39 protein-coding genes (2 of these 39 cut by a window edge) are annotated in these 57,671 nt (G+C 60.6%); 18 read left to right on the top strand and 21 right to left on the bottom strand.

The features are described 5' to 3' along the window. Positions 1-94: the 3' portion of a LysR family transcriptional regulator gene (locus tag ACR0KX_RS04740; protein ID WP_170451800.1), read on the top strand. It extends 869 nt beyond the left edge of the window; the window shows 94 of its 963 coding nt (coding positions 870-963); its start codon lies beyond the left edge, outside the window; it ends in the stop codon at positions 92-94. A gap of 19 nt (positions 95-113) precedes the next feature. Here the strand turns inward: ACR0KX_RS04740 and ACR0KX_RS04745 are convergent, their stop codons facing one another. The 6 genes from ACR0KX_RS04745 to cuyA form a co-directional block, all read right to left on the bottom strand. After that, complete coding sequence (locus ACR0KX_RS04745) at positions 114-1,997, bottom strand: SLC13 family permease (RefSeq protein WP_480625770.1); 1,884 nt, start codon at positions 1,995-1,997, stop codon at positions 114-116. Positions 1,998-2,135: 138 nt separating this feature from the next. Further along, positions 2,136-2,861: an alpha/beta fold hydrolase gene (locus ACR0KX_RS04750; protein ID WP_480707958.1), complete on the bottom strand. Its 726-nt coding sequence runs from the start codon at positions 2,859-2,861 to the stop codon at positions 2,136-2,138. After that, positions 2,858-4,399, bottom strand: a complete 1,542-nt coding sequence (locus ACR0KX_RS04755) for an ABC transporter permease subunit (RefSeq protein ID WP_170621456.1) — start codon at positions 4,397-4,399, stop codon at positions 2,858-2,860. The genes ACR0KX_RS04750 and ACR0KX_RS04755 overlap by 4 nt, the downstream gene beginning before the upstream one ends. After that, positions 4,396-5,451: a betaine/proline/choline family ABC transporter ATP-binding protein gene (locus ACR0KX_RS04760; RefSeq protein WP_170451794.1), complete on the bottom strand. Its 1,056-nt coding sequence runs from the start codon at positions 5,449-5,451 to the stop codon at positions 4,396-4,398. Before ACR0KX_RS04760 ends, ACR0KX_RS04755 begins: the two co-directional genes overlap by 4 nt. 71 nt (positions 5,452-5,522) lie before the next feature. Then, positions 5,523-6,482, bottom strand: a complete 960-nt coding sequence (locus ACR0KX_RS04765) for an ABC transporter substrate-binding protein (RefSeq protein WP_170451792.1) — start codon at positions 6,480-6,482, stop codon at positions 5,523-5,525. A 43-nt stretch (positions 6,483-6,525) separates the two neighbouring features. Then, positions 6,526-7,539 (bottom strand): D-cysteate sulfo-lyase, encoded by a 1,014-nt coding sequence (gene cuyA, locus ACR0KX_RS04770; RefSeq protein ID WP_480626264.1) that lies wholly within the window; start codon positions 7,537-7,539, stop codon positions 6,526-6,528. A 196-nt stretch (positions 7,540-7,735) separates the two neighbouring features. Between cuyA and ACR0KX_RS04775 the strand changes: the two genes are divergently transcribed. The 7 genes from ACR0KX_RS04775 (at position 7,736) to ACR0KX_RS04805 (ending at position 15,835) form a co-directional block, all read left to right on the top strand. Continuing rightward, complete coding sequence (locus tag ACR0KX_RS04775) at positions 7,736-8,644, top strand: LysR family transcriptional regulator (RefSeq protein ID WP_170621460.1); 909 nt, start codon at positions 7,736-7,738, stop codon at positions 8,642-8,644. Positions 8,645-8,845: 201 nt separating this feature from the next. Continuing rightward, on the top strand, positions 8,846-10,585 hold the full coding sequence (locus tag ACR0KX_RS04780; protein WP_480707961.1) for a peroxidase family protein: 1,740 nt from the start codon (positions 8,846-8,848) through the stop codon (positions 10,583-10,585). 3 nt (positions 10,586-10,588) lie between these two features. Continuing rightward, entirely contained in the window at positions 10,589-11,461 is an 873-nt protein-coding gene (locus tag ACR0KX_RS04785) for a hypothetical protein (RefSeq protein WP_170517479.1), read from the top strand. Then, positions 11,458-12,810 (top strand): NADH:flavin oxidoreductase, encoded by a 1,353-nt coding sequence (locus ACR0KX_RS04790; protein WP_170621462.1) that lies wholly within the window; start codon positions 11,458-11,460, stop codon positions 12,808-12,810. Before ACR0KX_RS04785 ends, ACR0KX_RS04790 begins: the two co-directional genes overlap by 4 nt. Continuing rightward, positions 12,807-14,342 carry a c-type cytochrome gene (locus ACR0KX_RS04795; RefSeq protein WP_170621464.1) on the top strand — a complete coding sequence of 512 codons (1,536 nt, stop codon included), beginning with the start codon at positions 12,807-12,809 and terminating at the stop codon, positions 14,340-14,342. Before ACR0KX_RS04790 ends, ACR0KX_RS04795 begins: the two co-directional genes overlap by 4 nt. 17 nt (positions 14,343-14,359) lie before the next feature. Beyond that, a complete protein-coding gene (locus tag ACR0KX_RS04800; protein ID WP_170451779.1) occupies positions 14,360-14,782 on the top strand; it encodes a hypothetical protein in 423 nt (140 codons plus the stop codon). A 174-nt stretch (positions 14,783-14,956) separates the two neighbouring features. After that, positions 14,957-15,835 (top strand): hypothetical protein, encoded by an 879-nt coding sequence (locus ACR0KX_RS04805; protein ID WP_480707963.1) that lies wholly within the window; start codon positions 14,957-14,959, stop codon positions 15,833-15,835. Between the two features lie 76 nt (positions 15,836-15,911). Here ACR0KX_RS04805 and ACR0KX_RS04810 read toward each other — a convergent pair whose 3' ends face one another. The 10 genes from ACR0KX_RS04810 to ACR0KX_RS04855 all read right to left on the bottom strand — a co-directional run bounded on the left by ACR0KX_RS04810 (position 15,912) and on the right by ACR0KX_RS04855 (position 40,807). Further along, positions 15,912-19,373, bottom strand: a complete 3,462-nt coding sequence (locus ACR0KX_RS04810) for a hypothetical protein (protein ID WP_170621466.1) — start codon at positions 19,371-19,373, stop codon at positions 15,912-15,914. Next, positions 19,373-23,215, bottom strand: a complete 3,843-nt coding sequence (locus ACR0KX_RS04815; RefSeq protein WP_170621468.1) for a hypothetical protein — start codon at positions 23,213-23,215, stop codon at positions 19,373-19,375. The genes ACR0KX_RS04810 and ACR0KX_RS04815 overlap by 1 nt, the downstream gene beginning before the upstream one ends. Positions 23,216-23,218: 3 nt before the next feature. Next, positions 23,219-24,265: a hypothetical protein gene (locus tag ACR0KX_RS04820; protein ID WP_170517500.1), complete on the bottom strand. Its 1,047-nt coding sequence runs from the start codon at positions 24,263-24,265 to the stop codon at positions 23,219-23,221. Beyond that, a complete protein-coding gene (locus ACR0KX_RS04825) occupies positions 24,262-26,364 on the bottom strand; it encodes a hypothetical protein (RefSeq protein WP_170621471.1) in 2,103 nt (700 codons plus the stop codon). Before ACR0KX_RS04825 ends, ACR0KX_RS04820 begins: the two co-directional genes overlap by 4 nt. Before the next feature lie 2 nt (positions 26,365-26,366). Then, positions 26,367-36,137 carry a DUF6603 domain-containing protein gene (locus tag ACR0KX_RS04830; RefSeq protein WP_480707965.1) on the bottom strand — a complete coding sequence of 3,257 codons (9,771 nt, stop codon included), beginning with the start codon at positions 36,135-36,137 and terminating at the stop codon, positions 26,367-26,369. Beyond that, the gene (locus ACR0KX_RS04835; protein WP_170451768.1) at positions 36,134-37,279 is read right to left on the bottom strand and encodes a hypothetical protein; all 1,146 of its coding nucleotides are present in this window, start codon (positions 37,277-37,279) and stop codon (positions 36,134-36,136) included. The genes ACR0KX_RS04830 and ACR0KX_RS04835 overlap by 4 nt, the downstream gene beginning before the upstream one ends. Before the next feature lie 92 nt (positions 37,280-37,371). Beyond that, positions 37,372-37,566, bottom strand: coding sequence for a hypothetical protein (locus tag ACR0KX_RS04840; RefSeq protein ID WP_170451767.1), 195 nt, complete (start codon positions 37,564-37,566; stop codon positions 37,372-37,374). 238 nt (positions 37,567-37,804) lie between these two features. Then, entirely contained in the window at positions 37,805-38,842 is a 1,038-nt protein-coding gene (locus tag ACR0KX_RS04845) for a TRAP transporter substrate-binding protein (RefSeq protein ID WP_170451766.1), read from the bottom strand. A gap of 67 nt (positions 38,843-38,909) precedes the next feature. Next, positions 38,910-40,238, bottom strand: coding sequence for a TRAP transporter large permease subunit (locus ACR0KX_RS04850; RefSeq protein WP_170621477.1), 1,329 nt, complete (start codon positions 40,236-40,238; stop codon positions 38,910-38,912). Next, on the bottom strand, positions 40,235-40,807 hold the full coding sequence (locus tag ACR0KX_RS04855; protein ID WP_480625786.1) for a TRAP transporter small permease subunit: 573 nt from the start codon (positions 40,805-40,807) through the stop codon (positions 40,235-40,237). The genes ACR0KX_RS04850 and ACR0KX_RS04855 overlap by 4 nt, the downstream gene beginning before the upstream one ends. Before the next feature lie 400 nt (positions 40,808-41,207). Between ACR0KX_RS04855 and ACR0KX_RS04860 the strand changes: the two genes are divergently transcribed. Genes ACR0KX_RS04860 through ACR0KX_RS04875 form a run of 4 tightly spaced genes read left to right on the top strand, consistent with a single transcriptional unit; the run spans position 41,208 to position 46,722 of the window. Further along, positions 41,208-42,419 carry an MFS transporter gene (locus ACR0KX_RS04860; RefSeq protein WP_480707968.1) on the top strand — a complete coding sequence of 404 codons (1,212 nt, stop codon included), beginning with the start codon at positions 41,208-41,210 and terminating at the stop codon, positions 42,417-42,419. Positions 42,420-42,449: 30 nt separating this feature from the next. Next, complete coding sequence (locus ACR0KX_RS04865) at positions 42,450-43,076, top strand: HD domain-containing protein (RefSeq protein WP_480707970.1); 627 nt, start codon at positions 42,450-42,452, stop codon at positions 43,074-43,076. A gap of 23 nt (positions 43,077-43,099) precedes the next feature. Beyond that, positions 43,100-44,242, top strand: a complete 1,143-nt coding sequence (locus tag ACR0KX_RS04870) for an aromatic ring-hydroxylating oxygenase subunit alpha (RefSeq protein WP_480707972.1) — start codon at positions 43,100-43,102, stop codon at positions 44,240-44,242. Next, a complete protein-coding gene (locus tag ACR0KX_RS04875) occupies positions 44,239-46,722 on the top strand; it encodes a CoA transferase (RefSeq protein ID WP_480707974.1) in 2,484 nt (827 codons plus the stop codon). The genes ACR0KX_RS04870 and ACR0KX_RS04875 overlap by 4 nt, the downstream gene beginning before the upstream one ends. A gap of 82 nt (positions 46,723-46,804) precedes the next feature. Here ACR0KX_RS04875 and ACR0KX_RS04880 read toward each other — a convergent pair whose 3' ends face one another. From ACR0KX_RS04880 to ACR0KX_RS04890, 3 genes are all read right to left on the bottom strand, one after another. After that, entirely contained in the window at positions 46,805-47,626 is an 822-nt protein-coding gene (locus tag ACR0KX_RS04880; RefSeq protein ID WP_170621486.1) for an enoyl-CoA hydratase/isomerase family protein, read from the bottom strand. Between the two features lie 3 nt (positions 47,627-47,629). Then, positions 47,630-49,684: an acetate--CoA ligase family protein gene (locus ACR0KX_RS04885; protein ID WP_480707976.1), complete on the bottom strand. Its 2,055-nt coding sequence runs from the start codon at positions 49,682-49,684 to the stop codon at positions 47,630-47,632. A gap of 94 nt (positions 49,685-49,778) precedes the next feature. After that, complete coding sequence (locus tag ACR0KX_RS04890; RefSeq protein WP_170621490.1) at positions 49,779-50,954, bottom strand: TauD/TfdA family dioxygenase; 1,176 nt, start codon at positions 50,952-50,954, stop codon at positions 49,779-49,781. Positions 50,955-51,057: 103 nt separating this feature from the next. Here ACR0KX_RS04890 and ACR0KX_RS04895 point away from each other — a divergent pair, with 103 nt between their 5' ends. From ACR0KX_RS04895 to ACR0KX_RS04920, 6 genes are all read left to right on the top strand, one after another. Next, on the top strand, positions 51,058-52,011 hold the full coding sequence (locus ACR0KX_RS04895) for a helix-turn-helix domain-containing protein (protein WP_170621492.1): 954 nt from the start codon (positions 51,058-51,060) through the stop codon (positions 52,009-52,011). Between the two features lie 196 nt (positions 52,012-52,207). Continuing rightward, positions 52,208-52,465 (top strand): YjhX family toxin, encoded by a 258-nt coding sequence (locus ACR0KX_RS04900; protein WP_170517540.1) that lies wholly within the window; start codon positions 52,208-52,210, stop codon positions 52,463-52,465. Positions 52,466-52,474: 9 nt separating this feature from the next. Continuing rightward, entirely contained in the window at positions 52,475-52,996 is a 522-nt protein-coding gene (locus tag ACR0KX_RS04905) for a GNAT family N-acetyltransferase (RefSeq protein WP_170621494.1), read from the top strand. 58 nt (positions 52,997-53,054) lie between these two features. Continuing rightward, the gene (locus ACR0KX_RS04910; protein ID WP_170451743.1) at positions 53,055-53,519 is read left to right on the top strand and encodes a GNAT family N-acetyltransferase; all 465 of its coding nucleotides are present in this window, start codon (positions 53,055-53,057) and stop codon (positions 53,517-53,519) included. Between the two features lie 177 nt (positions 53,520-53,696). Continuing rightward, complete coding sequence (locus ACR0KX_RS04915; protein ID WP_170622277.1) at positions 53,697-54,614, top strand: DMT family transporter; 918 nt, start codon at positions 53,697-53,699, stop codon at positions 54,612-54,614. Positions 54,615-54,625: 11 nt separating this feature from the next. Then, positions 54,626-55,762, top strand: a complete 1,137-nt coding sequence (locus tag ACR0KX_RS04920) for an aromatic ring-hydroxylating oxygenase subunit alpha (RefSeq protein ID WP_170621496.1) — start codon at positions 54,626-54,628, stop codon at positions 55,760-55,762. Between the two features lie 72 nt (positions 55,763-55,834). Here ACR0KX_RS04920 and ACR0KX_RS04925 read toward each other — a convergent pair whose 3' ends face one another. Together ACR0KX_RS04925 and ACR0KX_RS04930 are read right to left on the bottom strand one after the other, a co-directional pair. Continuing rightward, positions 55,835-57,067, bottom strand: coding sequence for a Tm-1-like ATP-binding domain-containing protein (locus ACR0KX_RS04925; RefSeq protein WP_170621498.1), 1,233 nt, complete (start codon positions 57,065-57,067; stop codon positions 55,835-55,837). 18 nt (positions 57,068-57,085) lie between these two features. Continuing rightward, positions 57,086-57,671: the final stretch of an aldehyde dehydrogenase gene (locus ACR0KX_RS04930; RefSeq protein WP_170621500.1), read on the bottom strand. It continues 899 nt past the right edge of the window; only the last 586 of its 1,485 coding nucleotides appear in the window; its start codon lies off the right edge, out of view; it ends in the stop codon at positions 57,086-57,088.

Genomic DNA, 57,671 nt, shown 5'->3' on the forward strand with positions numbered 1-57,671 from the left:
CAAGGCAGGTTGGAAAGCCGAAGTTATCAGAATGCTTGACGACGTGGGGGCCAAGCCAACTGCCAAAATGATTTCTGAGCAGAGTGGCGAATGAAGTCGCCAGCTTTTCAAGCTTAGTAAATCAAGTTCAGCATCAACATCGAAACCACCAAAAACAGTATCGTCATCACGCCGCCGGATCGCACAAAGTCCATGACCTTGTAGCCGGCAGGCCCCATGATCAGGGCGTTCACTTGGTGCGTCGGAATGATGAAGCTGTTTGAGGTGGAAATGGCCACCGTAAGGGCGAAAACAGCCGGGTTTCCTCCGGCGGCAACTGCAATGGACACGGCCAGCGGCACAAGCAATACGGTGGCCCCGACATTTGACATCACAAGCGAAAACGCTGTGGCCAGTATCGCGACACCGGCCTGCAGCGCCCAGATCGGCCAGCCATTCAAAAGAACCATGATCTGTTGGGCGATCCACGCCGCCGTGCCGGTATTTTGCACCGCCTGACCCAAGGGGATCAGACAGGCCAGCAGGAAAACGGTGTTCCATCCCACGGCGCGATACGCCTCATCCACGCTCAGCACGCGGGTCAGCATCATTCCGGCGGCACCGGTCAGCAGGCACAGCGACAGCCGCACGTCGGTGAACAAAATCAACGACAGGGAAATCGCAAAGAAGGCCAGCGCCCAGCCAACCTTTTGCGGGCGCAACTCTTCCTGAGGGAAATCGGATGTGACCACGACAAAGTCAGGATCCTGCGTGATCCGCATCAGGTTGTCCCATCTGGTATGTGCCACCAGCATGTCACCTGCTTTGAAGGTTTCGAGACCGATCTGCGTGGACTCGTGCGTGTCCGTTTCGACATGGCTGAGTGTCTCTTCGCCCCGGTGGATGGCCAGCAGGGACATTCCGTAGGTCTTGCGGAACAACAACTCGCGGGGGCATTTCCCGATCAGTTTGCTGTCGGGTGTCACGACCACTTCGGCAATACCGGCATTTGTGGGTGCGAATTCTTCGACGAAAATGTCCAACTCGGGCAGGACCTTCAGTCCAAACTTCTGGGCAAATTCCTCTACCACCCAGCGGCGCCCGATGATGGCCAACCGACATGGCGCGGCAATTTCGGCCGTCAGAACCTGCACCATCGATGTTTTGCCGCGATAGAAGGTCGAGATGATATACAGGTGGTTTTCGTGGTTGATGTCAGCCAACACCTGACCGACTAAGGGGCTGTCTGCGGGGACCACAACCTCGAAAACATCTGCTTTCAGGCCGTAGACCCGTTGCAGATATTCCTGCGTGCCTTGGCTGGTGCCGGTATTGTCGGATCCGGTGTCGCCGGGCAGTACCCATCGGCCAAGCAGTAGAAAATACGCGATCCCGGTCAGGATCAGCGCCGCGCCAATCGGAGTGACCGAGAACAGGCCAAACGGCTGAATTTTCTGATCGTCCGGCAGCCCCTCATTCGCGGTCACAACCAGATCGTTCAGCAAAATCAGCGGCGATGACCCGACCATTGTCATCGTGCCGCCAAGGATGGCGCAAAAGCCCATCGGCATCAGCAGACGCGAAAGCGGAATACCGGACCGTGAGGATATGCGGCTGACAACCGGCAGGAACAGCGCCGCCGCGCCCACATTTTGCATGAAAGATGAGATAACGCCAACCGTTCCCGAAACGATAGGCAATACCCGGTTTTCAGCCGTACCGCCGTATTTCAGAATGACAGCCGCGACCTTGTTCATGATGCCGGTCTTGTCCAACCCGGCACCCACGATCATGACCGCGATGATCGAGATTACGGCGTTTGACGCAAACCCATCGAAAAGGTGAGAGACATCCGCCAGGTTCTCAAGACCCGGCGCATAGCTCAGCAGGCCGACCAGAACGAGCACCAATATGGCCGAAAGATCAATCCTGACGATTTCTGAAACAAACAGGAACACGGTAAACGCCAACAGCGCGCAAACGACTCCCATCTCGAACGTAAAAACAACCTGTTCCACAGAGTTCTCGGTAACTTTGTCTTCTTTTCGTTTTAAGTGAACACCTAAACGATCATGATGGCCTTGTCATGTTGTTTCGATTTCACGGGCGATAACGTAATTTAATTTCAAGCCGGGTTGGGTCGCTGGTTCTGCAAGTTAACCGGTCATGAGATAGTCCAACAAAACGCCGTTAAAAAGCGCGGGCTTCTCCATATGCACCGCATGCGCGCATCCGGGGATCACGGACAGGCTGGCGTTGGGAATACTGGACCAAAGCAGATGCGTCTGGTCCCACGAATAGGTTCGGTCCCGGTCGCCACAGACTACCAGCGTCTCCTGTTGCAGGTCTTGCAGGTGTTCTGCTCCGGACCAATTTTGCATTGCATCCAGACCGGCGAGAATGGCGTCTTTCGTGGCCATTCGGGCCAGGGTTTCGCAATCCATGAAATGGGGCGCGGCCTTGGTTTCCCAAAACCACGTTGCCGCGATCCGGCTTGCGGTGGCTGCGACGCCGTCCTGTTCAACGCGGGCTTTGCTTTCGTCGATGGTTTCAAACCGTCCGGGCAGGACGCCAATTGCACCGGTCGCGTACAGGATCAGCTTCTGCACGCCGCTTTGATCAGCGCGAGCGATCTCTTGCACCACCATACCGCCCATCGAGTGGCCCAGAAGGTGGTACCTGTCTGTACCAAGCGCACGCAGATGCGCGATCACCCAGTCGGCCAGACCATCAATGCGGTCTATCGCGGAAAGATGTGCGTTCTTGCCAAAGCCGGGCAGGTCAAGGGCGACGACCTCGAAATGGTCTGAAAATGCCTTGTATTGCAAGTTCCACTGCGGGCTGCCGCCCATCAGGCCGTGCACCAGAACAAGGGGCGTCACTTGCGCTGGCCCTGAACAATGCGATCCAGGATCATTGCGCAGAACAGGATGGCGAACCCTGCAAGGATACCTTGTCCGACATTGGCATATTGCAGGGCCTCAAGAACATCCTCACCCAACCCCTTGGCACCGATCAGCGAGGCGACAACCACCATCGCCAGCGACAGCATGATGGTCTGGTTGATTCCCGCCCGGATCGACGGGCTGGCCAATGGCAGATCGACCTTGGTCAGCAGATACCATTTGTTGGCCCCAAAGCTGATCGCCGCCTCGCGCACGCTTTCGGGGACGCCGCGCAGACCAAGAACGGTCAGGCGTACCACCGGGGTGCCGCCGAAAATCATCGTTGTGACGACGGCGGCGGGTTTGCCTGTTCCGAAGAACGCAATTACCGGGATCATGAATACGAAGGCGGGCATGGTTTGCATGAAATCCATGATCGGTTGAATGAACGCATAGAACCGGGGACGGCGTGCCGCGAACATGCCCAGTGGGATTCCGATGACGATGGACAGACATGCCGCCGTTCCAAGCAAAGCAAGCGTTGTCATGGCTTTTTCCCAAAACCCAAGCAGGCCCATATAGGCCAGAAACGCGCCGGAATAGATCGCCATTCGCACACCGGCCGTCAGCCAGGTCAACAAGATGATCAGCGACGCAATCACGATCCAAGGGGTGCTGACAAACACCAGTTCCAGCGCGTCCAGCACCAGACGGATGGCATAGGTGATCCCGTCGAACAGCGCCTCGCCATTCAGAACGGCCCAATTGAAGAACGCCTCGATCCCGTCGATGCTGAGCAGTCGGAATTCCGGGTCCGTCGGAAAATCGCTGAGGATCGCGAAACGCCCCGGAAAGCTGTAGTTGATCATGGCGACCGTCACGATCAGAACCATGAACACCGCGCTGAACACGATCTGGGATACAGGCATCCCGGACCGGATCGACCGGTCCGACAGCCATTCAGAAAACCGAGCTTCCAGCGCCCAGTTGGCCATCACTGACTGAGCCACCTTGGCGATGATCAGGATGACAAGGCCGGTCAGGGCGATGGTTGGGCCTTGCTCTGCCAGCGCCTCGGCCTCGGCGCGAATGCCGCCGATATTCGCCTCTAGCCCGTCCACCGCACGCTGGAACGCGTCCACCCGGTCCGAGCCCGCCTCGATTGCCGCCGCAAGCTGTTGCTTGCGTAACTCTAAGGTGCCCTCGATAGACGCGATCCGGGCCATCGCGTCCGAGGCGAGATCTCCGAACAGGCCACGGGCGATCTGGACAAAGCCAATCGCCTCGATGATCAGAAAGCACAGCGCCCAAGACCACAAGCCGCGCGCACCAAACCAGATCGGCCCGAATAGCCCAGCGAAAAAGTTGAAGGTCGGCGTAAACCGCGCCGAGGCACCGACCTTGTCGAAATTGGCGATGTAGTAGTCGGGATGCGTGCGAACAAAGGTGCGAATATTCTCTTTGCGCTCTTCCGCATAGGCCAGCGCGGCCTCGCTTTCGGTGTCTTCCAGCGGATTGATGTTTTCGTCCCTCATGACACCTCGGTCCCTTCGATAACGGTACGCAGCAGGTCGGCGCGGGTGATGACGCCAACATCGGCACCCGCGTCGGCCACGACGATGGGATTGTCATCATCAATGGCCAGATTGATCAGATTGCTAAGCGTCTCATCGCTGCTGACGCGGTGCAGATCGGCGGGCAGGGGGCCGTTCCGGGACGTCCAGTCTTCAATCGGGCGCATGACGACCTTGGCATGCACCACTTTCAGACGCGATATCCCGGCGACAAAGTCGGCGACATAGTCATCCTGGGGATGCATGACGATATCTTCGGCCGTGCCCATCTGCACAACCTTGCCGTCGCGCATGATGGCGATGCGATCCCCGATCCGAACGGCTTCATCCAGATCGTGGGTGATGAACACCGTTGTCTTTTTGAGGATTTTCGACAGTCGGATGAATTCATCCTGCAATTGCCGCCGGATCAGCGGGTCAAGGGCCGAAAACGGTTCGTCCATCAGCAAAACATCCGGATTGGCCGCCAGCGCCCGTGCAAGGCCGACACGCTGCTGCATCCCGCCGGACAGTTCATGGGCGAACTTGGACCCCCAGGCCCCCAGCTCGACGATGTCCAGAATGGCCGCCGCCTGACGCATCCGTTCATTCTTGGCAACCTGCCTGATCTCCAGCGGCATCGCCACGTTGTCCAGAACGGAGCGGTGCGGCATCAGCGCGAAGTTCTGGAACACCATACCGATCTTCTGGTTGCGAAAGTGCTGCAGGTCTTTCGTGCCCAACGCCATCACATCGGTGCCTTCGATCTCGATCTTGCCCGCGGTGGGTTCCAGCAAACGGTTGAAATGGCGCACAAGGGTCGACTTGCCGCTGCCCGACAGGCCCATGATGCAAAAGATTTCACCCCGGTTCACCGACAGGCTGACATCCGCAACACCGACAACGCAGTTATACTCGGCCAGTACCTCGGCCTTGCTCAGGTTGCGCTCGCGAACAGCTTGCAGTGCGGCCTGTGGTTTAGCCCCGAAAATCTTCCAGACATTCGAAATCTCGATGACGGTTTCTGCGTTCATTTTTGCGCCACTGTTTGAAGAGATCAGGTCCGGGACCGGCCGAAACCGGTACCGGCAGTTCAGTTGGGCGCTTACAGCCCCAGCATCGAGTCGACGCGGTCCGAGTTCTCATTGACCCAGTCCTTCGCAACATCAGCCGGTTCGCGACCATTGGCGCTGATTTCAAAGGCCAGACCGCTGACATCATCGGCGGTCAGGGCAAAGTTGGCAAAAAACTCGGCAATGGCGGGCGAGCGGTCGGCCAGCGAGTTCGACCAAGCAATCTGAACCTGCTTCAGGGCGTCCTTCGTTGCCACATTGGATTTTTCGTACCAATCGGCATCGTCGGACGGTTGGATCATCACGTATTTTGCAGGGTCATAGGTGGGTTCCGTCAGCATCTCGACATCAAACATGAACCACACCGCATGCGGCTTGTAGCAATAGAACGCATATCCTTCGCCCTTGGCGATCGAGTCCTTGATGCGCGCGGTCTTGACACTTTCTTCGGCCCGGATCGGTTCGATGAAGTCCAATAGGCCATAGTCGCGCACCTTGACCTCGTTGACATTTGCCGAGGCCCAGCCGGGCGCGCCAATCCACATCTCGCCCTTGCCATTGCCATCACTGTCCATCAGCGCGGCCACATCCGGGCGACCCAGATCTGCGATGTCGGTAATGTTGTTGGCCTGACCGAAATCCTTGGACACGCAGAACCCCTGGTTCCCTTCGTATGGATTGGAGGACAGCGTCACTGTGCCCGCCTCATCCACATATTTCTTGGTAAAGCTCTCCTGGTTCGGCAGCCAGACGTCCGGATGAACATCGATGTCACCCTTGCCCTGATCCATCGCCTGAAAGATCGTGGCGTTATTGCCGGGAACATATTCGACCGTCCCGCCAATGCGGGTGGCGACGATCTCGCCCAGCACATAGGCGATGGCCTGAGCACCAGTCCAGGACGGCACGCCGATCTTGACGTCTTCGGCATAAGCGGTCGCCCCAAACGTGGTCAGCAGCGCCGCGCCGATGAGGGTTTTTTTCAGTGACATAGTGATCTCTCCTTGTTGGTCGCTTTTTGTTTTGTTCTTGTTTTTATGGTGTGTAACCGGGCAGTCCGAAGGCATCGGAATACCCAAACAGGGCCGCGCTTCCACCAGTGTGCAGAAACACGACATTGCTCATGCCGTCGAAATAACCCTTGCGGATCTGATCGATCAGCCCGTCGAGGCCCTTGCCTGAATATACCGGATCGAACAGCAGCCCTTCGGTGTGGGCCAACAGCTTGACCGCCCGGATCATCCCGTCGGTCGGCAGCCCATAGCCGGGCCCCACATAATCGCAATTCGCTCGCACTTCTGAGCGGGCGATCTGCGCGTCCAGTTCCAGATGCGCTGCGGTTTTGGTCGCCAGTTCAAACACCATCTGTTCCTGCTTGTCTTGCGGAGCCCGAACGCCAATACCCAGAAGATGCGTGGTGCTTTTGATCGCCGCCAGCCCGGCCACAAGCCCGGCCTGAGTCCCGGAACTGCCGGTCGCATGAACCAGCGCTTCAATCGACAATCCCATTCTGGCTGCCTGTTCGGTCAATTCGCGGGCGCAGTTGACATAACCTAGCGCACCAATGGCGTTCGAGCCCCCTCCGGGAATGATGTAAGGCTTCTTGCCCTCGCTCCGCAGGTGATCGGCCAACCTGTCCATTTCGGAATTCATGTCCGCACCGCCGTCGCGCTTGGACACCGAGGCCCCGTGCAGGCGGTCCAACAGAACGTTTCCGTTCATGATGTAGTTGGGGTCATCCGATCCGGTGCGATCTTCCAACAGTATGTGACACTCCAACCCCAGTTTGGCCGCCGCAGCAGCAGTCTGGCGGGCGTGATTGGATTGCGTAGCGCCCTGGGTAATGATCGTGTCCGCGCCCTTTTCAACGGCGTCCGCCATCAAAAATTCAAGCTTCCGGGTCTTGTTCCCACCGGTCGACAGGCCGGTACAATCGTCCCGCTTGACCCAAAGGCGCGGGCCGCCCAGCACCTCGCTGAGTCTGTCCATCGGTTCCAGAGGTGTCGGAAGATGCCCGAAGGAAATCCGCGGGAACCGGGCCAGACTGATCGACAGTTCCTTGCACAGGCTAAAGGTTAGGTCTGCGGTTTCGCCCGCAGTATTCTCCGAGATTTCTGCCGACTCTGCCATGCTCTGAGGTCCTTACCGTTGGGATCTCTCAAAGCGTTTCCTATCAAATCAAAGAAAAACAGTGCTTTTTTGTACGGCTACTCATACTTTTGCTTTGGCTGGGGGTGCGCTTTTCATGGATACACAATGGTTAGAGGACATTCTTGTTCTGCTGGAAGAGGGCAATCTAAGCCGGGCCGCCGCGCGCCGACATATCACCCAGCCCGCGTTTTCCAGGCGTATCCGGTCCTTCGAAAACTGGCTGGGCGTCACCATACTGGACCGCAAAACCAACCGGGTCGAGATCAGCGCCGCGCTGATCTCAAACGAACCCGAGATACGTGCGCTTCTGGTCCAGCTTCGCGAGCTACGCACAAAAATTGCCCATCATGACCCCAAGGCGACCACCGTCAGGATCGCGGCACAACATGCGCAGGTGTTTTCCCGGTTCCCGGACATGGCGCTGAAGGCCCGGTCGCACCTGCCGGGCGTCAGGTTCCGTCTGCATGCCGCTAACCTAAGCGACTGCGTCAGCATGTTCCTGCGCAAAGATGCCAGCATGCTGCTGTGCTACGAATCCGATCTGGCCGAACCGTTGGAGTTCGGGTCGGGCGTATTGCGCGGAACCTGGGGGCGGGATTATCTGATCCCTGTGGTGGGCGGGGCCCTTCGGTTTGCGGTGAAAGACGTGGGCGACATTTCCGACACTGCGCCGGCAGTCGTCTATCCGGATAACAGCTATTTCGGGCAGGTTCTGCGCCGAAAGGAGCGCCGGTTCGGGACGGCTGGGTACAGCACCAACCCGATTTGCGAGACGGCGTTTTCGACCGGTATTCTCGAGATGGTCCGCAAGGGCCTTGGGGTCGGTTGGCTGCCCTTCAGCATGGTGCACAGCGAATTGCAAAGCGGCGAGGTGATCTCGCTGGCGAATGCGTTGGGGCGTGAGCCCATGGACATCGCGATCTACGCGGACCGCACGGAATCAGCTGCTGCCGAATTGTTCGGGATCTGGAGCAACCAGGGGTCGAAGGCGCGACACCGCTGACCGCCAATCAAGGTGCGGAATCCCCCAACTGTCAAAGTCACGGATTTTGTGATATGCACAAACAATAGTTTGATTATTGTTATCCCACTGTCTTTAAGGACATTTTCGATGTTCGAAAGAATTCTGGACTCTCTGCTCGGCAGATTTGCCTCTATTTCTCAAAGATTTAGAGTTTGGCACGCTTGGCCGTTTTTGCCTGCGTTGGCGATTATTCTGGGCCACCGTGTCAACCTGCGGCACAACAACCTGATCGATACCGAAACCGCGCCGTTGGATGGCGAACGGCCCGAGGATTTTGACATTATCGGATGGCGCACCGCGGACGGGCAATTCAACGACCTTTCGCAGCCCCGCATGGGCGCGACGGGCACCCGGTTCGGACGCAATGTCGCGCTGAGGGACACCTATCCGCCCAGCGACGCGGATCTGATGGATCCAAGCCCCAGACTGGTCAGCGAAAAGCTTCTCAAGCGGCATGAATTTGTACCCGTTCCACATCTGAACGTGCTGGCGGCTGCCTGGATTCAGTTCATGGTGCATGACTGGCTCAGCCACGGTCCCAACGATCCGGATGCCGAGCCGTTGGACGTGCCGCTACCCGAAGGTGACGACTGGCCGGGCGGCAAGATGACCGTACGGCGCACGATGCCCGACAAACAGGTGACGGATGCTGATGCCAACCGTCCACCTACCTTCCGCAATGTCGAAACCAGTTGGTGGGATGGATCGCAAATCTATGGCTCGACCGAGGAACGTCTGCGTTACGTCCGCACCGCCAAACTGAAGGGCCGGCCCAAATCGGCCGAAATTGCTTTGGACGATGGTCTTTTACCCGTCGACAAAAAGGCCAAGCGCGAAGGTCAGGAACTGGCAGGTGTCAACGGCAACTGGTGGACCGGGCTGTCGGTGCTGCACACTCTGTTCGCGCGCGAGCATAATTCCATCGTGGCGCGGTTGCGCATTGATCATCCGGATGAAAGCGAAGACTGGCTGTTTCACAAGGCGCGGTTGGTGAACTCGGCGCTGATGGCCAAGATCCACACCGTAGAATGGACGCCCGCGCTGATGGACAGCCCTGAAGGCCGCATGGCGATGCGCGGCAACTATTGGGGCCTGATGGGCGAAACCGTGTTCAACGCGGTGGGCCGGGTCTCGGACAGTGAGGTGATGTCGGGCATTCCCGGCTCTCCGCAGGATCATCACGGCAGCCCCTATGCAATGACCGAGGAGTTCGGCTCGGTCTACCGGTTGCACTCTTTGATGCCAGACGCATATGAATTCCGCAGCCATTCCGACAATGCGCATCTGCACAGCGCCGGCCTGACCGAAGTATCAGGTCCCGGCGCGCGTAAGCTGTATGACAATCTGAGTTTCGACGACGTGCTGTATTCTCTGGCGACCGAAAATCCCGGCGCGTTGGTGCTGAACAACTTCCCCGAAACGCTGCGCCGTCTGGACAAGAAGGTTGAGGCGAATGTGTTCCTCGATCTCGCCGCCGTTGATGTCCTGCGTGACCGCGAGCGGGGCGTGCCGCGCTATGCCGATTTCCGGGCCGCCATCGGCGCGACGCGGCCTGAAACCTTTGAAGACATCACCGATGACCCCGATTGGCAGTCCGCGCTGCAAGAGGTCTATGGCACCGTCGAAAAGGTCGATCTGCTGGTCGGGACACTGGCCGAGGCGAAGTCGAAAAACCAGCCGCCGCGCTTTGGCTTTTCGGACACGGCGTTTCGTATCTTCATCCTCATGGCCTCGCGCAGGCTGAAAAGCGACCGCTTTTACACCGATGATTTCCGGCCCGAAATCTACACCGATGCCGGGTTCCGATGGGTGGCCGAAAACGGGTTTGCCGATGTGGTGCGTCGCCATTGCCCGGACCTTGCCGAAGCTCTGGTCGATGCCCGCAACCCGTTTTTCCCCTGGCGGATCGCGGGGGGCTGAGGCATGGCCCGTCACATTCGCATCCCACTGATTGCCGATCTGATTCTAACCGATGACGCGGATGAGATCGGACAGCTTGCCGACCACGCCGCGCTGGATCGCGGGTTTCGCCCGCGGGGGCCGCTGATCAACCGGATACTGGCGCACCGCGTCAGATCGGCGTTGTCGCTTGGTGGCAATCCGCTGCCCAGCGCGATGATGCGGGACGACCCCGAAAGGCGTCGGATGTCTCAGGACATCGCCGATAAGTTCGCGCCGGGCAATTGGGATACCGACACGCTTAATCAGATGGTGGGCTATGTAAGGGGCGATCTGAGCAGGCCCGTCGGCGAGCTTGCGCAGCAGATCACGGGCCGGGTGTTTGATCCGACCTATGCGGCAAGCGCCGAAACCTGGGATGCAGCCAAAGCGATCGAGACACATCTGCAATCGTTTAACCCCTTTCGGCGCCTCATCGCCTTTCTGTCCGGCGCATTGCGGGACGCTCAAGGCGTGTTGGGTCAGGCCGCGAAGGGCGACAAGGGCGCTGTCCACGGCACCGGGATCGCGGTGCATAATCTGGCGCTCAGCCTGGAACGGTTGCAAGCGGCATGGGCTGATCAGCGGCTGCGCGCCCACCTTACCCCGGAACAGGCGGCTTTGCGCGTGATTGCCGCGCCGCGCACCGTGATGCGTGCCGGAAAGCGCCATAGCGACACAATCGGCGGGCGCGTGCGGCCAGTCACCTTGGTCGCCATGAACACGCGCAGGGCGGCGGGCGCAGGCATGGACGCCGATCTGGCCTTTCTGGGATCAAGCTGGAGCCGCTGCCCGGCCCAGCACTGGGTCATGGCGTTGCTGGCAGAAATCTGGAAACAGGCGGGAGAAACCGGATGAGCGACGATATCATCTTCACTCCGCTCAAGTTCCGCAACCTTGAGGTCAAGAACCGGGTCTTCCGGTCGAATATCTCGGGCCGCTTCGACGCCGAAAACGGGGCGCTGACGCAGACGCGGATCAACTGGGAATGCAAATTCGCGCGCGGCGGGGTGGGGGCCGTGATCTCATCTTATGTGCCCGTGCGCATGGATGGCCGCATCATCGCCGGGTACGCCACCATTCACACGGATGAGTTCATTCCCCTGTGGCAGAAATTAGGTGAGGCGGTCCGCGCCAACGGATCGAAATACATCCTTCAGCTGTCGCATTCCGGTCGCCAGATGGATTTGCCCGGCATCCACAATCAGCACCGCCCGACCCCAAGCCCCACCAACGCGTACGAAACCCTGCACGGCTTCCCAACCCGCGCCATGAGCACGCATGAAGTGGGCGAAATGGTCGAAGATTTCGCCCAGGCCGCATGGCGCGCGCGTGAGGCCGGGCTGGACGGGATCGAATTGCACGCCGCCAACGGCTATCTGTTCACCCAGTTCCTGAGTTCCGCGATCAACGACCGCACGGACCATTACGGCGGCTCCCTGCGCAACCGCGCGCGGTTCCTGCTTGAGGTGATCGACGCCATTCGCGCCAAGGTTGGGCGCGAGTTCCACTTGCAAGTCAAACTCTCTGCCGTGGACCACAACAACGTCCTGCCGTGGGAAGGTAAGGGCAACACCCTGTCCGACACGGTGCAGGTCGCGCAATGGTGCGAGGCCGCGGGCGTGGATGCCCTGCACGTCTCGACCGGCTCGCTGTTTCCGCATCCAATGAACCCGCCGGGGGACCTGCCGCTTGAGGTTCTGGCCGTTACTTACGACGCGATGATTGCATCGGGCGTCAACGGGTTCAGAAACTACCTGTTCTTCCGCTTCCCCTTGCTGCGCCCGCTATTCCTGCGGCTTTGGTTCCGGCTGAAAAAAGGCCGCGAGGATGAAGGCATCAGCCTGGAAGAATGCCGTGCGATCAAACAGGCGGTGACCATTCCTGTGATCAACACCGGCGGCTATCAGAACGCGCGGGTTGTGCGTGATGCCATCACCTCGGGCGGCTGCGATGGGGTGTCCATCGCGCGGGCTCTGGTAGCCAATAATGATCTGGTCAAGCATTGGGCCGCAGGTGAAGATGAGCCGCCAAAACCTTGCACACGCTGCAATAAATGCCTGTGCAATGCGCCGAAACATCCGATGGGTTGTTATGAGGAGGACCGGTTCGAGAGCCGCGAGGCGATGATCGACGAACTGATGTCGATCTATGAAACCAAGCCGATCCTTCAAATCCCGACCCCTGACAGGGAGGCGGCAGAATGAGGAACCAGCCTGTCACCTTTGTTGAAGAGGCCTTGAAACAACGCCGCCGCCGACGGTTGCCGTTGACCATTCTTGTGGCGTTGATGGCCCTGGTTGGGCTGCTTGCCCTGATCGCGGCCTTATGGCTGCTGTTGGCCTGGATGCGCGGCGGGCCTGAGCATTTCCGCGACGACGAACAACACTTCCTGCACGGCTCTATCGGTTCGGAAACCTCCAGCGGATTGCCGTATGAGGTCTGGCAGGCGCTGCCCTATCTCTTCCCCGACGCGTTTGAGGGCAAGACGACCTACGAGGCGTTTGGGTTCCTGTATAAGGAGGATGAGAAAGGTCGCACTGACTTGCCAATTGGCATTTCCCGCCGCGATCAGTTGGGCATCACCTTGGTCTGGTTCAACTGCGCCGTCTGCCATGCCGGGACCTATCGCGAAACGGCTGAGGCCGAGGCGGTGATCGTGCCCGGAATGCCGTCGAACAACCTGCAATTTCATGCGTTTATCGAGTTTCTGCTGGACGCCTCGACCAGTCCGAAACTGGCCGCCGAACCGCTGTTCGACGCCATCGAACAAAGCGGCAATGGCCTTGGACCCGTCAAGCGGCTGTTCTGGCGCATTGCAGTTGTCCCCCGCATTCGCGAGGAATTGCTGGCGACCCGCGCCGCTTTGCAGCCCCTATTGGCGCGCCAGCCGGATTGGGGCACCGGTCGCGTGGACACGTTCAACCCCTACAAGGTGCTGGAATTCGACATGAACGGGGATGCACTGACCCCGCAAGAGGTCATCGGCGCATCTGATTTTCCCTCCATCTTCCTGCAAGGCCCGCGCGAAGGCATGCGGTTGCACTGGGATGGCAACAACCCTTCGCTGGCCGAACGCAACCTGTCGGCGGCGCTTGGGGCCGGGGTGACAGCGGAAACTGCGGATCATGGCGGGATTGAGCGCGTTGCAGCATGGCTCAGCGATCTGCCGCCGCCTGCGAACCCGGTACAGGTGGATGCCGAGGCCGCCGAACGGGGGGCCAACCTGTACGCGACCTTCTGTCTGGAGTGCCACGGGCGTTGGACCGGGACAGAGTACGAGTTCTCGGGCGACAAGTTGGGAACCGTTCAGCCAATCGCGTCCATTGGGACGGATCGCGCGCGGCTGGATAGCTACACAAACGAGTTCCAGCAGCGGCAGGTGACTGAACTGTTTGCGGACACGCCTTACGCGTTCCGGCAGTTCCGCAAAACCGACGGCTACGCAAATATGCCGCTGGATGGGCTTTGGGTGCGCGGCCCGTATCTGCATAACGGATCGGTGCCGACGCTGGCGGATTTACTTAACGCCCCGGAAGATCGCCCCAAAAAATTCCAGCGCAATTCGGATGTGATCGACCCGGTGAATGGCGGGTTCCTGTCACCCCCGTGCGAGGATGAAGGTGTCTATTGCTTCGATACATCCCAGCCGGGCAATTCCAACGCAGGCCACGTTTACGGCACGCATCTAAGCCCGACCCAAAAAGCCGATTTACTTGAATACCTTAAAACCTTCTGAACAAGGAGATGAGTAACATGACCGATACGTTATCCATCGGCTGGACCCGCGCCCAGGCCGACAACCGGATCAAATCTCATCGCCGTCTGTTCGGATTTGTGCTGGCGCTTCAGATCGTCATCGGCGGGCTTTTCCTGTTTTGCCCGGCGTTTTCGCTGGGTGTTGTGGGCCTGCCCGCTGGGGCCGAGAACCCCTGGCCCTCGGTCTGGGGGGCGACGCTGATCTTTGTGACCGTCATGCAAATCCCCGGCGCGCTTGATCCGGTGCGTCAGCGTTATCCCAATGTCATTGCCGTGCTGGGGCGGGCGCTGATGGTGGCAACCTTCGTTGCGCATGGGGGGCCGTTCCTATGGTTCGCTGCCTTCGACGCCGTGTTTGGCGTGCTTATTTTCCTTAGTTTTCGCCGACTGGTGATTGCCGAACTGATGACCAGACCGTGACCGTTTTCTGTCTCTGAGGTGGGCGATTGGGTAAATCTTATGTTTGCTTGGTTTCATACCCTGACACCTGCCGGTCAGGCGACGGTCGTGTCTGCCCTGGTCAGCGCACTGGTCGCTGTTTTTGTCGCCTTTCTAAGCCCATTCAGCGCGCGTCGGTTGGAAAAACTCAAGGCGATGCTGGCCAAGGACGCGGCGCTTAATGACGCGCGAACCTCATATGAATTCGAAGCACGCAAGAGACTGTATGCTGAGATCGAGCCGCTGTTCTTCCAACTGTTTGAGGCCGCAGAAGGCGGGTATTACCGCGTCGCCAGCTTGGTACGCACGCAGCGGCAGGGCCATCTGGGCGAAGCAGACGGACGTTGGCTGGCAACCGAGGGTTATTACCTTCGTTCAACCATCTACCAACTCTTCCTGCCGCTTGCGATATTCAGACTGATTCAAAGGTCCGCGACCTTCGTCGATATCGAACTGGATCAGAATATCCGCGCCCGATATTTCCTGTTGAAGCTGTCCTATTATGCGTTCACCGACGACTTTGAGCTTGCCGGGCTTGAACCATCTTTGGCGTACTCTCCCAACGTTCCGGACTGGAAGGAAAAAACCCTTGAAAACCCAGCGCAATACCGGCGGCAAGGGTTGGTTATCGGGCATCTGGATCGCTTGATAGACGCCATGATCGTTGGTGATGATCAGTCGCAACGAACAGTTGATTATGGTGAGTTTGAAGAGCTTTGTCGTAACGATCAGGAGCTCAAGAAAGTGATGGCTGAGCCTGCACGACTGTTCCTTGGATTTGGTTTCACCAACCGACCTGTTCTGGCCCGGGCCTTGCTGGCGCATGCCTATACCATGCGGTTGCTGCTCTACACCTATTCTCGCGCGTCGGATTGCGGTGATCTTGCCGCTGTGTTGCAGACCTTTTGTACTTCGGATGAAGCGTCCGAAGACTTGGACTGGGGCGAAGGCTTTGGACAGGTTTCCTCTTCTGTCGCAGGTTATGTGAAAGAGCGTTTGTCCTGGAGCGGGGCGGACGAGTACGACATCGGCTGATCGCCTGAACCCGAAGGCCGGCTTGCGTGTCACCGTTCATCCTCTGTCGGATCGCATGAGCCCAGACGGCTGAACCTCAGGGGCTTGGGTCGAACCGATTGAAGGCGCGGGCGGCCAGATAGGCCGAACGGCGCATCACCTGATCCAGCGTCACAGTGGTTTCCCCCGAGCGGGGCGAAATCTCTGCAACGTCAAAGGGCCGATTTGCAGGATCAAGTACGGCGATAAGGGCAACCCTGTCCTGTGCTGCCTCGCCAGCGGCGCGCGTTAGATCGACCGTGTCGAAATGGGCTATACCGGTTTTGCGGCTGAACAGTGGGTCTTCGGGGTTCGCCCTGCGCAGGAAGCGAAGGTGAAGACCGGGATCTGGTATCGCAAAATCGCGCTGGGCGTTCGTTCCGGTCACGCCCGCAGAAATTGCGTTGCGTAGATTGTCGCTGACCTCGATGTCGTCAAGCCCAAGGCCGCGCGCGAAACTCAGGTAGAACAAGTTTATCTGAATATCTGCTGCGGGTAAGGGGGTTACGTGCCGATGATGGACCTGCACAAAAGCGCTGAAGCCATTTGATGCGGTTGCCAGGTTAAGGCTGCGCGCGGCTGCGAAATTGACTTCGTTTGCGTTCAGAAGCACCTCGATCGGCGGGGTGTCGACGAACAGAATATCCGGGCTGTTGTGCGTGACCAGTGGGCGGTTGCTGGGATTGGACGGGTCCGTTCGCGGGGCCCAGGCCGGGTCTGGCAGATCGCCGCGCCCGGTGTCGAACTCAAAGGTCCGGATATAGCTGCGCCCGACCGAGTGCGGGGTGTCTGACACGTCGCGCTCCCAAACGCCCAAAGACACAAGCGCGGCGCGCAGATACCGCCGGTCGCCGGACCGGAACAGAGACAGGTCTTCGACCAGCGTCTGGGGCAAGCCGTCCATGATAGGCCGCCAGGTCCAGCTCGGATGCGCCCCGGACTGGTCGATCTGTCCTTCGAAAACACCAACCCGCGTGCCGACCCAGACCACATCCGGGTTGTCTGGGTCCACAAGCACCGCATGGGCCGAGGCAGGGGTGCCGCTGGTGCCGGTTGCCACGTCCGGCTCGGTTAAATGCAGCCCGGTTGGATACCATCGCCCGTCGCCGTTATACCACCACAGCGTATCGAAGTTCGGATCCGTGATCAGTTCGCCATCCCCGTCGCGGCGCGTCCGACCCGAGGTTGTGACATACAGCGTTGTATCTGTGTGTCTTGCGATGGCAGTCCATGAGGTTCCGGAAAAGTAGGGAAGGTAGTCCAGAAACGGATCAGGCTCATCGCCTTCGGCCTTTTTGTTGCTGGGCCGGTTGCCGCTGATGATGGCGGCCCTGCGTCCGGTCCAGCTGGGGTTGTTTCCCTCGAACGTGAATATCCGAACCGTGCGTTCGCACAGCACCGCGATGCTGGTGCCTTCAAAATCGGGCGGTTCGCCCTCGACCAGTGCATCCAATGCGACGACCTTGTCGCTTAGGGTTTCAAAACGGAGCTGGTCGCGAAAGACGCGGTTCCGCGAATCCCGACCTGGCTCGGTGGTGCTGCGGGCCGAATGGGGATCGGTGGCAGATGGAAGTGTCACCCAACTCATCCAATCCGTACTCAGGCGATGCCCGTACCAGTCGTTGGTCATCCATATCCGGTCGGTCCCTATGAACACCCGTGCTGTGTCGTCTGTTTCCCCCGGCAGGACCAGCGGGTTGGAGTAGAAACTGGCCCGGCCGTTTTCTGCCTTTTCGGAATCCCATTTTCGATTCCATGCATGCCGGACAGCGGGTCCGCGTGGCTGGCGGGCGGGGATGAAATCCCAGTCTGCGTTGAAGGTCTGCTTGACCACCATATGCGGTCGCGTTGGGTGATAGGCGCATCCACCCCCGTCGCTGCCATAAATCTGGTCCCAGAAACTGCCGCCAATGCGTTCGATAAACCCATTGTCTTGCAAACCCGCAATCAGGTGGCCGTCAAGCGTTGGGTGGGATTGTACGTAGCCCGGTTCCAACGTCGGCAGACCGACATTGCGCGACGTCCCCGAGCCGCCCGCCGTGAGTGGCCGGGTAAAGACACCGCCATCGCACGAGACCCAAAGCGTGTTATTCGCCGGACGCAGGGCGTGAACATCTGCGTGGATACCGCGGCCGGCAAAGGTCGGGTCGGTATCGGCTGTCGTCTGGTTGGCGGCGGTGAACCCGGCGGACAGATCGTTTGCCGCAGCGGTGCCCGTGATTGGCAGACGGAAAATCAGCGCGTTGCTGTTCATTCCCTGACCGCCGATGAAGACGACATCGTCGCCCGAACCATTGTCCACAACCGTGATGCACTGGTCATAATGTGATTGGTCACTTTCGATCACATAATCGGTCCCGTCCTGAGTGACCGAGGACGTATAGACACCCACGGGCCAGTCATCGATCGACACCGCTGCGACGGGCGTTCCGGACACTCCGGCAGGGGTGTGTGACAGATCGATCAGCCACCCCTGGCCAAGGCCTCTCTTGTCCGCCACGTTGGATTCTTTCAGCCCGGCAACGTAAATTCGCCTTGCTTCATTAGGGGAGGCCGCAAGGCTAAGGCGTGTGCCGGTATCATGGTCCGGCAGCGCGATGCGTTGGAACGTGCCGGTCGGCCCTCCGGTCGAAAGCCAGATGCCATCCAGATCCTCGTCCGCCCCCATCAGCGCGACAAACAGGCCCTGATCGGTCCAAAGCAGATCGGTACAGGCCCCATCGTCATCTTCGGTGAACTCACCATCCGTGAAGTCGACAAATGTCCAGCTTTGGTCTTCGACAAAACGGCCTTGGCGCATGAACAGACCACGGGACGTTGCGACCAGAAGGGTCGCCTCATTTGCCGGGTCAGGGGCGAGAGGGGTTCCGGGGTCACGGGCCAGACGGTAGATTCCTGCGCCGATTAGTTCTTCACCACCTTCGCGCTGCCACGGGTTGACCCCGACCAGCGAAATCGCCTGCTCGACCGTTCCATTCAGGCGAAGTACCCCGATCCCTGCATGTTTGCCCCCGGGACCGAGTGAGAAATATGGTTTAAGCTCGCCGGTTCCCACATAGACCGCGTCCAAGGCGGGGTCGTCGGCACCTCCGCCGTCTTCTCCCCACTCGACCAGCAATGCGCCGACGGTCAGCACAAGATCGTCCCGGCTTGTGGCCGCGGCCAGGGCCCAACTGCCCAGCGGTGCCCAGCTTTCCCCGGCATCGTCGGTGTACCAGACACCGCCATTGGCCGCCCCGGCATAGGCACGCTGGCCGTTTGGATGCACCTGAATATCGCGAATGCGCCCTGCAACCACTGGGTCGCCGTCCGCCTGACCGTTGCGCAGAATGAAGGGGCCCAGCGGCATCCATTGGCGTTCTTCGTCAAAGGCCCCTTCGATTACTTCGCCCAAGGCCGCGAGATTACCCAGATCCCCTCCGATAGCCGTTCCATTGGCGCGCGCTGCGTTGGCTTCGGCCCGACCAGCGAGGGTTTCGGGCGGTTTCCGCAGATCGCGTGGCCAGTCATAGCGTGCCATCAGGTGCCTCCTTCCTCGCTGTCGTCGCTGGCCCCGATCCGTATCCAGCCTTCTTCAACCGAAACCGGGCCGTCCGGCAGGATGGCAGCCTGCGTTGCCGCCAGAATAGGATCGTCGCGCCAGGTGATCGGGCTGTTGCGGCGGGTCCACCGCTGGTCTTTGCCAAAGGCCGCGATCTTCGGCAGGCGCACCTTGTCGGGATCGATCAGAACCGGACCGATCCGCGCTGACGGGGCAATCTTTTCAAGCCCCGGAGCCACCCAATCACGCAGCAATTCCAATGACTTTCTCGGCAAAATCCCGGATGTCGCATGCACCCGCGCGGCGGGGTTCATCAGCAAAGTCAACTGCACTTTCTGCCCCGAATGGGTGAAGATACGCCCGCCGGGTTCGATGTAGGGTGAGGTCAGCGGCGACGGTTCCGCCAACGTGGCCGAGCCCAGAATGGCGCGGAACCCAAACCCCAACCCGGCAGCCGGTGCAGCCTTGCTGACGGACTTTTCGATCAGGCGGAAGCGGCGGAAATCGTCGCCGACGAAATAGCCGTAAAGCCCGTCATAGCCCTTGGCAACTTCACCCAGCGCGATCTCGAAGGCGCGCGCTTTGACCGCTTCGAATACGCCCTCGGCGTCAAGCAGTTGGGACAATCCTTCGGCTGTTTCGCCAAAGGCATCAATCTGCGAAAGGTCGGTTGGGATATCCAGCCACAGCGTTGCTCGCACCACGGCGACCGGGCGTCCGACCAGCCCCGCAATTGTGGCTCCGGCCTGTACCTGCGCCTCGTCCACGCCCCACATTGTTGTATCAACAGCGCGCAGGAAGGCTGACAGCGCGCTTTCGTCTTCTGCGGTCTCAGGATCCTGCGTGCGCAGCGCGTCCGCGTCGATCATCCCGCGCGCGATCCGGCCCAGCACCTGCGCCGCCGGGGGCAGGCCTACTTCGGGGTCGTTAACAGCCGGTCCGGGACGGCCAACCGCGCCTTCCCAGACCAGACCACCGGCGACCGGGTCCTGCAGAACCTCGCCCAGCGGGTTGCCTTGCGCATCGAACATCTCAAGCGACTCGTCGATGAAATCCGGCAGGATATATCCCGCGATGGGGCTGATGCCCTGCGACGGGTTCGCCTGGTTCAGACGGGCTTCGGCGGGTTCCTCCGATGTGTCTGCCGGATCGACAAAGCGGAACATCAGCCTACCGGGCAGCGATAGGCGTGGCGGCAATTCAAGGGCCGGGCGATCTTCGGAATCCGTGCTGGACAGTGCATGCGGGCGCACCAACCGCTGTGTGTTGAGGTCGCGGAACCGCCCGAAACAATCGACGATCCGCGCCCGGACAAGGCTCAGGCGGCCACTTGCGATCAGACGGGGAAGCCCGACCGCCCGAATGTTATCGGCGACTGCTTCGGGCACGTCACGCTCTTGCCCGTCGGGCTGGGGTTCGAGGCCCAGCCACAGGTCACCGACCTGATCCAGCGTGACCGACCCCAGATCCGCAAGGTCCAGATAGGTCTTGAGTTGCGCAAGGCGCGCCTCATGCGCCTCGGAGATCTCGCCAACCTCATCCTCGTCGCGCTGGTTTTCGGCGTCCAGATAGTCGGCAATCAGGCTCGTCCACGCATCGTGCAGACCATCGGTAATGGGCGAACGGCCGAGGATGTTAAGGGATTGCCCGCCAACGTCCGATGCCCCTTCGAATTCAATCCGGCCCAGTTTCCAGCCGTCAAAATCCTGGCCGGTTTCCAGACGCGCCTCCCATTCCAGCCAGACCGGCACCCAGGGTTGGGACCACATGGTTATTCCGACCGGGCTGGGCTCGCGCCCCTCGGCAAGCGAGAACCTGAGCAACTCGTCGCTCAGCGTCGCTCGTGCCATCGGTGTGGTACTCGCGGCCAGTGGCGGCGTGCCGTCATAGCTGCCGTCGGGTGAGAACCGCAGCGCCATTTCCGCGCGCACGCGGGTTTGCACCGCCGGGGCCTCTGCCGGTTCCGAGGTTTGCTCGATGGCTTGCAGCATCCAGGCCAGCATGTAGATGTCGAACAGGAAGCTGTGTTCCAATATCCGGCGGGTCTGGCCCGGCAAGTTGGACAGGTTGGGCAGCGCGGGTACATAATCGCGCGCTTCAAAGCGGCGACCGAAGGCGATTGGCAACTCACGCGCCCAATGGCAGCGCAAACGTCTGTCTTCGGTGAAACGCCAGTCGTCAAACCGGTTCGAGCGTCCAAAGTCGCGCAACCCAACGACCGGAGGCACCGCGCGATGATAGCGGGGCGCTGGGCGGCGAATGCGCCGGACGGTCGGGCCTTCGTCGTCGGGCTGGGTGCGGAACCGTTTGTCGGTTTCCAGCTTTGCCGTGCGGCGCAACTCGTTCAGATCGGCCTTTTTGGACCCGGATTTGGTGCCAAGCCACATTACGTCGGCCTTTGGCGGCGGCTTTGAGGCAAGCGTGGCGATCTTTGTGCGAACGGGCCGCCCGGCCTTGATGTCGGTCTGCCGCCGCTCGACAATCACGTCCTCATAGACTTCGCGGCCACGGAAGGATTCGAACCCGTCGCCATGTTCGGCTTCGTCCAGCGCGATGATGCCGTCTTGTTCGCCCAAGCGGCGAATGGCCCCATTTGCGACGGCGGTCAGCAGGCTTTCGGTGTATTCCCGTTCCTCGCCGTCGGTCAGGCCGAAGCTGTCGGCCACTTGCGCGGCGATCAATCGTTCAAGAGTAGGCCCAAGCGCAATTCCAATGGCAGGCGGGCGGGGGGCCAAATCGCGCCCGACCGGCCCGGTGATCCGAACCCCCATGACCCGTCCATGCAGAACGGTATCGTAGTGCATGGTCACCAGCGACATTGCCACCGCGTCGAAGACAAGCGGTTCGTACCCGCTGGCCAATGCGGCCTGCGCGCTGGACAGCGACAATGCAGTGCGCGTATCGGTGACCCGCAGGCCACGGGCCGAGACGGCCTCGACCGGTGTGTCGAAACTGTCGGTCACCGTAGAGGAGGATGCGCGGAACTGGGTCTGCGCAAAGCCCGCCAAACCGGATTGAACCGGTTGTGAGATTGCACCTTCATACGGGGCCGGGGACGCGGTCCAGCCAAGCTCGTCCAGCGTGCGCGAGACGGCAAAGGGCCAGAAGCTTTTCGCCAGCGGGTCCGACGCCCGTTCGGACCACCAGCCAATGATCACGTATGAGGCAAGGCGCGTAATGATCTGGTTCGGGTTCAAATCCGTCAGCGGGTCGTGAAACCCGAACCGGTTGCGTGTCGAGTCATACCCCGCCGTCCAGCTTGGCGAGCCGCCCACGACCCCGTCCAACTCGCCGGGTTCCAACTGATCGCCGTCGCCTGCGCTGTCGCCATCGGGGTAATCTTCCAGATCGTAGACCCGGCCTGTTTCTGATGCCACAACCCAGGCGCGCAGATCAACGGTGCGTGTGTTTTCGGGGCCGGTCATCCGCACCACCAGCCAACGGTTCGGCAGTGGACGCAGGGAAAGCGGGCTATCCTCGTCGTCCTCAAGATCACCGCGCAACAACCCATCGGGCAGCGCCCAGTGAATGTGTATGCCGGGGTCCCGGGGTTGCGGATCCGAGAAGGGCGGGGCGGGTTCATCCGTATCGCTGGCCGGTCCGCCAAGCTCCATCGGAAGCCTTACATAGTCTTCGTCATGATTGACCGGCACGTAAAGCGCGCGGACATCCACCGGAACGATCAGCGCGGGTGGCGGCGGTGGCGGCGTTGCGAACCGGTCGAGGCGGGAAACCGCCGTGTCGCCCAGTTCAACGGCCATCGACCAGCCCGGACGGGCGAGGATGGCTTGCATCAGCTGCGGATCAATCGGGTTGGCCATGGCTCAGCTCTCGTCCAGGCGGTGGCGAAGGATTTCGGCGTAATCGGGCGTGACGGCCAGGTTCGGCGTAAAGGCCGCATCCTGAATGACAACGGTCGTGGTGGTCTGCGCAAAGACCTGACGGTAGGGAAAGCGGATCATCTGCATCGCAAACTCGGCCCCGTCGATTTCCGTGCCGGGATTGGGGTCTGTCATACCGGTGCCCTCGGCATCGGCAAAGGCGCGGGCGGTGTTCGACAGATCAAGCACCCCGGCGGACCCGGGGCGAAAGCGGACTGGGATTTGGGCTGCCAGTGCCGACAGGGCGGTGGGGTCGTCGTCATCCGGTTCAACTGCAACGCCATCATCATCCACATATCCGGCGGTCCGCACGTCACGTGCGGGCACAAAGGCCCGCCAACGCCCGCCGGATTGTTCATCCAGCCGGACGCCAAACTGAAGGCCCTGCCGGGGTTCTTCGATATGGATGACATTGGGAATGCCGTCGAACAGCGCCAACAGCACCGACGGGGCCAGCCGTTCGAGCCGCAGCAGCTTGATCCGGTCTGGATGCGACTCCGGCACGATGTCTTCATCGTTGTCCACCGGTTCCGCGTCATAGGCGCGGATGTGCATCCCCGGCCAGCCCGCCACGGCGGCCGAGCGCATCAGGAACCCGGTCACGATCCCGGCGGATCCGGTCAGGTTCGGCTCGGACCCGGGTGAGCGGACACGGCGTTCCGCCTCGTCTATTTCTTCCTCGATCTGCGGATACAGCCGTTCCAATTGCGCACGTTCCAGCGAATTCGCGGTACCGACGCTCAGCGCGCCCTGCACCAGCGCGTCCGTCCAGGCCCTGTCGAGATAGAAGAACCGTATCGATTCGACCGGCAGAAGATCGGAATCCGGCACCAGAGTGTTAAAGGGCACGCCTTCCAGCATGCGCAGCCGCGCCAGAAAGGTCAGTACACTGTCCGTCGCCACGGTTTCTCCATCAGGGGCCGCAAGGAACAGGTCGAGGTTCAGGGCCGCGTGCAGTTGTTCATACCCAAGCTTGTCTGACAGCTTCATCTGCGGGTCCTTTCGATACGGTCGGCAAGAAAATCGCCAAGATTGTCAAAGTCCTGCACTTGATCCAGGTCACCTGCTTCAAGCGCGTCGGGACCAACGGCAAACTGTGCAAGCTGCCGTACGCCGGAATCCAGCGTATCGACAAGCCGCGCCGCGATCTCCGCATCCGGCTGAACGGTGGCCCCTGCAACCGTTGGCGATTGCTCCATAAGTTGGGCCAGCGCGCCCTCGTCATCGGGTTGCCGTAGCAAGGCACCGACGACGGCCCGGTCCAGTTGCAGACCTTCGGCCAAAATGCGGGTGGGGTCGTCGTCCAACTCGGGGACAGGGTTGCCGATATCAACGCGCGGGCGCAGGGCGGCGACGCTGGTTTCGGGGTTGATGCTGACGGTTTGGATCAGGCTGGCCTCAAGCTCTCGGGCAAAGCGGGCTTTCAGCAGCGTGTCGAAGACGTTTGGATTTGGCACCGCGACCGCTGCAAGCCCCAGCTGGTCATTGATCGCGAAATCGATCCCGGCTTTGGCCCGTGCCGCACCAAACCGTTCCGCCCGCCATCGTTTGAGCGCGGCGATGAACGACGGCTGCGACAGGGCCAGAAGACGCCCCGTTTCAAAGGCCACGGCAAGCGAGACATCCTCTTCACCCCCCGGAGTCATCGTTCGCAGGTGGTCGCTGACATGTGCCAGTGTTCGACCCGAGGTGCCGGGCAAATCGCGTTGCAACCGAACGGGTGAGAACGGCCCCCGGTACCACGCGCTTTCACCATCGCCGACGCGGGTTCGGTACGGCAGTGACAGGTGGCCGCTTTCCGCCACATCCAGCGGCAGGCGGGATGCCGGGGCGGGGCCAGAGCTGTCGCCGCCTGTGTCCGGCGTACAATCGGCCAACGGGCGGGCGAACCCGCTGCCGGTGCGGCGACCCAGCAACCCCACATCGAGATTTTTCATCAACTGTTCGAAACTGCCCGCACCGCTGCAGGTGAACCGCCACGAAGTCAAAACTGGAAAGCGCAAGATCTGGTCCTGAAACACCTTGTCGACGGGAATCGAAAACCCGTCAAACACGCCTTGCAGTTTGAAGGTTGTGCTTTGGTTGGAGGACAGGGTTGCGAAGTCTCCGTCCAGTAACGCAGCGCCAGAGATCGGCCCAAGATTGGCCAGGCCACCATTGGTTGTCCCCGCCCGGTCGATCATGGCTCCGTCATGAAACACCACCTCACCTCGACGGATGGCTTCGGCCATCGCGTTGCGGTCCGTGGTGTCGAGATCCCTGATTTCACCATCGATCTGAGGCGTGATTGCCGCCCCGGTCTCGATGGCGTTGTTGACCACGGCAAGTTCGTCGCTGAACACCAGATCGGAGATATCGAAAAACGGTCTGGGCGGCAGCGGGGCGGGCAGGGCACCCAGTTGCCCCTCAAGGTTCACAAGACAGGCGGTATAGGCCTTGGGTCGGCAATTCACCCGATCGAACTGCGGTATCCTGTTGGCAATGACCACCGCAAGGAAGCCGTCATCATCGCCCATTGCGGCCTCGGTATCGTCTATATTCACCTCTCGGACATGGGTCAGCAGCGGCAGATCTTCGACGGTTGGGAACACGCGCCTGACCACGGATGCGGCAACCGAAAGCCGGGTGGCGGTCGGTACATCCTTGTCACCGGGCAGATCGACCCCTTCGGTCACGCAGTCCTGCCATGGAATGTCATGCTCGATCTGGCCTTCGCCCTCGGCGATGATGACAAGGGCGAGCCATGGCGTGCGCTCAGTCACCTCCTGATCGCCGAACATGGTGCCATCCTGTGCCGCCTTTCGATCCCACGGCAGGGTTTTCTTTTTCAGAACGATCTGCGGCAGGCGGGATTCATAGGCTCCTTCGGAATTCGCAGGCGGAAACGTCATAAGCGCCTGATCCGGCGGCAGTTTCAGCCGTGGCGCGGTGACGTTGATATGGGTCTCCAACGGGCGCACCCCGAGGTTCGAGGCCGCATCGCCGTCTTCCGTCGCCGCAATATCCAGATCGCCGCGCAGCCGGTACCGTCCCGCTTCAAGGGCGGGAACGATGCTGTCGTAGAGGAAGAAACGACCACGTGCGACCATTGCTAGAACTCCTGGTATTCGTCCTGCCGCGGCGTGACATCTGCCGGGGGACTCCATTTGAACGTAAGCCGCGCACCCTTGCCGCGCAGCAGACCGACCGAAAGCGATACGCTTTCGTTCAGCAGTCGGGTAACAAGACGATCTGGCTGCAACTGCGCCGCGATGACCCCATCCAGACGACCGGGGACCAGCCCGGCGACCCGAACCGCAAAGCCTGCGTCGTCCTGCGGTTTCAGCGCGTACACGACCAGGGTTTTGCCATCGAACGGGGCGAGGATAGGCTTGTCGTCCAGCACCTCGGCCCCGCGCACGGAAATTGCGAGGGATTCCAGATCTTCTGCGACCACTTCACCTTCCAGCAACAGGGCGACAGATGTGGCGGGCCAGTCAAAGCGGGTTTCGACAAGGGCAGACTGATCGGTCAGGTGCGATGCCCGGAACCAGCCGGTGCCACCAGCCCGTCCGCCGCGCACGCGGCTTGCGCCTTCGGCAAAGAGGAAGCCGCCCCGGCACAGGGCCAGCGACCGCCCGAAATAGGCAACCGACTCGGATTCGGTCCACCCGGCGAATTCCGGGGTGGCGGCCCCGTCATCACCTGCCACGACGGCATAGGCGGCTGTTCCCTTGGGCAGCTTGACCCGCCGCGCGTCACCGGCGCTGTCCGACAGGACGCGTCCGTCCAGACCGATGGCGACAATACGGGCAGGACCGTTCAGCGCGACCACACCGCTTGTTTTAAACCGGGGCGAGCGGGCCGCACCCGGCAGATCAAAGACAGCGATTTCCCCGGGGGCCAGCCCTGTGGGCTTTATTTTGTCCGTACGCGCGCCCCGAGGCGGTTTGGCCCCGGCCATCAGGGCGGTGGCCGCCAACCGGTCCCGGGTCGGGCCGGATGCGCGTGTCGCGCTGGAGGACGCCTGAACGCCAGCCGCCAGCGTCAGGGGAACGCGTTGCTCGGCAACAACCGTGCGTCCGACCCGCGCATCGGCTGAGGCGGCCCGCAACAAGAGGGCCGGAGCCCGATCGACCCGTGCGGCCAGAACCTCATCCAGCACAGGCGGGCGGACACGTTTCGCACGGCGCGCCCGGTCGGCCGGAACGCGGGTGACACGTGCTGCCAGTGCGCCACCAGCCTCGCCCAGTGACACGTTGGGCAGCGCCAACTGCCCGCGCAGCCGGGGCGTGCCAAAGCGGATGGGGCGGCGTTCGGGCGGCGTCCGCAGCACTTCGCGTTTGGCACCGGGTGCCGCGTCACTGACGATGCGTTCAGTCAGCAGACCAACCCGCATCGGTGTCCGGCGGCTGCGGTCAAAGGCACGGGCACCGGTTGCGCCGACGCGAAGGCGTTGATCCTGCTGGAACTCCGCTGACAACTGCGCCATCTGAAGGTCGTTGATTGAACTCAGCAAAGTGCGATGTTCGGTGGCCAGTATCGCCACCGCGACGAAGAACTGCCCCACATCGCGCAATGGCAGAGGTTTGCGCAGATCGGATTCGACCTGATTGAACGCCACACCGCCGGTTGAGGCATCCGGGCGGCGGTTGAAGAACTCGGGCACAAAACGCAGGTCCACGCCTTCGGTCGCGCCGATCACCTTGCCTTTTGGCACTTTCTTGTCATCCAACCCCTGTGGCGGCCCCCAGACGCCGACCGGGAATGCACCGGTGTTGCGGGTGGTCATCTTGATCTTGTCCAGATCATCCAGCCGCTCGTCATTCGGGCGGTCAAGGCGGCGCAGTTGCAGCGACAAAGTGATCTCGGAAACGATCAGGTTGACCGGGGCCACCCCCAGCGTGGACGTGGGATCACGCTCGATCGGAGCGCGCCCCGGCCGGATGATCCGGGTCAGCGGAATGGTACTGGTCAGCGACAACTCAAACTCGCTCATGACGTCGAACGGATTGGCCTCGGACCCGTCGGCGGTACCGGGCGGCTCGCCGTCATTGCTGGCGGGCGGCAGCGCACCGCGCCCGGCGATGCCGGACAGCGCCTCGGCCAAATTGCCGCTTGCCAGCTCCAGATACTTGGCCGAGAAATCCACCCACGAGATGTACTGGATCGGCGGATCGCCCTGTTTGCCGAATTTGACCGTGACGTCGATGGGCCCGATCTTGATCCGTGCCTTGCCGTGGAACTCTGGCCCGGCGACCTGAATTTCAGCGCTGAGCGTGAAGGACAGTTTGATCGTTCCGAACCACGTCTTGATCCGGATACCCGCCGAAATCCGTGCGTAAGCGTCGGCCTCGTAGCGGAAGGGATCGAAATATACGATGGCGTTGCCGCCCCAGCCCAGAGACGCGAACACCGGCCCGAATTTGGCGGACGCTTCGAACAATCCGCCGCCCATGATCGCCTCGGAGGTCAGAGCAAAGTAGTTCTCGGCCTTGATGACGATGTTCGAGGAAACCGACCAGTTATATCCAAGCCGGGGAACAACCGGATAGCCTTCGGCGTCGAAATTCGGGTGATACCCGCCCAGCGTCAGGACAAACTGCCCCCGGTTCGGCCCCTTGAACCAACTGACATAGGCAAAGCCGCCGGTCAGGCGCGCGCTGGGGTGCAGCAGCCAGGAATTGTCGGTCAGCTGCGCCTGAATCCAGATAACACCCTCTTCGGTCGAGAACCGCGCCAGCAGGCCGAGCTCGATAGAAACAAGCGCGAATTGCGGTCTGGGAAGGGCCATCCGGGCCAGGCCAAAGATCGACAACTCGAACCCGTTACCGAATTCGACGGCCACAACGGCGATCCCGTCGACCAGCGCAAATGAGGTAAAGCTGATCCCCGCAGCGAACCAGAACTTGCCGCGAATGGCGGGGAAGGTGTTGCGCACTTCCTCAAGGTAGGCAATGACGTCCGTGGGCAGGTCTGCCGCAGGGTCAAGTGCCTGAATCAGAACGAAATCACCAAAATCGCCCAGATCCGTGGGTGGCACCAGATCGCGGTTGATGCCAAAGCCGCCGCCGATCCCGGTCAGGAAGAAAGCTGGGGCTCCGCCGATTGGACCAAGGAAAGACCCGACCGCGAAGAAGGCGGTATAGCGCCCCTGATCGTCCGAGGTGGAGGCGTAGCCGCCATAGATCGACAGGCCGTAAACCGCGAACCGCGCGGCGATCATGCCGACATATTCGATATCCGGCGTTTCACCGAATTTGCGCAATCCACCGGCAAGGCTGATCCCGGACAGATCGGCTGAGATACCCAGCCCGGCCAGATCGACGCCCCAGGATGCGCTGTCCAGCAGGCCACCCCGATCCGTTCTGTAAATCAGTTCCAGATCATCAACACTGGCCGCCAGCCCCGCAATCGTGACCGAACCATCAAACAGCAGCGAAATGGATTGCAGCCCGTCGGTTTCATCCGATTGCGCACCCAGACCGATCTGATCGACATAAAGCGGGCCAAAGCCCTTGCGAATCGGCAGCCACCAAGGCCCCGATCCTTCGCCTGCGCGGAACCCGAAACGGAAACCGCCACCGGACAAGGTTTGGACCGACAGCGCCGGGCTGAACGCAGGGGCAAGGGCGGCGTCGCCGTCATTGGTTTCGCTCAGCAGGCCAGAGGCCACCGCATTGTCGCCGGACCCGCCGCCGACGGCCGCCCCAACTTCGGCAAGTTCGACCTGAGCACCGCCCAGAACCTCGCCAGTCTCGACGCGTGCAAAGGCGTGTATCGCAATTGATCCCAGCGCGATGGGGGATTTCACAAGCGGAGCGTTGCTGCGCCCGATCCTGATCCCGATCCCGTTTACGGCCAGCGTCGGGGCGAAATCCAGCCCGCCACTTGTGCTGAGCAATCCGATCTGAAGGCCGGGATCCACATCCCCGTTGATCCAGCGGCTGTCATTCTCCAGCCAGATCGCAATGTCTCCGCCGACGATCTCGAACCTGTTGGCGATGGCCAGCGACAGGCCGATGGAGTTTCCGACGCGGGCGATGCCGATATCCACCTCGCCACCGACGCGCACGCTTGGCCCGGCATCGGCGATGTTTTCGATCAGGGTCAGCAGCCGGTCCAGCTTGGTCAGCAGAAGCGCCTCGATGTCTTCGCCGTCACCCGGCAGAACGCGGAAGAAGTCCGCGTCCAACGCACCGCCGGGCGTCAGGATAACACCGCCCAAAATGCCCCGCACATCGCTTGATCCGACAGGCAGATCGAGCAGGGCGTCGACCTCTTCAAGGCCAAGGACAAACCCACCCACAAGTTCCACCGCCAGATGCATCAGCGCGGCGGCGATTTCGGCCGGGGTGTCCGCGCCGACGCCCAGTCGGAATTGTTGCGTCTGGAAGTCGTAGGTCAGACGCAGCACCTGATTTGCAGCCGGATCGAAGGACAGGCCCGTGCTGATCTCGGGGGTCGCGACGCTGCTGCCGACGTCCATTTCAACAATCGGGCGCAGGACAAATCCATCGGCGACCGGAATTGCGGCGGGGCCTATGGTGGTATTCAGACGGGCCAGACCGCCAGCATCGACGCGGACAAGCACGTCGATGTCTTCTACGAAAGGAATGGCCGTCAGGTCGGCGGCAAACTCGACCGCCAAAGGTGCCGTGAACAGTTCCACCGATACCGATGAACCGGGTGTGCCTGCATTGGCGACGGTCACGCGCAGCCCGCTTGCCGTGCCAGCAACCGAAACCCCGGCTGGCAGAACCGGACCCAGTTGGGCCAACCCGCTGGACAAAAGCGTCGGCCATCGGGCGGCCAGACTGCCTTGCGGATCAGCGGCCCAGTCAGCCAGCTCACCCGCGTCAAAGCTGCCCGCGACGCGCAGCGCAAGGGCGTCGCCAATATCGGCCACCACATCCCCGACATCGGTGCCGGTATCCACAATGGCGTCCAGCGCCTGCGGCAATGCCGCGACCAGGGCCGTTGTCAACAGGCTGGTCAGGTCGGGTGGGCCGGGATAAATTTCGATGTCGGCACCGGTATCGGGACGCAGCAACAAGCGCACGACGTCGCCAGAGACCGTCAGGTGGACCGCGCGTGTACCGGGGGTTCCGCCCGGCAAACCGGCAAAGAACGAAACCTCTGGCCGCGTCTGCCCGCCTGAGGTTGGAAAGCGCAGACCGAAGGCTCCGCCAAAGGCAATGTCGCCGTCGGGAAGGAATGCGCTGGGATCGATCTGGAATTCCAGCACCAGGCCGCCGGCGTCTCGTGCAACCAGATCGACGCCCTGCGACAGGGTCCAGATGCCGGATCCGCCGCCCACGCCAATCAATGGCCGCAGCGCATCCATGACGGCAATTACCCGCGCGGCGCGTACTCCACCGCCCGGGCCGCCCAGCACATCCGCCTGGCTTAGCCAAACGCCGGGATTGGTGAACAGGATCGGAGGCACCCGAACCGGCTCGGTGTTCAGGCCAAAGGCTGCAAGCCCTGCATCGACAATGGGCGTCACGGCGGGATCGAAACTGCGCAAGCCTTCCAGCAGTCGGGAAAGCGCAAGTGCGGACAGGATCGGGGGCACGGCCCGCAGATGGGACACGAAATTCGGATCGGGCCACAACGGCATAGACGCGGGAATGTCAGGTAGCCCATCGGGCAGGGTGATCTGCGCCGAGAAGGGCGCGAAGCCCACCTGTAGGCCAAGGCCATCGGGAACCCCGAACTCCAGCGCGCCTGACAGAAGGCCGGACGCGCCAACGCTGGCCTCAAGCGACCACTGACCAAAGATCAGGTCATCGGCGCTGCCGCTGAGCGAGACGTTTAGTCGGTTCTGAGCGCTGTCGAATGAAATTCCGCTGCCGTTGCCCGCCACGAAGGACTGCACCAGCGCCAACAGGTCCGTGCCGAGGCCGGGATCACCCAACGCGACCTGAAGCTGTGCGGTTGGGTCGTCGATCCAATGCGACAGGGACAGCGGGTCAAAGGCATCGTCTGCGCCTAGAATGCCGGTCGCTCGTAGCAGGTCGAGCAATTCGGACATGCCTGCCGCAGGTGCGATTGAGGCTTCGGCAACGATTTCAGCCAGCAACTCGCGTATGCCGGGGGCTGTCGGGGCCGCGCTGGCGAGGCCCGGATCGCTGAGACTGTCGGGGGTGATCGCCAGCCGGGCATGGCTTTCGCCCAGTATCCGAACACCGTGGAAGATAAGTTCTATGCCATCCGTTTCCGGCTCGGATGTGCCGCCCGTACCGACGCAGGCCGATACTTCGATGGACCGAAGCGCGAGGGGGGCAGCGGCATCGTCGCTGTCCGGACCGCCGATCAACCAGCCATCTCCTCGGGTGATCCGGCCTGAAACTACAACCTTGCTGGCAAGACGGGCGGTGATTTGCGGTACCGAGAGACCATTGCGGTCAAGACCGGTCGATAACAGCTCGGCCATGGCCCGGCCTTCGAAGCCAATGGTGCCGTTTGCCGGGGCTTCACCGACGGGCAGGTAGACGCCAAGCCCTGCCGCCTCGATACGTTTGGCGCTGGATCGTGCGGCACGGCCCACGGCGTAGGCGCTGAGCCCGGCCGCCGTGACGGCCGTCATCGCGCGCTGGATCACATCGCGCTGGATCACGCCATGCAAAAGATGGATTTCAAGGCCCGCACGCACCGCGCCGGTCCAACCGGCGGGCGGCGCAAGTTCGGACAGGGGGCGGCCATTGCGCCGTTGACCGATTAACTGCCTGCCCAGTGCCAGATCAGGATCGTCAGGCTCTGCCGGATCGATGGGGGGCAACAGCTCGTCCAATCGGCTCAGCGCCTCGGACGCTTCGGACGAAAGGGGATCGATACTCGCCCCCGCAAGACCGGCAATCAGCAATCGGTCCGGCCCAGCCGCCATACCATTCAGCGCAAGCCACGCCGCGTGACCCGCCGCCCGGTCCGCCAAGACGGCGGCATCGGCAATATTCGATGCCGGTGCCAGAGCATGTGCAAGACGCGCGGCTTGCCCGGCTGCCCCGCCTTCCGGTGTGTCCGGGCGCGGAGCCAGCAATATCGTCCAGGTGCCGCTGGCATCCGCCGGAACCTGCGGAAAGGCCGTTGGTTCGCGGTCGCTGATGCGCAGATCGATGCGCCGAGCAGCCGTTGTATCCGCAGGCGGCGGGGCATTCTCGGACAGCGTTCTGACGACGAAGAGAACGGGCGGTGCGGCACCCAGATAAGGCTCGGCATCGGCAAGCGAGATCAGGCTGTCCGCATCCGCGTTTTCAATGATGTGCAGAACCGTCCCGGTGGGGGCGCTGGCCGGGGGCCGCACCATGCCATCACCTAGGGTCCATTCGGTCGTCAGGGCGTCCAGCCCGACCTGAAATTCTGCAGTGCCCAACCCGTTCAGCGCGGCGGGCAATTCACTTTGCAAGGCCAAAGCCAGCGCGCCTGCCTCAAGCCCTGTGTTACCCGGACGCCATCTGCGCAGGGGCAGTGAATCAAACCGATCCGGCGCAGGTTCCGAGCGTTCGGGCATCCGCCATGCGGCCAGGCCGGGGCCGTTTTCAATTCCGGGCAACTCGATGCGCCACGGATCCCCAAGCGTTCCGGCACCGGACACGCGCCCGCTGGGTGTTTCCAATGTGGCGGCAAAAACCTCCAATCTGGGGGCGATGCGCGAAATCGGGTCGGACAGCAACTTGCCCAACCAGCCCCGCAGCGCGTCAGCGGGTTCCGAGACAAGGGCGGCAAGTCGCAGGCGGTTGGGATCGGGCTCGCCGAACACCCGCCGCTCGCGACGCCAGCCGAGGCAGTCGACAATAGCCAGCAGGAAGGCGTTTCCGCTGCGCTCTGCCAGCAGGCCAAGCAGCCGTTCGATGCCATCCCATTGCCCGGGCGTGATCAGATCGACGTGGATGTCGCTGGTCAGATCGGGCAGGTCCAGCGGGATCTCGATTCCCTCGACTGAAATCGTGGGGTTGGGTGCGTCAAACCTGAACGAAAGCCCCGGCTGAGCGGCCCATGACGCCACAAATCCAAGGTGATCGACCTGAGCCGACAGCCCGCCAGCCCCGGTTTGCATCCGGCCACCACCGCGCGGACGCCCGGTCGCGGCAATATCGACAGACGGCACAAAGGCCGTCGCGCCCGAGGACAGGTTGATCGACACCAAAGCCAGACGCCCGCGCATCTCGAGCACGGTGCAGCGGTCGCCCAGATCGTCCACTCGCGTCATCCAGCCCAGACCAAGCGCCAGCGCACCGGTATCGGTTCGCCAGATCGCCACATGGATGCCGGGCCGGATCGACAGCCGCCATGGATCGACCTCGGTGCCCGTGCCGGTGACGTCGGCCGCTCCGGTCAACAGCGTCCGCAGGCTTTGCAGCACCGCTGTGACGTCGCTTGTGTGGTCTTCCAGGATTGTCAGCCAATGGTCGCGCAGGCGGGCGATTGGATCGCCCAGGAAGGTGATCGGATCCAGCGTCGGGAACCCGGCCCCTGCACCGGTGGGGGCCCGCCAGCCCAATGCAACGCCGATGAGTTCCGCGCCGGGGCCGAGATTGGACAACAGCTCGGTCAGGATGTCGGTCACGGCCTGTGCTGCCGCCGCCGCCAAAGCATCCGGGTTGGTCAGATCCAAGCGGGGGTGCGTGGTTTGGGAAATCACGGCGTTTTCGACCGCAACCACAACATCGGGACGCCGGTCTTCGTTCAGCGTCAGGCCAAGGATCAGGCGTTCAATCGATACGTCGGGCATGGCCAGACCCGACAGATCGAAGCGCAGCGATGCTTCAAGCGCAGGTACAGCAATTGCATCTGCAGTGCCCAGATCCAATTGCAGGATATCGGCGGTAAAACGCGCCTCGGCGGTGCCGCTGGTCAAGCCGAAGCCCAGAGAAACAGTGACCTTGTGCCGCGCCGTGGCACCGGGCTCGGCGATGAAGCCGATGCGAACGGTTCCGCCGCCCAGCGGCAGGTCGATGCCGGTTTGGTCCGCCGCGGCCCCGGACCCCAGAATATCGGCCAATGCCTCAAGCCAGCGGGCGCGCGATGGTGCATTGCCCAGGACGTCAGCGATCCAGTCCGCGACGGCGTCCAGACCCCGGTCCAGCAAGTCCGAGGCGGGAAAGGCCGGGATCTCGGGCGCGCCGCCAAGGCCCAGTGCCGTTGCAAGGGCGCGAACCTCGTCCCCGCCGCCGCCTCGCAGTTGCGCTTCGAGAAGCGACAGGATCAGTTCTGTGGCCGTATCCTGCAACGCGTCGGGATCGGTAAGCGACAGAACCAGATCCCGCGGGGCCTGTTCGCCGGGCAATTGCAGACCGCCCAGGGACAGGGCCACATCCGGCGCGCCATCACCCGCCGCTGTTGGCAAGGCGATCCGAACGCCAACTCGTGCCAGCCCGGCCTCGCCCGGTTGTGGTGGCGGCCCGACAGTAATCTCGGACGACAGCGCAATATGGCCGCCTTCCTGACCGGCCAGAAACGCGTCGGCAGGGGCAGGGCCGTTGGTTTTGGCCGCGCGAAACAGCGGGAACATCAGCGATGACGTGCTGTCCGCCAGCGCGCCGCTTGTGATCATGCGGATGCCCAGAAACAGGTTGACCTGACCCGCTGGCTGGTCATCGAAGACCACGAAAAACGCTACATCCAAACCGGCCTGAACCTGTTCCGAGAACAGTTCGATCCATTGCCGCCCATCTGCGTCCGTCTCAATCTCGCCTTCGCGAACCGTCGCGACAAAGTCCAGCAGCGCGGCGCGCTGGTCATCATCGGCAAGGATGCTGGCCAGATAATCCTCGGGCCCCGTGATCCAATCGGCGTTGAACTCACCTTCGGCGTTCGACAGACCCAACGCCTGAAGCAGAGAGGACAGTTCGCCAAAATCACCGGGTGAGAACGCGTTCACGGCTTGTCCCTCCGATAACGGAATGCGGCTTGCGATTGCACAACCAAGGCACCATCCCGAACTGCCAAACCTTGCGCGATAAGCCGGTCATTAAAGACGTCTCGACCCGACGCGCCCGCGATGTTGTCAGCGACCTCCAGCAGGGCCTTGTAGGCAAAAGCGATCAACGCCTCGCCCCAGATTTCGGCGATCAGGGGATCGCCCAAAGGGCGGTCGGGGGCCGCCGCAATCAACCCCGTCACGCGCTTTTCGCTGCCCACGGCGAAGGGCACGACCATCTTGGCGCTGCCCGCATCGGTTTCGACAGGCACCGTGACCCGCACAATGCCATCGTCCAATTCGGTTTCGACGTTGTCGGGGTAGACCAACAACTCATTTGTGCCGTCATCCCAGATCACAGGCTCCGCAGCCGTATCGGGGTCAGGTTCAGATGTCGGATCGGCAAAGTTTTGTGCCGCAGCCAGCCGAACCAGATTTCCCAGCGCAGGCGCGGCCAGTGGCAGCGTGGCTCCGGGGCGGCCGACCTTTAATGGCCGATTTGGCAGCAGGTTGGGCGAGGTGTCGCGGATATTGGCCAGCGCGCCGTCAATTACGGAACTTAGTCCCTGCCCACGGGTTTCTGGCCGGTAAAGCTCGGCCTCGACGAACTTGTCCAGAACGCCGACATCGATCTTCAGGTCTCCGGTGGGAATATCAACCTTTCCGCCGCCGGGTGGACGGATATCGTCTATGTCGAGGATGAAATCGCCGATGGTACGGCCATCCCCCAGATCGATCTGGGCGATCTGATCGGTCGCATTCCTCAGGCGATCACGGTCCAGATCGGACAGCACGGTATCCCCCAGTGCGCGCCCGATGGCCCGTTGCAAGCGCGCTGACTGAACGGCGCTTACATCGCTTTGCTTTTCTTCATCGGTGTCATTGTCCACATCATCACGCGACAGGATCAGATCGCCCAGATTTCGACCGCCCAGTTCCACGCGTTCCAGATCTTGCAGCGCGGTGGTGACACGTTTGCGGATCTGGTCCGGAACCGACCGTTCGGTGACAAGCCGTTCGATACGGCGGCGCAGCCCGCCCGGGCGGCCATTGTCATTGTCGTCGTCGAACGGGTCCCTGCCGGACCCCCTTGGCGGTCTCATGGGCGTACCTTCAAGGCGCACCGATCACGCGCGTAAGAGCGATGCACCGCAATTGAGTTCGCAAAAATCCCGCAAAGCGGGGCGAACCGGATTTATCTTTTGAGTTTTCTCAGGAGGGGAACGACGATGAGGCCGAGCACAAACCAAAGTGCGAGAAAACCAAGAAGCTCCAGACCGAAGCTTCCCCATTTGAAGAACACCTGCGCGATAACCAGTGACACTGAGAACGGTATTAATTCCTGCTCGAGAACGGTGCGCAGGCCGTTGGCATTGAAAAGAGAAAACATGAAATGACTGCCCCAAATTTGAATTCAGGATGCCTTGATTTTTACATCGAAGTTGACGTTGGGTCAATGATTCCGGGCGGCGGGAAACAGCCGATGGCGGCGAAACAGGTCCGTCGTTTGCGTGGCTGACCGAGGAGTTTTCAGCCCACCAGTTTCACGCCGTACGCCCTGTGGGCCGACGTCAAATCGCGATGAAAAAAGTCCAAGTGGCCCCGGTCCGAGGCCACTTGGAAACGTCTTATTCGAAGTTATACGGTGCACCCGCCTGATTGATCACACTGTTGTATTCGCGGAAGATTCCCACGATCTTCTCGTGAACTTCGCCTTCCTGCGCGATCTCATCCCAGAACTCTTTGGCGGCGTTTTCAACCTCGGCCCATTCAGAGGCTGGTACTGACCGCAGTTCAAGCTTGTCGCCATTGGCCCGCAGCGCGGCCTCGCCACCCCAATACCATTGGTTGCGGTAAGTATGGCCTGCTTCGATGCCCGCCATTACGATGGACTTGAGGTGGTCGGGAAGCTCGTTCCAGCGTTCCTGATTGGCAAACCACGATCCGATCCACGCGCCTGAGATGTTGTTGGTCAGGAAGTAATCGGTCACATCGGCCCAACCCACGGTGTAATCCTCGGTGATGCCGGACCAGGCCATGCCATCAAGCTCACCCGTTTGAACCGCCACCTCGGCATCTTCGTAGGGAATGTTCACCGGCACGACACCGAACTTAGCCAGGAAGCGGCCAGCGGTCGGGAAGGTGTAAAGCTTCAGCCCATCCAGATCAGCAACCGAGGTGATTTCCTTTTTGGTGTTGAAGTTGCACGGGTCCTGACCGGCGGCAGACAGCCACTGAACGCCGACCTTGGCGTATTCGTCACGCCAGATATCCGCCAGCCCGTATTGGTTGAACAGCACCGGCACGTCGAGAATGTGCTTGGTGGCGAACGGGAAATACCCGCCGAACACGCGCAGCGGCGTGGGTGACGCCATCGAGTCGTCATCGGAATGCACGCCGTCAATCGTACCGCGCTGCAATGCCTGGAACAGCTCGCCCGTGGGGACGATCTGATCTGCAAAGAACAGCTCAATCTCCAACTCGCCATTGGCGTTCGCGTTGATGTAGTCGATTGCAGGCTTGGTCACATGCTCGCCCAACGCGCCGCCAGCATAGGTCTGAAACCGCCACTTGATCGGGGCCTGCGCCTTGACGATGGCCGGTGCGGCAAGCGTTGCGGGCGCGGCCAGGGCGGCGGTCCGTAAAAATCTGCGTCTTGTAGTCATGGTCGTCCTCTCCTGTGCTTTTCATTGAACTTGATCCGGTTGACCCGGTTTCTCGTTCTTTACGTGCTCAGTTTCCGTAGACGATGCCCGGAAGCCACAATGCGATCTCTGGGACGGCCATCACCAATCCCAAAGCCAAGGCCATCACCGCGACAAACGGTATGATGGACCTGTAAATATCTCCAATCGTTACCTCTGGCGGGGCCATGGCCCGCATGAGGAACAGGTTGTACCCGAAAGGCGGGGTCATATAGGCGATCTGACAGGTGATCGTATAAAGGACCCCGTACCAGATCAGATCGAACCCCAGCGCGCCGACCAATGGCACGTATAGCGGGGCGACGATGACCAGCATGGCTGTGTCATCCAGAAACGTGCCCATCACCAGAAAGCTAAGCTGCATCAGGATCAGGATGATCCAGGGGTTCAGACCCAGCTGCACGGTGAACAGGTTCTCAATCGCCTTAACCGCACCCAAGCCGTCAAACACAGCGCCAAATGCAAGGGCGGCCAGGATGATCCACATGAACATGCAGGTGATACCAAGCGTCTGCTTGATCGAGGTTTCAAAGACCTGCCACGTCATGCGGCGTTTCAGAACCGCAGCCAAGAATGCAGCGATTGCCCCTAGGGCCGAGCTTTCGACCAGCGAGGTCCAACCGTTCACGAAAGGCACCATCATCACGGCAAAGATGCCTATGGGCAGCAGACCGGCCCCCAAAAGGCGCAGTTTCTCGCCCCATGTGACCTGCGCACGTTCTTCTGCGCTCATCACCGGACCCAGCGATGGGTTCAGACGGCAGCGGATCGCAATGTAGATGACGAAGAGGGTCGCCATCATCAAACCGGGAACAACGCCTGCCAGCCAAAGTTGCCCGACCGGTTGCCGTGCGATCATGGCGTAAAGAACCAGCACCACCGATGGTGGCACAAGAATACCCAGTGATGACCCGGCCTGTATTACCCCCGTCACCATGCGTTTGTCATAGTTTCGGCGCAGCAGCTCGGGCAGGGCGATGGTGGCCCCGATCGCCATGCCCGCCACGGACAACCCATTCATGGCCGAGATCAGAACCATCAGGCCAATCGTGCCGATGGCCAGCCCGCCGGACAGGCCGCCCATCCAGACATGGAACATGCGATAAAGGTCATCGGCGATCCGGGATTCGGACAGGACATAGCCCATGAAGATGAACATCGGCAGCGTCAGCAGGGGATACCAGCGCATCACCTTGATCGCGGCCGCAAAGCCCAGATCATATCCGCCCCGGTCGCCCCACAGGAAAAACGCAGCGATCACCGCGACGAACCCGATGGCCCCAAAGACCCGCTGCCCGGTCAGCAGCATCAGCATCATGGTCGAGAACATGAGCGCGGCGATCAGTTCGTAACTCACCCGCGGTGTCCTCCGTCAAGGTCCTCGGGCGCCATGTGCACGGGCTCGTCATCCTTTGGGCCCATGTCATGGCCTTGCAGCCGCAAGATGTCTTTGAACAGTTCCGAGATCGCCTGAAGCAGCATCAGAAAGATGCCAATCACCATGATGGTCTTGATGGGCCAGATATAAGGGCGCCACGCGGACGAGGACCGCTCGCCCCCGTATTGGAACGAGTACATCAAACTGTCCCAGCCGCCCCACAGCAGAAAGGCCAGATAGACGATCAGAAACAGCACGGTCATCACATCGATCTGACTTTTGCGCCGGTCCGACCACTCTCCGTACAGCAGGTCCATGCGGACATTCGCGCCCATCTGCATCGCGTATGGCCCGCCAAGGATGTAATAGGCCACCATCGCGAACTGCGCCATTTCAAGCGTCCACAGCGACGGGACAAAGAAGGTTTTGGACACGGACGAATACAGCAGGATCGCCATCATGACGAAGATGCCATACATGATGATCCGACCAAGCATACGGTTGGCGCGGTCCACTTGCCGGACATAAGCCTTCATCACACCCGTCACGAAGCCGCCTTTGCAAGTTCTGAGTTGTCAGGCAAAAGGGGCGCGCGTTCCTCGGGGCAGGTTCGACCTAACAGCCCGCATGCGCGTGAAAAAACGCCGTTGGTGTCGCGCATGATCAGCTTTGCCCCCAATTCTCTCCGTCTTTATCAGAGCGGCATGTTGGTAAGCTGTCAAGTTGACACTAGCGCATCAACAGATGCGGCACCTTTTCGGGACCGAGTTTGAGGACAGAAGACGTATGCCCCTTGACGTACTTCTAAAAAAGTCGCCGTACCACGCCGGATTTTTTCTAACCCGCGACATCGCAATGTCGCGGGTTTGGTATACTCGGGGCACCAAGCCGTCCTAGCCGTAGCCTATGCTACGTGCTTTGAACGAAAACTGGGCCCTGTTCCTTGGCATGCTGATGCTGATGGTCGCCAACGGCCTTCTGGCGACATTGCTGACCATTCGGGGTGCTAGCCTGGGGTTCAGCGATTTCACGATCTCGATCATGCAGGCTAGCTATCCGCTTGGCGCGCTTGCGGGCACGGCATTGGCCCCTAGGCTGGTCGAAAACGTCGGACATATCCGGGCGTTTTCCGCGCTTGCTTCGCTGGTCTCAATCGCTGCGATTGTTCACCTTCTGACCAGCGATGCGGTCAGTTGGAGTGTGATGCGCTTTCTCGGCGGGTTCTGCTATCCCGGCCTTTATGTGATCACCGAAAGCTGGCTGAACGCAAAGTCCGACAACAGCATTCGTGCGCAAGTCCTATCGCTGTATTTCATCATTCAGCTTGCCGGACCCGCGTTGGGAACGGCGCTTGTCGGGTTTCCCGACCCGACCGGGAACCTTCTGTTCGGAGTCGTTTCGATCCTGATCTCATTGTCAATCGTGCCGCTTTTGTTGTCCGGCAACAAAGCGCCGGATTACACCGCGCCCGAGCGTATGCCTGTGACCCGGCTTTACAAGGTCTCACCCGTTGCAGTGATCGGAATTGTTATCGTCAGTATCGGGGTCTCTGCCTCGTATATCACGCTGCCCCTTTACGCATTGCAGCAAGGGTTCACGGCTGCGCAGGCGTCGGGCGCGTTGGTTGCGGCGTTAATTGCCGGGGCCATCGTGCAATACCCGGTTGGCTGGATTTCTGATCATACCGACAGACGCTATGTGATCATCGGCCTGGGCGTTGTCGCGGCGTTGGCCAGTCTGTGGATGGCCATCGATACGTCACCGTCGAATATTGTCATCGGCTTTGTTCTGGTCGCAATCGGGCTCTATCCGGCATATTCGATCCTGACAGCGCATGCGAATGACCAGTTGAAACTGTCTCAGATCGTGCCCGCCAGCGGTACTATGGTGCTGTTGCTGAACATCGGCTTGTTGGTCGGAACGATACTGGGGCCAAACTCGATCACCTTGCTGGGGGGCAGGGGGTTGCAGTTCCTGCTTGCAGCTATCGGCATTTCCGTAGCCGTGGTCGCGTTGATCCGGCGCTATCAGGTCGAGGCCCCGGCAGAAACCGGCGAAGTGCAGGTTGTCGGCGTGATCGGCACCGGCCAGCCCGGCGTTCTGCAGGCCGAAAGCTGGGTTCAGGAGGAGGATGCAAATCAACAAGAAAACGCGTCCTAAACCGCAATTCACTTAACAGGGAAGGCGAGGATGAAAAAAGTCAGTTTCACCCAGATGAAAGACGGCAGCAAAGAAGAATATGAGTTCCTGACCGCGCAGGCCGTGGATGATGCCCGTCACACCGCCGGACGGCTGGTCAGGGCGCTGGTCGAACTTGATGATGAGATGGCCGGTTATCAGATCACGCGATTGGGGCATTCCGTGCAATCCGCCACACGGGCCTGGCGCGACGGGGCTGATATCGATTGGGTCGTGTCGGCGCTGTTGCATGATATCGGAGACATTTTCGCGCCCTACAATCACGACGAATACGCCGCCACGATCCTGCGCCCCTTCGTGCGTGAACAATGCGCCTGGGTGGTTCAGACCCATGGCGATTTCCAGATGCTCTATTACGGTCACCATCTGGACGGGTTCGATCAGCACAAGCGCGAGCGACATCGCGGGCATCCCTGCTTTGATGACAATGCCGAATTCTGCGAACGATGGGATCAGGCCAGCTTTGACCCCGACTATGACACCCTGCCGTTAGAGTTTTTCGCCCCCATGGTTGAAGAGGTTTTCGCCCGTACCCCCTATGCCGAGGACGTTGTGCGCGCAGGCGAACGTGAACCCCTTGTCGTGCCAGAGATCGCCAAGGAACGCGCCACCGCCTGAGTGCGGATCCTGAGGAGGATAAGATGACCCCAACAGATGAAAACCTGCGCGCCCTGGCCGCCGACTACTACATCAGCCCCGAGGTTTTTGCCGAAGAGCGTGAGAAACTGTTTTTCAGATCCTGGCAATATGCCTGCCACATCAGCGAACTGGCCGAGCCCGGCGATTACGTCGCCACCAGTATTCAAGGCCAGAACGTGTTTGTCGTGCGCGATCAGGACCACGAAATCCGCGCCTTCAACAATATCTGCCCTCATCGCGGCCACAAGCTGGTGGAAGGGGCCGGGCAGACGCGCGCCATCGTTTGCCCTTATCACCATTGGAGCTTTTCTCTGGACGGGTCGCTGCGGCACATGCGCAAACGGGACACCAGTTCGGTGCCCGAGCAGAAAGAGGTTTGCCTGAACACGGTACGGGTGGATCGCCTGCTGGATTTCATCTTCGTCAATCTCGACCCCGACGCCCTGCCAATTGCCGAGTTCTGGCCCGGTATCGAGGCGCAGGTGCGTGAAAAATGTCCCAAGGTGGACAGCTACGTCTTAGGCGAAACCGCCGCCGCCATTCACGAGGTCGACGTGGCCGCCAATTGGAAGATTCAGATCGACAACTATCTGGAATGCCAGCATTGCCGCCACGGGCACATCTCGTTCTCGGACATGCTGGACATCAACAATCAGACCTATGAACTGACCAGAAACGCGGCCTACAACTTCATTCCCGGCAACAAGAAGGCGGACAATCTGGCCTATCCGCTGGATCTGGACCATGACGAAACCGATCTGCATTTCTGGTTTCTGTTCCCCAATATCGGCATCTCGCAATTTGCCGGTCCGGGCAATCTGACCCTGTTCCAATGGAACCCGATCGGCACCGATCGCGGGCTGCGGTGGAGCATCAATCTGGAACCGCCCGAACCCACTGATCCGGGTATGCGCGAACGTCAGGAAAAGCGGGCGATCTGGGGGCGGGATGTGTTGCAGCCCGAAGATATCTCGTTCCTGCTGTCGGTTCAGGAAGGCATGAGCCAGCGGTGCTTTGATCAGGGTTGGTACATCGTTGATTGGGAAAACATCGAGTTTTCAGAGGCCATGATGCGCCATTTCCACAATACCTATCTGGAACATATGGGGCGCACATCCCCAGCCACCGCGCAGGCCGCGGAATGAGCGGGGCAAGACCGCTGGCCGGGGTGCGGGTTCTGGATTTCGGGCAATATCTGGCCGGGCCGCTGGTCGGCATGATGCTGGCAGACATGGGCGCGGATGTGCTGCGCATCGATCCGCCCGGCGGGCCGCGTTGGACCGATCCGGCCTTTGATATGCTGTCGCGTGGCAAGCATGTTCTGGCGCTCGATCTGAAATCGGATGCCGGACGGGCGCAGGCGATTGAACTGGCCAAACGATCCGACATCGTGATCGAGAATTTTCGGCCCGGCGTCATGGATCGCCTGGGCGTTGGCGCGGAGGTTTTGCGAACAGCCAATCCGGGGCTGATCTATCTGGCTATGCCCGGCTTTGCCTCGACCGATCCGGAACTGGCCGATCTGGCCGCGTGGGAGGCCGTCGTCGCCGCCCGCACCGGGCAATTCACCGATATGGGGCTGAACCGGCGTCTGATGGGGATCAAGGCGTCGTTTTCGCCGCTCAACCTCGCATCGGCTTATGCGGCCAGTTACGGGGCAATGTCGGTTCTGTTTGCCCTGCAGTCGCGGGCCAAAACCGGTGGAGACTATATCGAAGTGCCGCTGGCCTCCTCCCTGTTCGAAGGTCTGGCCTATAACCACGAACAGATCGAAGGTTATCCCGACCGCTATAAATCTCCGCGCGAACTGGAACTGGATCGCCGCGCAAGAACGGGCGAGCCCTGCGATCTGGACTTTGCTGAGTTGTCCGAATTTCTCGATCCGTTTTATCGCACCTATACCTGTCAGGATGGGCGCGGGTTCTATGTGGTGGCAGGCAGTGTTGCCACCCATCCGGCCCGCGTTCTGAGGACGCTTGGTCTGGGCGATCTGCTGGATGAGCTTCCCTTGTTCGACCCTTATCTGGACACACAGGATTGGCCGGATGAATGGACGCTCAGCAACTACCCGGTCGGTGCGCGGGATCGCGCGCGGGTGTCGTCGGCCATGAAGGCCGCGTTTCTGACAAAGCCCGCGCATGAATGGGACGTCCTGTTTGGTTCGGCCAAGGCCCCGGCAACGGCGCAGCGTACAATTAGAGAGTGGCTGCACGATCCGCACGCCACCGCGTCAGGCCTGATCCTGAGCGTGGATGACCCGAAACATGGCGCGATGCAGCAGATGGGCAACGTGGCGTGGCTGGCCGGGGATCATGCGGTGGTCGAGAAAAAACCAGCTGTAACCGGGGAAGCGGCCAGAAAACAAGTGGCGAAAATACTGGCCGAACCCACCCGTCCGCATGTTGAACCCACGCAACGGTCAGGCTGGCTGGACGGGGTCAGGGTGCTGGACCTGACCAATGTAATTGCCGGACCGACCATAGCCTCGACTTTGGCACGGTTTGGGGCCGAGGTGACCCATGTCCAACCCGTTACACCTTCGGTCGATCCGTGGAATACGGTGGTGTTTGGCTTGCAGGCCAATCGCGGCAAGGAAAGCGTTCTGCTGAACCTGCATGATGAGGCCGGGCGTGATGCGCTGAACCGATTGATCCGGCAAGCGGATGTGATCACCCTCAACGCCACAAACGAACAGCGTGACGGGCTGGGCCTGTCGCCAGAGGAGATCTCTCACATCAACCCCGATGCCATTCTGGTGCAACTGGATGCCTTTGGCGGGCCGATGCGTGGGCCGAAATCGGATCATCTTGGCTATGATGATCTGGCGCAGGCGGCCACGGGGATCATGATCCGCTTTGGCGGCGGTATGGACACACCTGAAGAACACGCCCATGCAGGTACGATTGACGTTCTGGCCGGGCTGACGGCCTGCGTTTCGCTGGGCGGTGCGCTGCTCTGGAAACAGGCCACCGGCAAGGCTGACATCGCGCGGTCGTCTCTGGCCGCGGCGGGGGGCATGATACAGGCGCAATTCATGTATGACTTTGCCGGACGCGCACCTTTTGATGAGCCTTCGGGTCGCGATGCGCTGGGGCAAGGGCCGTTTTATCACTGCTACGAAGCGTCGGACGGGTGGTTCTTTTGGGCTGCACCGACCGATGGACGCGACGTGCTTGGCAAGGTGGCAGAGCTTTCCGATTTGGTTTCGCTACCCGACAACACAGTGCAGGAAGAGTTAATCGCGCGTTTCAAATCCCGCCCCCTTGCTCATTGGTCTCAATGCCTGACGCAGGGCGCGAGCGCTGTTGTGCCTTTGGCATCCATGCTGGAAACACGTGATCAGGCGCTGCAGATTGAAAGCGACGGTTCGGTGGACATTCGCATAGCCACCTATCGCGCGGTGCGTCACGATACGCACCCAATGGGCCGTTGGTGCGATCTGGCCGCCCCGAATGCGGTGCGGGCCTTGAATGCAAGCATCACCATCCCCGGTCCTGCGCCCAAATTTGGCGACAGCACACTGCAAATCCTTGGAAGGCTTGGGTACTCGGATGACGAGGTGCAAGAGATGCTGGCGCAGCAATCTGCTGCAACAAGCTGGGCGGCGCGCTACCTGCCCGAGTAAGACAGGCGGATGCAGGCGGGGCCTTCAAAGGCCTCGCCAAAGTGTCTAAGAAGGCAAGTGTCCCGTTTGCCTGAAAAAGGGATTAATCCAGCCCCTCATATCGGGCATTGGCATCGGCCAGCGTTGCCTTCAGGCCCTTTTCAAGGGTCGATTTTGAAAACGCCTCATATTCCGGAACCGGTTGCGCGCCCATGATCGCGACCTGTTCCAGATAATAATCCGTTGCGGTACGCAGGCCCTGCATCTCGTAGACCCGGTTCAGGTACATCTTGTGCATCCGCTGCATTTCACGCGGCATGCGTGCCATCAGCAGTGCCTTTTTGTGGGTTGCCTCTTTCAGCCTTTCCAGCGGCACAACCTCGGTAATCAGGCCCATTTCCTTTGCCTCTGTCGCCGTCAACTCACGCCCGGTCAGCAGCAGATCCTTGGCGGTTTTCATATTGACCAGCCAGGGCAGGAACATGCAGTGGCCCGAAATGCCATAGCGCACCTCGTTATACCCGATGCGGGTATCATCGCTGGCGATGGTGATGTCGCAGAAAAGGGACAGTTCGAACCCCTTGCCGATGGCGATGGAGTTGACCGATGCGATCACCGGCTTGGTGATCCGCCAGGGGGTCGTGAACTCATCGAACTGTTTGAAATAATGCGCGCGGTATTCGTAGATCGAGGTCCGATCCTCCTCGGCATCCTCATCCAGATCGTGCCCGGCGCAAAACCCGCGACCCGCACCCTGAATGACGATCACGTTCACATCATCATCCGCGTCTGCGCGTTCCAGCCCCGCCTGTAGCTCGGCGATCAGTTTCAGGTTCATCGCATTCAGCTTTTCGGGTCGATTCAGTGTCAGCCAGCAGATGTGGTCGGCGTCCACGTCGTAGATCAGATGAGTGTATTCGGTCATGTCTCAGCCTTTCAGGGTCAGAACCGCATCGGCAACCACCGCGCGGGTTTGGGTCAGCCGCAGAGGGTTCACTTCCATCTCTGCGATGCCGGGGGTGGCGGTGGCAAAGACGCACAGCGCCTCGATAGCGTTCAGCGTGACGGTCATGTCTGCCGCCGGACAACCGCGATAGCCAAGGATCAGGGGGGCCAGTTTCAACCCCATTAGCGCGGCCTCTATGTCGCGGCGCAGTGCGGGCAGGATCACGGTTGCGGTGTCTTGCATCAGTTCCACCGCAACACCGCCGATGGCCAGCGTCAGAACCAAGCCGATCTCTGGCACGCGGCGGATGCCGACCAGTAACTCGCCAATCGGGTTTTGGATCATCTCTTCGATCAGGTACGCGTCAGCCTTCAGGCCGTGTTCCGCAAGGCGATCTGACATGGCGCGGATCGCAGTCGAAAGATCCGGCGGCGCGAGATTTAGCGTCACAGCGCCCATTTCCGTCTTGTGCAGCAATCCCGGAACAATGGCCTTTAGCGCGCAGGTGCAGTGGACGTTCGGCAGGTCATGCGCGCCCGAAACGACCCATTGGCGGGGAATGTCCAAACCGTGCCCTTGCAGTTGCAGTTTTGCTTCGGCTTCGCTGAGGGTTCGGTCCGCTGTCACCAGCTTACCACTGTCGGCGTTCAAAGCCATGGCGTCGGCGTCCAGGCTGTTTCGGCTCGCGCCGTATCGCGCCGCAAGGGCGACCGCGCGCAGGCCGTCTTCGAGCCCTTGCAACGGGGCCATTCCATTGGAGATCATCCGTTCCCGCGCCTCTTTCGGCAGGGACTCGGCCAGAGTGTTGACGAAGGCCGCCGGACGATCCCCCTTGGCCTGTGCCAGCGCCCCGGTGGTTGCGTCCCATGTCGTCATGTCCCAACCGCCATCGGGCGGGTAGCACATGACTTGCGCGAAAAGATCATAGTCGTCGCGCGCGAAGGCTTGGTAAATTGGCAGTTGATCCGCCTGCGGCCAACCATGCGCGTCCGAGATGTCCAACGGATTGGCAGGGCCGACATAAGGCGGCAGCGCGGCATCAATGGCAGGCGCGGAGTCGGTTGAGGGTGGCTCCATCCGAAGGCCTGCTTTTTCGGCAATATCGCCTCCCAACACGGCATAAGACCCAGAGGATGTGATGAAGCCGGTTTTCAAGCCTTTTGGGACAGGCGTGAAGCTTAACATCTTGACGGTTTCAATAGCCTCGGACGGTGTTGTCACTTCGATCCAGCCGAAGCGTCGGAACAGGGCCGAGGCGACGGCCGCATCCCCCGACAACGACGCCGTGTGTGACTGTGCGGCTCGGGTGCCTGCCTGACTGCGACCGCCTTTGATGGCCACAACGGGAATGCCCTTGCGGGCGGCCTTGGCGGCGGCTCGGCTTAGCTTTGCCGCATCGGTAATGCCTTCGAAATAGATATTCGCCGCCGTCACACGCGGGTCGTCCAATACTACATCCAGCATGTCGGCAACCGTAACCATCGCCTGATTGCCCAACCCGATCAAATAGGCGATGGGTTGCGAGCGGTCGGCACAGCCAAGGTCGCTGAGGTATGCGCCACCGTTTGAGATCACCGCTACGCCCTTGCCGGGTGCATGAGTGCCGAAGTGATCCATCATAAAGGCATTGCCATCCAGGAAATTGGCGATACCGGGACAGTTGGGGCCGATCACCGGCATGTCACCGGCGGCGTCGATCAGATCCGCCTGCCGGGCTGCGCCATCGGCGCTTTCGGAAAAGCCCGAAGTAATGCAGACAACGCCGCCACATCCTTGCGCCGACAGCGCGCGCACGGTTTCGATCACCGCGTCCTTGGGGATCACCAGAATTGCGACATCCGGCACCCATGGCAGATCGGCAACCGACGCCACACAGGGAACGCCCGCGATTGTGGTCCGTTTCGGGTTCACGGCTACGGCATCACCGGAAAATCCGCCCGCCTGCATGTACTCAATCGCGGGCGCAATACCCCCACCGCCAATCCACGCGACGCGCGCGGGCGACAGCATTCGTTTCAGACGATCCGCTTTTGTCACACGCTGCACTCCGTGACCCGATTGCTAAAATTTGGGGTGCTGATGACTTTCCGGGTCCGCTCGGTCAGTTGTATCGCAGCCATTCGATTGAAGATCATGACTGCGCCTCAGCCCGAAACTGGCGTTGCAGCGTGCGGATGCGAGAATGCAGTTCGTCGCGGTCGGAATAGATACCTTCGATGAACCGTGTGCCGCCTTTGGCCTCGTACCCGGCGCGGCCATGCAGGGCGCGACGGTTGTCAAAGGCCAGCAGATCGCCCGGCTCGTACCGGAACACCATCATATAGCGCGGGTCCTGGGCCCGTTCGCAGAACGCCCGGTACGCCTGATAGGCGCGGCGCTGGATATGGACCGGAGCCCGCAGCGGCGCGCGCAGGAATGTATTGTACCGAACGCCGGTGATGCCTCCGGTCTCATCGGTCTCAACCACAGGCCCCCAACCGCGATAATCCGAGCCGCGCGCCCGGTTGCTGTATTCCCAGATATCCGTGGTCAGCGAGTGGAAATGTGCGGGCTCGTCGACCCGCAGGTCTTCGGCAATGCGGTATGCATCGACGTATATCCCTTCGCCACCCGTCGTCGTGTTGTCGCGGGTATAGAGAAACTGAAGGCCAAACGGCGTTTCCCGCGTTGGCAGGTCGATATGCTGCAACAGCATGTCCGAGGTGAAGGCCTGACTGTCAGGATCATCCTTGATCTCTAACGTATACTGCCGCCCGAAATTGCTTTCGCGGATCGGACCGATGCGGGTGACGATCTGTTCAAGCAGGCCGTCCTGCTGGGGCAATCCGCGCAGGCGGGCCACGCCGTAGTCGCGCAGGGCCTCTAGCCATTGCAGAAAGATACGCGGATTGCTCAGCGCCTCGGGGCCGTCAAAGCTGGGCGGTTCTGGCTGATCCTCGCCTCGCCAAAGGATGGGTTGCGGCGTGTCATCCGCGCCGAACCACGCGATCCCGCGCAGCCAGCCGGGATGGAACCGGCTGGTTTTGCTGTCTGTAAAATCGACGGAGACCGCGCCGCCCGCTTCGACCCGTGCGCTTCGTATACCCAGATCGCCATCAATCGCGCTGGGCGACACGCACATTTCGCGCGCTTTGGGATGGACTGTCTCGGGGTCGGGGCTGTTTTCCCGCAAAAGCAGCGCGTGGTACTGGCTGGTGGCCCCGTCCGACCAAGTGATGCTGAGAACGTCCTTGTTGTGGGTCACAGCGATCACGGTATGGAGAATGGGCCAGGTGTCGAAATCCGGTGTCCAGGGCAATTCGGTCATGGGGTGTCCTCCGTTACTCAAACGGTACTGCCTGTCCTGCAATTCTTCTTGATCTTAATTGGCAGTTTCTTGATGGTTTCTTGCAAATTGAGTAGGTCCAACCTTGCCTAGTGTCGACATCGTACTGACCGAGAATTTTCCGATCCTGTCGCTGACACTGGTGACGGAACCCCTGCGCGTGGCAAACCGGGAAAGCACCGAGCCTTTGTGGCGTTGGCGCTTCTTGTCCATCGAAGGGGGCGTGATGCTCAGCTCCAGCGGGATGCAGGTGAACACCGAGCCGTTGGACGACAAGGCCGCCGATGTTGTTCTGCTGCTGTCCTCATATCACCCCGAGGCGTCGCTGGTGCCGAGGCTGCTGACTTGGTTGAAACGCCGCGCCCGGGTCGGGGCGGTGATGGGCTGCGTCGATACGGGCGCCCTGATCTTTGCCGAAGCCGGACTGTTGTCGCGCGCGCCTGCAGCGGTGCATTTCGAAGCCCTGCGCGGGTATCGCGAACAGTTTGCCGATGAGATGTTCGTGGACCGGCTGTTCACCATCACCGGCATTCGCTGTTCCAGCGCGGGCGGGGTGGCGACGTTCGATATGACGCTGGGACTGATCGAGCGGTTCAACGGACAGGGTCTGGCAAAACGAGTGGCGGAGATTCTGACCTATCGCCCGACAGTGCATGAGGGGCCGCAGCAGAAACTGCTGACGGATACTTCGCTTGCCCGACTTGACCGAACCCTTGCGCGGGCGGTGGATCTGATGCTGGCGACTTTGGATCAACCCTTGCCGATCTCGGAAATTGCCGACCGGGTTGGGGTGCCGATCTGGACCCTTGGACGGTTGTTCAAGCAGTATCTGAAAAGCTCGCCCGCCGCCTATTATCGTGGTTTGCGCCTTGTTGAGGCCCGCAATCTTATTCGCAATTCCAGTTTGCGTGTCAGTGACATCTCGGCCTTATGCGGCTTTGAAAACCCAGAAAGCTTTGCCCGAGCCTACAGGCGACAATTCGGTGTGACCGCATCCGAAGACAGGGCAGGGCTAGTACATAATGCCGATGCGTCTTGACACATCAAGGATTGATGAATACTTCCGATCACGCCTGAGGCAGTCAGCCTCGTGCAACGGAGATTTTATGAAAGAGACCCGGGCCTAACGCCCGTTCCTGGCGACCCAGATACAGGAACACCAACACTGATAGGCACACTCACGCGCGATGCTGAGTGAACCTGTTTCTGTGCTTTCGTAAAATCGAGACATCCCAATGAATATCTCAAAGCACGAACAACGTGTTTTGCACGAACTCGCCCTTGGCGGGTCGATCCATCATCAACGTCTGGAGAACGGTAAAATCCATGACGTCACCTGTTACACGCGCGACGGGTTCATTCTGACTGACTGCACCATGGGCGTCTTCAAACGCCTGCTGAAACGTCGTTTCATACGGTCAAAGAATGGCAGTCCCTACCGCGCCTCTGCGTTGGGCATCAAATCCGTGCGCGCGCAAATGAACCAAAGATAGGAAAGAACAATGAACCATACAGATATCGAAGCCATAACACGCGTTCACCTTGACGCGTTCGGCAAAGACGAAGGCCCTGAGGTTGCACAGCTTGCCAGGGGCTTTCTGGCGCTTGCAGACACAATTTCGATCAGCGTGACACGCGATGGAAAGATCGCGGGGAATGTGCTGTTCACTCCGTTCCTGTTCCAGGATCACCCGCAGGCCAAGTGTTTCCTCTTGGCCCCTTGCGGGGTGGTGCCCGACTATCAGGGGCAAGGTGTCGGCAAGGAATTGATGGAGACGAGCATCGCGCATCTTACCTCGGTCAATGCTGATGCTGTGTATGTCTTGGGCGTGCCCAGCTTCTATCCGAAATACGGATTTGTTCCGACGGATAAGCAAACGCCCTATCCGGACCTTTTGACCATGCCGGAATCCTGGATGGAGCTTGAGCTGAAACCCGGGTCCGCCAAGGCGCTGGGCGGCAAAACCACTGCCGTCGCGCCGATCATGCGGCCCGAGTATTGGGACACGTCTGCATATGGCTGAAATCACACGCGCCACGCAAGAACCTGTCCTGAAACCCGACACTGAATGAGAATACCCGATGAAAACACCAATAGTTAAACAAACCACCAAGGGTGATATTCCAGCGTTGCAAACCGTGCTGGATCAAACGCAGTTGTTTCCCAGTGAAATGCTGCCCGAGATGCTGCAACCCGCGCTGGATCATAAGGCCGAGGCGATCTGGCTGACCTGCCATCTGGACGGCGCAGCCGTCGGACTGTGTTATTCTGTCCCCGAGGAACTGGCGCAGGGCACGTGGAATATGCTTGCGCTTGCCGTGCGACCTGATCTTCAGGGGCAGAAACTGGGAACCGCTCTGGTCGAAGCTGCGGAGCAACGTCTGAAAGCCAAGGGTCAGCGGTTGCTGATCGTTGATACATCCGGGACCGAAGACTTTGCACTGACGCGCAGGTTTTATGCGCGCAACGGCTATGAGGAAGAAGCGCGAATTCGCGATTTCTGGGCAGCCGGGGATGACAAGGTGATCTTCCGGAAGGCATTGTAATCAACCTTTGCCCTTCGCCAGTGACTTGGCGAGGGGCGCACTTGTTGATGGGAAAAGCCGGACCTGTGCGCGGACCAAATCCGCGCGTTGTGCCGTGAAACGTTAGCCTTGTCGCAAACGGGCCTGCGGGCCTGTTGTCGCGCACCTACACTGTCCCGAGATTTGAAGGACAGCGCCATCACGACGACAGCCAACATACCCAGTTCACAAGACGCCCACAGATACGGCGTTTTCTTTGTATTTGCGGCTGGCGTTCTGTGGTCAACGGTCGGGCTTGGCATCCGGCTGATAGAAGAGGCGGGCGTTTGGCAAATACTGCTGTACCGGTCGGTTGCGATGTCGCTTTTTCTGTACGCGGTCATACGAATTCGGTCGCGGGAAAACCCGTTTGTACAGCTGCGCCGCTCTGGCTTTCCTGCCGTTGTCGCCGCGCTGTCGCTGTTGGCGGCGTATTCCGGTGCGATCTACGCGATCCAGAACACGTCGGTCGCGAATGCCATGCTGCTGTTTGCGACGGCTCCGTTTTTGACCGCTGTTCTGGGTTGGGTCGTCCTGCGCGAGCCTGTGCGCCGGGCCACCTGGGTTGCCATCGGGATCGCCCTGATCGGCATTGCCGTCATGGTTGCGGACAAGTCCGGGGGCGTGGCGCTGAAGGGCAGTCTGGCCGCGCTTGGATCGGCATTGGGCTTTGCGGTCTTTACCGTTGCGCTGCGCTGGGGGCGCACGTCCGAGATGTTGCCCTCGGTCTTTCTGTCCGGGCTGTTTGGCGTCGCGATCACTTTCACGATCTGCCAGCTACAGGGCCTATCCCTCGTCCTAAGCCTGAATGACACTGGTGTGGCGATGGGCATGGGTGTCTTTCAGGTGGGGGCCGGGTTGATCCTTTACACAATTGGATCAAGAAGCCTGCCCGCCGCTGAATTGACGTTGCTTTCACTGGCCGAGGTTCTGCTTGGCCCGGTCTGGGTATGGCTGTTTCTGGGCGAAACAGCGACCGTTAATACTCTGATCGGCGGGGCGATCCTGCTTGCCGCAATTGCCGGAAATGCCCTGACCGGGCAGCGTCGTAAGCCACCGCCGATTACCGCCCCGTAAGGAGTACAGCGATGAACTCAGCCTATGACCCCGCTCTGGCCGATTGCGCCCGCCCAGTCGAGGCGGCCTTTTCCATTCCGCCGGTCTGTTACACCTCGGACAGTCACGCCCTGGCCGAAATGGACCTGGTGTTCCGCCACGGCTGGATTGGCGTTGGTCGGGCCGATGTCGTTGCCAATCCGGGTGATTTCATCACGATGGATGTGGCCGGGCAGAACATCATCCTTCTGCGCGATAAGGCGGGTCAGTTGCGCGCATACGCAAACACCTGCCGTCATCGCGGCGCCCGCTTGGCAGACGGGCAGGGCAGGTGCAAGGGGCTGCGCTGTCCGTTTCATTCGTGGTTCTACGGACTGGACGGCAAGCTTGTCGCCGCACCGTATATGGAGCGGGCGCAGGGCTTCGACAAGGCGGACTATGGCCTTGTGTCCTATCAGGTGGCCGAGAGGTTGGGCTTTGCCTTTGTCTGTCTGTCTCCTGACGCGCCTGATATTGATGCCTATCTGGGGGATCTTGCCGAACTCCATAGCCCTTGGCCCATGGACCGCCTTGTTTCGGTCCGCAGGCAAGAGGTCGAAGTGAATTGCAACTGGAAGATCTTCCTCGAAGTGTTCAACGAATACTACCATCTGCCGTTTGTGCATGCGGATTCGATCGACAGTGTCTATGACAGACCGGATGCAGCCGATGCCGTTAACGGTGCCTTTGCCAGCCAATTCGGCGCGACCGAAGGGACCGGAGGACTGCTGGAAAGCGATCAGGACAAATCTCTTCCCGAAATTCCCGGCCTGACCGGCAAGGCCCGCGAGGGTGCGCGTTATACCTGGATCTTCCCGAATATGACCTTCGCCGCGAACCGCGACGCGCTTTGGTGTTACGAGGCTTATCCGCTTGGCGCATCCAGATGTCGGGTGGTTCAAACCTCGTGCTTTCCGTCAGAGACCATCGCATTGCCGGATTTCGCCGAAAAATCTCAGGCGTATCTCCGGCGCATGGATGCGGCACTGGATGAGGATATCGAGGCGCTAGAAAATCAACAACGCGGGTTGGCTTGTCCGGACGCGCGGCCCGGCCGGTTTCAACCGGATCTGGAACCCAACGTGGCCGCCTTTGCACGCTGGTACAGCAGCAAGTGGACGGAATCTTAAGACTGGCCTAGTGGCTGGGCCAGTTGTGCCTTAGTTCCGGTCAGTGTGGCGGATGTCCTCACCTACGGTGTGTCAGGCAGATACCGTTCCATCCTGAACCCAGGCATCAAACTGTGCCAAAACCGCGTCGCAAAAAGCGGGGTCGTTGATATGGGCGTCCAACTCGGTCATCGGGATGCGACCGGACATGGTGGTGCGCGCTTCGTCCACCATTTCGGCTAACGCTTCGGGGTCGTATGCTTCTTCGCCTTCCTTGTCCCAGGCCTCGACCCCCTGAACAGGAAGAAAAAAGTGAACCGGTCCGGTTGCAGCCTCCAGCCGGTTGGCAAGCTCTCGCACCCAGACGCGGCGTTCTTCACCCGTGAAGACCGAACTTTTGATGAGACGGTTGTGTTCATGAAAAGGGCGGTCCGCGTATTGGTCCGGAATGTCCTGCCAGCCTGCAAAATCCAGCAGGTCCAACGCGCCGGGGGCCACCATCTGCGGGGTGCCTGCTCGGCCGGCATTGGTCACACGATCCTCCCCGCTGGAGACCACTGAGCCCGCCATCAGGTTCCCGAATTCCTGCATGCAGAAATCCATCACGCATACAAATGCGCCTTCGCCTGCCAGCTTCTCGAACGCCATGCCGCCCATACCGGTCGAATGGAACACGGCCACTTCGAAGCCACGGCTTTCCAGCGCAGGTTTCAGCGTTTTCATATAGCGCAGACAGGATGAGCCGAGGCTGGTCATCCCGATCAAGGGCTTGCTGCGATCAACCTCGATGACCGCGTTGGTTGCCCCAACCACCGCCCCCGCAGCCTGGCTAAGCGAGGACCGACAGATCGAGTTCATGCCATACAGACCGCCCGCCCACAGGATCATCTGAATATCCGGGGCCAGCCGGTGCGGCGGGATCAGGGGTGAGAAGCTGACGGTTGAAACAATGTATTTCGGAACGCCCATCGGCAACGCCTGTGCGCAGTCCAGCGCAAGATCAGTGCCCATCGTGCCGCCAATTGCGAGCATCCCGTGAAAGCGCCCCCTGGCATGTGCTTCGGCGACGACGTTTGCGGCCCCCGCAGACATCACGCGGAAGGCCTTGTTTTCGTCGCCTTGCGCGATGACCTCATCAATGGTCATGCCCCCGGCGGCTGCAACCTCGTGCTTGCTGATATCGGTCGCGTTTTCCGGATCACCCAGTACCGAGACATCCATGGTCAGCACGTCGGCCCCCTGCGCCCGAACCACATCCTCGATAAAGCGCATCTCGGGTTCTTTTGTGTCGTATGTGCCAATCAGCAGGATTGTCTTTCGGGTCATTGGCATCCTCCTGTCGGTTCAGAGCTTGATCCACGCGGTTTTCAGGTCAAGGTATTTGTCGAACGCATGCAGTGACTTGTCATGCCCGTTTCCGGATTGTTTCACGCCACCCAAGGGCACAGTGATGTCGGCTCCGCCATATGTGTTGACATGCACGACTCCGGCCTGAATTTTCGCGATCATCCGGTGCGCGCGCGACAGGTCCGCTGTCCACACACCGGCAGCCAGTCCGAATTCGGTGGCGTTGGCAAGGGCGATGGCTTCCTCTTCGGTGTCAAAGGCCTGAACGGTCAGAACCGGGCCAAACACCTCTTCACAGACAACACGGTCGTTGGGTTGCACGCCGGTAATGATGGTCGGTGCCATGTATGTGCCGCCTGTGTCCTGCAGTATCCGGGTGCCCCCGGTGGCAATGGTGCGCCCGGCGGCGCGGGCCTCGTCCACAAAGGCAAGGTTCTGCGCCAGTTGTCGTTCCGAATTCACCGCACCGGCATCGGTATCAGGGTCCAGCGGGTCGCCGACACGCATGGCTTCGGCGTTTTTCACCAGCATTGCGACGAAGTCGTCATGGATTTCGCGTTGCACCAGCAGTCGCGATCCGGCA

This window comes from Ruegeria sp. BG5 (assembly GCF_056538425.1).

Coding starts and splice junctions, on each gene's coding strand:
- ACR0KX_RS04905 (WP_170621494.1), top strand. CDS start 52,475: ATGAACCATACAGATATCGAAGCCATAACACGCGTTCACCTTGACGCG.
- ACR0KX_RS04810 (WP_170621466.1), bottom strand. CDS start 19,373: ATGGCACGCTATGACTGGCCACGCGATCTGCGGAAACCGCCCGAAACC.
- ACR0KX_RS04785 (WP_170517479.1), top strand. CDS start 10,589: ATGGCCCGTCACATTCGCATCCCACTGATTGCCGATCTGATTCTAACC.
- ACR0KX_RS04880 (WP_170621486.1), bottom strand. CDS start 47,626: ATGACCGAATACACTCATCTGATCTACGACGTGGACGCCGACCACATC.
- ACR0KX_RS04890 (WP_170621490.1), bottom strand. CDS start 50,954: ATGACCGAATTGCCCTGGACACCGGATTTCGACACCTGGCCCATTCTC.
- ACR0KX_RS04805 (WP_480707963.1), top strand. CDS start 14,957: ATGCTGGCCAAGGACGCGGCGCTTAATGACGCGCGAACCTCATATGAA.
- ACR0KX_RS04845 (WP_170451766.1), bottom strand. CDS start 38,842: ATGACTACAAGACGCAGATTTTTACGGACCGCCGCCCTGGCCGCGCCC.
- ACR0KX_RS04790 (WP_170621462.1), top strand. CDS start 11,458: ATGAGCGACGATATCATCTTCACTCCGCTCAAGTTCCGCAACCTTGAG.
- ACR0KX_RS04875 (WP_480707974.1), top strand. CDS start 44,239: ATGAGCGGGGCAAGACCGCTGGCCGGGGTGCGGGTTCTGGATTTCGGG.
- ACR0KX_RS04825 (WP_170621471.1), bottom strand. CDS start 26,364: ATGGTCGCACGTGGTCGTTTCTTCCTCTACGACAGCATCGTTCCCGCC.
- ACR0KX_RS04860 (WP_480707968.1), top strand. CDS start 41,208: ATGCTGATGCTGATGGTCGCCAACGGCCTTCTGGCGACATTGCTGACC.
- ACR0KX_RS04800 (WP_170451779.1), top strand. CDS start 14,360: ATGACCGATACGTTATCCATCGGCTGGACCCGCGCCCAGGCCGACAAC.
- ACR0KX_RS04920 (WP_170621496.1), top strand. CDS start 54,626: ATGAACTCAGCCTATGACCCCGCTCTGGCCGATTGCGCCCGCCCAGTC.
- ACR0KX_RS04840 (WP_170451767.1), bottom strand. CDS start 37,566: ATGTTTTCTCTTTTCAATGCCAACGGCCTGCGCACCGTTCTCGAGCAG.
- ACR0KX_RS04835 (WP_170451768.1), bottom strand. CDS start 37,279: ATGAGACCGCCAAGGGGGTCCGGCAGGGACCCGTTCGACGACGACAAT.
- ACR0KX_RS04865 (WP_480707970.1), top strand. CDS start 42,450: ATGAAAAAAGTCAGTTTCACCCAGATGAAAGACGGCAGCAAAGAAGAA.
- ACR0KX_RS04910 (WP_170451743.1), top strand. CDS start 53,055: ATGAAAACACCAATAGTTAAACAAACCACCAAGGGTGATATTCCAGCG.
- ACR0KX_RS04815 (WP_170621468.1), bottom strand. CDS start 23,215: ATGGCCAACCCGATTGATCCGCAGCTGATGCAAGCCATCCTCGCCCGT.
- ACR0KX_RS04760 (WP_170451794.1), bottom strand. CDS start 5,451: ATGAACGCAGAAACCGTCATCGAGATTTCGAATGTCTGGAAGATTTTC.
- ACR0KX_RS04820 (WP_170517500.1), bottom strand. CDS start 24,265: ATGAAGCTGTCAGACAAGCTTGGGTATGAACAACTGCACGCGGCCCTG.
- ACR0KX_RS04870 (WP_480707972.1), top strand. CDS start 43,100: ATGACCCCAACAGATGAAAACCTGCGCGCCCTGGCCGCCGACTACTAC.
- ACR0KX_RS04765 (WP_170451792.1), bottom strand. CDS start 6,482: ATGTCACTGAAAAAAACCCTCATCGGCGCGGCGCTGCTGACCACGTTT.
- ACR0KX_RS04900 (WP_170517540.1), top strand. CDS start 52,208: ATGAATATCTCAAAGCACGAACAACGTGTTTTGCACGAACTCGCCCTT.
- ACR0KX_RS04775 (WP_170621460.1), top strand. CDS start 7,736: ATGGATACACAATGGTTAGAGGACATTCTTGTTCTGCTGGAAGAGGGC.
- ACR0KX_RS04795 (WP_170621464.1), top strand. CDS start 12,807: ATGAGGAACCAGCCTGTCACCTTTGTTGAAGAGGCCTTGAAACAACGC.
- ACR0KX_RS04925 (WP_170621498.1), bottom strand. CDS start 57,067: ATGACCCGAAAGACAATCCTGCTGATTGGCACATACGACACAAAAGAA.
- ACR0KX_RS04755 (WP_170621456.1), bottom strand. CDS start 4,399: ATGAGGGACGAAAACATCAATCCGCTGGAAGACACCGAAAGCGAGGCC.